The sequence below is a fragment of the Neisseria sp. 74A18 genome (assembly GCF_001308005.1).
GTDB lineage: Bacteria > Pseudomonadota > Gammaproteobacteria > Burkholderiales > Neisseriaceae > Neisseria > Neisseria dumasiana.
Map to the genome: position 1 here is coordinate 1 of NZ_LGZA01000013.1, position 54,728 is coordinate 54,728.

Here is a 54,728-nt window from a genome sequence, read left to right on the forward strand (position 1 = left end):
TGGCCGGGCAGCCTATTTCGGGTTGGGCAAAGTGAGGGCGCAAAGCCACCTGAAGGCGATGTGTGTGAACCTGTTGAAGGCGGCCAACAGGATAGGTGTGCCTGTTGCTGCCTGAACAGGCAGGCAGTGCCTCATAATGAGGCACTTTAAGGGGACTTTAGGGGTAGCTTGTCTACTTTTTACGCAAAAACAGCCGGAACATGATGAAGCATGTTCCGGCTGTTTGTTGGCGTAGGGTTTTGCAAAGGTCTCAGCCCCTAATATTAATGCAAGACAGCAAGCCGCAGGAAGTATGGGTAGTATGAAACCGGTTCTGTTACCGCTTTAGCGGCTTACATAACCGTTTTTTGAGCTAAGGTTTAGCAACACCGTAGTAAGCCGTAGTAAAAGTTAAGTTGATTGGCTGGGGCCGATTTGTCGGCAGGGTCAGTAGCATGGCCGGCTATGCTCAAACGGGCGGTTTATTTATGTTGTCGCGTGTAGTTTTAATGGTGAAGCTGATATAATTGCGTCTTAAGTTATCCATTCATTTTTTATTTTGAACCCGGAGGATTTTCTATGGCTCTCGTATCCATGCGCCAACTGCTCGATCATGCTGCCGAAAACAGCTACGGTTTGCCAGCTTTCAACGTGAATAATCTCGAACAAATGCGTGCCATTATGGAAGCCGCCGACCAAGTGAATGCGCCTGTGATCGTGCAGGCCAGTGCCGGTGCGCGCAAATATGCAGGCGCGCCTTTTTTACGCCATCTGATTTTGGCGGCGGTTGAAGAGTTTCCGCATATTCCTGTGGTGATGCACCAAGACCACGGTGCGTCGCCCGACGTGTGCCAACGCTCGATTCAACTCGGTTTTTCATCGGTAATGATGGATGGCTCGCTGTTGGAAGACGGTAAAACGCCGTCAAGCTACGAATACAATGTGGAAGTTACCCGTAAAGTAGTTGAATTTTCCCATGCTTGCGGTGTTTCTGTGGAAGGTGAAATCGGCGTACTGGGTAATTTGGAAACCGGCGAAGCGGGTGAAGAAGACGGTGTGGGTGCGGTCGGCAAACTGAGCCACGACCAAATGCTCACCAGCGTGGAAGATGCCACCCGTTTCGTGCGCGATACCGGAGTGGATGCTTTGGCGATTGCCATCGGCACCAGCCATGGTGCGTATAAATTTACCCGTCCGCCCACAGGTGATGTTCTGCGTATCGACCGCATTAAAGAAATTCACGAAGCGTTGCCCAATACCCACATTGTGATGCACGGCTCCAGCTCGGTGCCGCAAGAATGGCTGAAAATCATCAACGAGCACGGCGGTGCCATCGGTGAAACTTACGGCGTGCCGGTGGAGGAAATCGTGGAGGGCATCAAACACGGTGTGCGTAAAGTGAATATCGACACCGATTTGCGCTTGGCTTCTACCGGCGCCATCCGCAAGTTTATGGCGGAAAACCCTGCTGAATTCGACCCGCGTAAATATCTGGCCAAAACCGTTGAAGCGATGAAGCAAATCTGTATCGACCGCTATGTGGCGTTCGGTTGCGAAGGTCAGGCTTCTAAAATCAAACCGGTTTCGCTGGAAAAAATGGCCACCCGTTATGCCAAAGGTGAGCTTGACCAAATCGTGAGATAAAACCCGGCCGGGTAGTTTGCAGTATATTGAATAAAGCCGTCTGAAAACTGTTCAGACGGCTTTATTTGTTTGGGCGGGTGGCAAAGGGCGATTAAGGAGAAACTGCTGTTTTGTGCAGGGTGGTGCAATGTTCGAGCGTACCGAATATGGTTGCGGCAAAGCGCGGGCCGATTGTTTGCAAGTCGAGAAGTTCGGGATTGACCAGCCACTGATAGAGCAAACCGTCGATAGCGGCTTTCAAATAAATCACGGCCGTCTGAATATCGAGATTTTCGGGTAACGATTTTTGCTTGATACATTGTGCCAAAACCGCACTGAGCAGCTCGTTCCACATGCTTTGGTATTTATGGATGATGGCGACGATGGTTTGGTTTTGTTCGGTATGTTCGCATTTGAGAAACAAAATATTGCAAAATTTGTGATGCACCGGATCGTTTTGCATGCGCTGAAACATATTCAGCAGGCTGGCGTGCATGCTTTCGCGCATATTGGCGGCATCGTTGTTCAAATCGTTTTCGAGATGCGTGCGCGCCTCATCGAACAAACGCTGAAACAGCGCGTCGAATAAGTCTTCTTTGTTTTTGAAATGCCAATACAGAGCACCGCGGGTTACACCGGCGTTTTGGGCGATTTCGTTTAAAGAAGCGCGGGAAACACCTTTTTGGTAAAACGTGTCTAAAGCCGCCAACATCAAGTGTTCGCGTGTTTTCAGTGCTTCGGTTTTGGTTTTTCTCATGGTAGTGAATAGGGTTAGTTTTTGTAAAATTCTTTGTGATTATAAGAAACAACTTTTTAACATGCAACAGTGTATGTATAATTTCTGCGTTTTATTAATATGCTGATATTGTGCCTTTTTCTGTTCAGGAAAAGGGATGCGCAGAAAGCTAGGTTGTTCATTTTGCTGCGCGGTTCGGCAATCATCTTTTTGACTAAAGCGTCATGTACAGCAAATAAACTTAATTTTTGATACAAGGTAGCAGGCTGCAGACGGTAGAGGTTTTACGGAGCTGATTCTGTTGCCGCTTCGTTCTCTTTGAGCGAAGGCTGACAAGGTCGCGGCAGAAATAAAGTGTATTTGCGATATGGCAGCGGAAAGACAGGATCTTATGGCTTATTACCCTTATACAATAAAAACAATACGGCTGGCTGCGTTGGCTGCGGCCACGGCTTTGGCTTTAACCGCGTGTGGAAAAGGTAAAGAGGAGAAGGCGGCGGCCGGCAAACCTGCGGCACAGCGGCAGGCTCCGGTTCCGGTTGTCGGCGTGGTAACGGTTCAGCCTCAAAATGTAACGCTTGCAACGGAGTTGCCGGGGCGTTTGGAATCACACCGTTCTGCGGACATTATGCCGCAGGTGGGCGGTATTATTAAAAAGCGGTTGTTTCAGGAGGGCAGTTATGTGCGCGCCGGGCAGCCGCTTTATCAGTTGGACGATGCGGTATATGCCGCTTCTTTGGAAAGCGCGCGGGCACAGTTGGCCACTGCACAGGCATCTTTGGCCAAAGCCAGTGCCGACATCACGCGCTATAAGCCTTTGGTTCAAGCCGATGCCATCAGTAAGCAGGAATACGACGCGGCCGTAGCGGCCAAGCGTTCTGCTGAAGCCGGTGTGAAAGCGGCCAATGCCGCCATCCGTTCCGCACAGATCAATGTGAATTATTCGCGCATTACCGCACCTATCTCCGGCTTTATCGGCCAATCGTTTGTTTCGGAGGGAACTTTGGTCAGCCCCGGCGCAGGGGTGAAATTGGCTACCATCCGCCAAACCAATCCGATGTATGTGAACGTAACCCAATCTGCCGCCGATATGATGCAGTTGCGTCAGAATATCGCCGCAGGAAACATGAAAGCGGTTAACGGTGCCGTGGCCGTAGATATTAAATTGGAAAACGGTCAGGTATATGGTCATAAGGGTCGGCTGCTGTTTGCCGATCCGACTGTGAATGAAAGCACCGGCCAAGTTACCCTGCGTGCCGAAGTGCCGAATCCGGACAATATTTTGCTGTCGGGGCTGTATGTGCGGGTGAGCCTGCCGCTTGCCGATATGGAAAATGTGTTTGTTGTTCCCCAGCAGGCAGTAACGCGCGGTAAGCAGGATACGGTGATGATTGTGAATGCCCAAGGCGGTATGGAACCGCGTATGGTGAAAGTGGAACAGCAGCAGGGCAGCAACTGGATTATTTCAGACGGCCTTCAAGCCGGAGACAAAGTGATTGTGGACGGTTTGACGATTGCGGCCATGCAGCGTGCACCTAAGGTTACGCCGAAAGAATGGGTTGCGCCTGCCGAACAAGCTGCCCATCCGTCTGCCCAAGCAGCGGCATCCGCACCGGGCGTTCAGACGGCCTCCCAGCCCAAAGCGGCTTCTGCGGCAAAATAAGGAGCGCAAATGGCTAAGTTTTTTATTGACCGTCCGATTTTCGCTTGGGTAATCGCGATATTTGTGATTATTGCCGGTGTGATCGGTATCAGAAGCCTGCCGGTTTCCCAATACCCTTCTGTGGGCGCACCGAAGATTACGCTCACGGCTACTTATCCCGGCGCATCCGCACAAGTGCTGGAAGATAGTGTTTTGGCTGTTATCGAGCGTAACATGAACGGTGTGGAAGGGTTGGACTACATGACCACCAACGCCACTTCGAGCGGCGGCGGTTCGGTAACTTTGGTGTTTACGCCCGAAACCGATGAAGATTTGGCGCAGGTGGAAGTGCAAAACAAACTTTCGGAAGTAACGGCATTATTGCCTGCCGCCGTGCAGCAAAACGGTATTACCGTATCGAAGTCGCAGTCTAACTTCCTGATGGTGTTGATGATGTCTTCCGGCACGATGAATACGGAAGAAATCGCCGATTATGTGGAGCGCAACATCAAGCCTGAAATCCAACGTGTGGAAGGCGTGGGCGAGGCCCGTTTGTTCGGCTCGCAACGTGCCATGCGCGTGTGGGTGGACCCGAAAAAACTGCAAAATTTCAATTTGTCTTTTGCCGATGTGTCGTCTGCCATCAGCAGTCAAAACGCGCAACTTTCAGTCGGCACGATGGGGGCTTTGCCCGCTCCGCAGGGGCAGACCATCACGGCCACGATTACGGCGCAAGGGCAGCTCAGTACACCTGAAGAATTCGGCAATATCATTTTGCGTTCGACAACCGGCGGTGCCAATGTATATCTGAAAGATGTGGCGCGTATCGAGCTGGGCAGCCAAAGCTACGGCACGTCCACCCGTTTGAATGGCCAGCCTGCCGTCGGTATGGCGGTGATGTTGTCCAACAGCGGTAACGCTATGGCAACCGCCGAGGCCGTGCGCACCAAAATGGAGCAGCTGCAGCGTTTCTTTCCCGGCGACATGAAATGGTCGGCACCTTACGATACTTCCAAATTCGTGGGCATCTCTATCAAGAAAGTGGTGCATACGCTTTTGGAAGCGATGGTGCTGGTGTTTGTGGTGATGTTCCTGTTTCTACAAAACATCCGCTATACCTTGATACCGACGATTGTGGTGCCGATTTCGCTGTTGGGTGCGTTCGCTTCGATTTGGTATTTGGGCATGTCGATTAACGTATTGACGATGTTTGCCATGGTGCTGGTTATCGGTATTGTGGTCGATGATGCGATTGTGGTGGTGGAAAACGTCGAGCGTATTATGGCCGAAGAAGGTCTGCCGCCGCTGCAAGCCACCAGAAAAGCGATGAGTCAGATTTCGGGTGCGGTAATCGGTATTACGGCGGTATTGGTGTCGGTGTTTATTCCGTTGGCGATGTTCAGCGGTGCAACCGGTAATATTTACCGCCAATTTGCGATTACGATGGCAATTGCGATTGCGTTTTCCGCATTTTTCGCCTTAACGCTCACGCCGGCTTTGTGTGCCACTTTGCTCAAACAGATTCCGAAGGGCCATCATGCCGAGAAAAAAGGCTTCTTCGGCTGGTTTAACCGCAAGTTTTCAGACGGCACCCACCGCTATGAAAGCTGGGTGGCCAAATTGCTGCGTAAGTCTGTGCGCATGATGGCGGTGTATGTGATGCTGGCAGGCGTGGCCGTTTTGCTGTTTACACGCATTCCAACCTCGTTTCTGCCGTCTGAAGACCAAGGCAGCCTGATGATGCTGGTGCAGCTGCCTTCGGGTGCGACGGCGGAGCGTACCGACGCAACATTGGCCGTTGCCAACCAAGTGATTATGTCGATGCCGGAAGTAGAAAGTTTTATCGGAGTATCCGGGTTCAGCTTTGCCGGTTCGGGGCAGAATATGGGTTTCGGTTTTATTACTCTGAAAGACTGGCAAGAGCGCAGCAAACCGGGCAGCGATGCCGCTTCGGTGGCAGGTAAAATTACCGGCGCGCTGATGGGCAGCGTGCGCGACGGCTTTGCTTTGGTGATGAATCCGCCCGCCATTATGGAATTGGGTACCAGCTCCGGTTTTGAAATGTATCTGCAAGACCGTAACAATGCCGGTCATGACGCACTGTTGGCGAAACGTAACGAGCTGATCGACAAAATGCGTAGAAACCCTATGTTTGATGCCGGCAATATCCGTGCTTCGGGCTTGGAAGACGCGCCGCAACTGCATATCGAAATCGACCGTCAGGCCGCTGCCGCACAAGGCATTAACTTTTCATCGATACGTTCGGTATTGGCCACCGCCATCGGTTCTTCTTATGTGAACGATTTTCCCAACAACGGCCGTCTGCAACGAGTTATCGTGCAGGCCGATGCTTCCGCACGCATGCAGCCTTCGGATATTCTGGCGTTAACCGTGCCGAACGCTCAGGGCGTGGCGGTGCCGCTTTCTACCGTTGCACGTGTTTACTGGCAAAACGGTATGGAGCAGAGTGTGCGCTTTAACGGCTATCCTGCCATGAAAATCAGCGGTGCGGCGGCCAGAGGTTATTCGTCTGGCGAGGTGATGGCCGAAGTGCAGCGCATGGTTGACGACATGCAGGGTTACAGCTTGGAATGGGAAGGCCAGTCGCGCGAGGAAGCCAAAGGCAGCACGCAAACCATGATGCTGTATGCTTTTGCAATTGTTGCCGTATTCTTGGTATTGGCGGCTCTGTATGAGAGTTGGTCGATTCCGCTGGCGGTGATTTTGGTTGTGCCGTTGGGTTTCTTGGGCGTGGTGCTGGGTGTGAGCGGGCGCAATTTGTTCGGTGCTTTGTTCGGCATGCCGCCATCTTATCTCAACGACATTTATTTCCGTGTCGGTTTGATTACCGTGATTGGCTTGAGTGCCAAAAACGCCATTCTGATTATTGAGTTTGCCAAAGATTTGCAGGCACAGGGAAAAAGTGCGATGGAAGCGGCACTGGCTGCGGCCCACTTGCGTTTCCGCCCGATTATCATGACTTCGTTTGCCTTTATTTTCGGTGTGGTGCCGCTGTTTTTCGCCTCCGGTGCCAGCTCTGCCAGCCAGCGCGCAATCGGTACCACCGTTTTATGGGGCATGTTGATCGGGACGATATTGTCGGTGTTTTTTGTGCCTTTGTTCTTTGTGGTGGTGCGCAAGCTGTTTAAAGACAGCCCCCGCCAATTGGAGCGGGCCAAACTGCACGCCGCAGGTGCGGGTATGACGCCCGAGCTGGTAGATAAATATGTGGCCGATGCCGAAGCCGGTGCGGAACTCACCGAAGAAGAAAAACGCATCCTGCACAACGACAAGGATTAAACATGAACATATTGGATTTCAAACCTGCTTTGAGTGCGGCGGCCGTCGCTTTGGCATTGTCGGCCTGTACCATGATACCCAAATACGAGCAGCCGCAAGTGAGCGTGCCGGAAACCTTCACGCACGACCGGCAACCTGAAACCGGTATTCAGGCGGCCTCGTTGGGTTGGCAGGATTATTTTGCCGACCCGCGCCTGCACCGTTTGATTGAAATCGCACTCGAACGCAACACCGATCTGCGCGCGGCGGCACTCAATGCCGAAGCCGTGCGCAAACAGTATATGATTGCCCGTGCCGATTTGCTTCCCGGCATCAATGCTTCCGGCAACGGCTCGCGTGCGCGTATTGCCGAGGATTTAAGCCCAACCGGCCGTTCAACCGTTGCATCGTCTTATACGGTAGGTTTGGGTATTACCGCCTATGAAATCGATTTGTTCGGCAAAGTGCGCAGCACGGCAGAAGCGGCTAAGCAGAGTTACTTCAATACCGCCGCCGCACGGGATTCGGCACATCTGAGCCTGATTGCCTCGGTTGCCAAAGCCTATTTCAACGAACGCTACGCCGAAGAAAGCATGAAGCTGGCACAAAATGTGTTGAAAACGCGCGAGCAAACCTACAAGCTTGCCCGTCTCAAACACAATGCAGGGGTGATTTCCGCCGTGGATGTGCGCCAGCAGGAAGCATTGATTGCCGCAGCACAAGCCGATTATGAAGCGGCCGTGCAAAGCAGGGAGCAGGCGCGTAATGCTTTGGCTGTGTTGCTCAACCGCCCAATCCCCGACGATTTGCCAGCCGGCCTGCCCTTAAGCAAACAATATAAAATCAGCAGGCTGCCGGCGGGTTTGACTGCCGACGTGTTGCTGAACCGTCCCGATATCCGCGCCGCCGAGCATTCGCTCAAGCGGGCCAACGCCAATATCGGTGCGGCGCGTGCGGCATTTTTCCCGAGTATCAGGCTGACCGGAACCATCGGCACGGGTTCGACAGAGCTGAACGGTCTGTTTCAGGGCGGCAACAGTACTTGGGCTTTTGCGCCCAGCATCAATCTGCCGATTTTCAACTGGGGCAGTAACAAAGCCAATTTGGATGCCGCCAAAATCCGCCAACAGATTCAAGTGGTGAATTACGAAGCAGCCGTTCAAAATGCCTTCCGCGACGTTTCCGATGCGCTGGTTGCCCGTGAGCAGCTTGATAAACGCTACGCCGCAGCAGCCAAGCAGGGTAAGTCATACGCCGATTACCTGCGCTTGGTGCGCCTGCGCTACAAGCACGGCGTTTCCAGCGCACTCGACCTGCTGGATGCCGAGCGCAGCAGTTACGGTGCCGACATGGCTTTGCTCGGTATCGAAAGAACCCGCTTGGAAAACCTTGCCGATCTGTATAAAGCATTGGGCGGAGGGTTGAAACGCCATACGGATAACGGATCTCAATATTGAGATAGTGATATTTCCATACTGCTTGAGGCCGTCTGAAAAACACCAATATGTTTTTTCAGACGGCCTCAAACGTTTGAGCAGCTCTGTATTCAATTCATGCCTACTCATTTTGCGAATATGCTTTTGTTTTTTTAGATTTACCCGAATTTAAGTTTAAAACTTAATTTGTTTTGTTAAAAATCAACGGCTTGATTTAAATGTGCAATGAAATTGATATAAGCATGTAAGAAACCCGCAACCGCAGCGTCTATTCGAGCATGATTCACAGATTAACCATTCCAAGTAAAACATGATGAGTAAAACAAACTGTTTAAACCGCTTTTCGGAAACATGGGGCAAAGATATCGCTTTATTGGGCTTGCGCCTGTTTATCGCTTATGAATTTTGGGAGGCAGGTATCGGCAAATGGCGTGGCGAAAACTGGTTTGCCACCATCCAGCAAGATTTCCCGTTCCCCTTCAATTTACTGCCCGCCGATGTGAACTGGGCTGCCGCTATGGGTGCAGAGCTGATTGTGCCGGTGTTGCTGGTGTTGGGTCTGTTCGGCCGCTGGGGAGCATTGGTGTTGGTGGCCGTAACCATTGTGGCCTGGGCTGCGGTACATGGCGGAAACGGCTACAACGTTTGCGACAACGGCTACAAAATGGCATTGATTTATCTCGTGGCTCTGCTGCCGCTGGTATTCCAAGGTATGGGCCGCTTATCGTTGGATTATGTGTTGTTTAAAAAAGCAAACAAAAACATTCCGGTATAGTCCGTCTGATACAGACAGACGGTGTATTTCACTTAAAGCGTTTATTTTTTAATATTTAATTTCAGGAGTATAAAAACATGAAAACCACTTCTTCTCTGATTGCTTTGGCGGGTTTGTTGGCTTTGGCCGGTTGCCAAGATAAAAACCAACAACCTGCGCCCACCGCAGCCGCAGCAAGCGCGGCCGCACCTAAGGCCGAAGAAGGCAAATGCGGCGAAGGTAAATGCGGCGCGGCTTCACATGCGGAAAGCAAAGCCGAAGAAGGCAAGTGCGGCGAGGGTAAATGCGGTGCCGCTTCTCATGCACACAGCAAAGCCGAAGAAGGCAAATGCGGTGAAGGTAAATGCGGCGCGGCTGCCAAAGCCGGCAGCAAAGCCGAAGAAGGTAAATGCGGCGAAGGCAAATGTGGCGCCGGCAGCAAAGCCGATGCTAAATCTGCCGAAGGCAAATGCGGCGAAGGTAAGTGCGGCAGCAAATAAGCACCTGATGCCGTGGCCGTCTGAAACCATTTTGCCGACTACTTTTTTCAGACGGCTCATTCTGTTTAAACCATTTAAATGTCGGTTTCAACCCCTATTTCATTAAGGAGTGTCAACATGAAGAAAACCTCATCTTTGATTGCATTGGCCGGTACTTTGGCTCTGTTAGGCAGCCAAGCCGCCGTTGCACACGGTAAAACCCCTGTAAAAGCCCCCGTATCCGCCGAAAAAGCACACGAAGGTGCTTGCGGCGAAGGTAAGTGCGGTGCTTCTAAAGCCGGTGAAGGCAAATGTGGCGAAGGTAAATGTGGTGCACACGCCAAGAAAAAATCCGCCAAAGCCGGTGAGGGCAAATGCGGCGAAGGCAAGTGCGGCGCACACGGCAAGAAAAAATCTGCAAAAGCCGGTGAAGGCAAATGCGGCGAGGGCAAGTGCGGAAGCTAATCATCTGATGTGTTAATCCTTTTAAATACCTTAAATTGACGGAAGGCCGTCTTGTCCTTTCAGACGGCCTTTCCTTTTTTCCGGTATCTTTCTATCAGCATGTTTGTATGCGCTTGAAGCATTCTGATACAAATATACCCATTTAACCGAGGAAGACAAAATGAACACTCTGTATGGTGCGGGTTTAGGCTACAAACGCAGCCTTGCCGATGATTTTTTGAATCTGGATCGTGAAAACAGCCCCATCCGTTTTATTGAGATCGCTCCGGAAAACTGGTTGAAGATGGGCGGTGCGGCGCGTAAAAAATTCGATGCCGTTGCCGAGCGTTTTCCCGTTGCCTGCCACGGCCTCTCGCTTTCATTGGGCGGCCAAGATCCGTTGCAGGTTGACTTTCTCAAACAAATCAAAACATTCCTGCGCCAATACCATATCGGTTTCTTTTCCGAGCATTTGAGCTATTGCAGCCATTTCGGCCATGTTTACGACTTGCTGCCCCTGCCGTTTACCGAAGAATCGGTACGCCATACCGCAGCCCGTATCCGCCAAGTTCAAGATATACTCGAACAACGCATTGCGGTCGAAAACACCTCTTATTACGCACACAGCCCGATTGCCGAAATGGACGAAGTTGAGTTTCTCAACGCGGTAGTGCGCGAGGCGGATTGCGATATCCATCTCGACGTAAACAATGTATATGTGAATGCCGTTAACCACGGTATCGTGCAGCCGCAAGACTACATCAAGCGTGTGGACGTAGCCCGCGTAACCTACATGCACATGGCGGGGCACGACGAAGAAAGCGAAAATCTGCTGATCGACACGCACGGCCAGCCCGTTTGTGCCGACGTGTGGGATTTGTATGACTACACTTGCCGCATTCTGCCGCACAGCGTACCTACTTTGCTCGAGCGCGACAGCAATTTCCCGCCGTTTGCCGAGTTGGAAGCCGAAGTAGGCCGCATCGCCGCGATTCAGCAACAAGCCGAGGAAACCCGTCATGCCGCATAATCCTGCTGCCGTGACCAGTGCCGAATTTCAAGCGCAGCTGGCAGACCATGTCCGCGACCCTTCCAAACCCGCACCGGAAGGCGTACCGCCCGAACGCCTTGCCGTTTATACACGCTTGGTACGCAACAACCTGCGCAGCTTTTTAGATTTGTGTTTCAGCGACAGCAGCAACTTTGCCGATGCCGGTTTATGGCAGGAACTGCAACACCGTTTTTTGATAGAGGCACGCCCCGAATCCCCTTTTTTCAACGATATTCCCGCCCAATTTCTCGCCTATGCGCGTAGTAAGGAAGGCGCGGAACGCCTGCCGGAAAACGTGTTGGAAATGATGGATTTCGAAACGGCGCTGCTGCATGCCGAAACCGCCGTCCAACCTGTTTCAGACGGCCAGTGGAACGATACTTCCACAATCTATTGGGCACCGGCGGCTAAATTGGCACACTACAACTGTAATTTTGTCGCCAGCGGTTTGGAAACCATCGAAGACGAACCCAGCATCGTGCTCACTTGGCGCAACCGCAATAACGAAGTATATTACCGCTTGGTGGAAGGCCCCGACCTGTTTCTGCTCGAACACTTCAGCCAGCAGCCGGATACTTTTGAAAACGTGCTCGAAAGCCTCAACAGCATTTTGGCCGGGCAAGATATTGAAAACTGGCTGCGCGAGAATCTCGGCGGCTGGGTGGATGCGGGTGTGCTGTTAGTAGAAAAAACTGTTCAAAAACAGTAAAAAAGCAGTGTTTGGCCGTATTGTCGGGATTTTGTGCTAAAAATAAGCTGAATTTTAGCTCTAAAAGTTTTACAATATGCGTCTTTCATCACTGCGACCCGATATGGAAAATTTTAAAAAAGTTTTGGCGTCGCTCAGACCGGATATTCTACGTTTTGCCAAAATCCAGCTGCGCGACGAATACCTTGCCGAAGATATTGTGCAAGAAACGTTGGCAACCGCTATCGACAAACACAGTCAGTTTCGCGGTGATGCGGGAGTAAAAACTTGGGTGATGACCATACTTAAAAACAAAATCACCGATTATTTCCGCAGTGCCAAACATACTGTCAGCCTTGATGCCCTTCAGGAAGAAAATGCCGCCATCGACAACGGCTACGAAGACTGCTTTAACGACAGCGGCCATTGGCTGCTTTCGGCAAGCCCGCGCCAATGGAGTGCGGCTCCTGAAGATGCCGAATGCCAAAAAGCTTTTTTCCGCACGCTGGAAAACTGCTTGAAAGGTTTGCCCGAAGATACGGCCAGAATATTTTATCTGCGGGAAATTATGGGCATGGATATTGAAGAAATATGCAGCAGCTTCAATATTACCAAAGACAATTGTTATGTTATCCTGCACCGCGCCCGCAACGGCTTGAGAAACTGCTTGCAGCACCGGTGGTTTGATTTGAATTGAACGGTTGAAGAAATAGAGAAGAAAACATCATTATGTTGAATTGCAAACAAGCTTGTGCACTGTATTCGGAAAGCCTTGACCGAAAATTAACCATAAGCGAGCGCGGTAATTTATATCTGCATCTCGCCTTATGCGGACACTGTCGGCGTTACCGCAAGCAGTTGCTGTTTATCCGTAAAAATATCGGAAATTGGCAACACAGTAGAGATAAAGAGTAAACCCAACCGGAATCTTAAAAAAGGCTCCGGTTTTGTTTTAAGTGTTGATTGACTATATATACTTCGAGATGTATCAATATTCGGTGTTTGTAAAAGATTCAGGCCGTCTGAAAAGGTTTTCAGACGGCCTTTTCTGTATAAGATGCCCGATTATTGTGTTGAATCGTTTTCGCGTTTAGGCGGCATGGGAGCAAACCAGCCTACCAGCAGGAGCAGCAGTCCGACCACGATGAACGACACAATTCGTGCGATGCCGCCGCTGTTGCCAAGTTCCACCAAAAAGAGTTTGGCAACAACCAGCCCCATTAATGCGGCTCCGATAAACCAGCGCGTGCGGCGGTGTTTTTGGTGGCCGTTAACCATCAACATAATTGCTGCTGCCGACCAAACGATAGAAAGGCTGGCCTGCAAGCCGAACGATGCGGTGAGGGTTGCGAAATCCCACGCTACATGGTCGAAGAAGTGCCATGCACGCATGACGCCGGCGCTCAGCGAGATAAAGGCCAGCAGCACGGGTGCGGCCAAAATCCGGCGCTTGGCTTCGGCAGACCATTTCTGCGGTACCCATGTGTACGGTTGGCGCAGGTATTGCCAGATTAAGGCGATGATGGAAAGCTCCAGCGGATTGATGACAGGCAAGTAGGGCAGGGGCGCAGGAGCGTGAGGCGCAGAGAAGTTTACCCACAGCAGCCAGCCGGCGGCGTAAAGCGCACAGATTTGGCTGCCGAAATGCCGGTAAATATCAGGATAACGCTTAACCGGCCCGATGGCTTTGGACGACTGGAAATACAGCCATGCGGCCAGCGGTACGACCAGCCATGAAAGCTGCGCCCACACGCCGTTGAAATGGAGAAAGACGCTGCTGCTGACCAGCCATGTCCAACATGCGCCGAAGATCAACAAGCCTATACGTTGATAGATCGCATTGATAGACGGATGCAGGGTTTGCATGTTGAGAATATAAACATACAAAGCCGTGCCGACCAACAACAAGAGGCCGTCTGAAAGCGGTTGGTGTAAGTGGAAGAGAAAATCTGAAAGCGTGTACAGGCCGAAGATGATACCGAACGCCAATGAAGCGGTTTTTGCCTGCCGCCAATCCAGTTTGCGGGCGGTAAAGGCAAACGGGGCAAACAGGATAACCGGTATCCAGCGCATCGACATCCACAAATCGTAGTCCAGCAAAGACATGCCTTCAGAGAGACCGTGCCAGCCCAGCCACAATGAAACGGCCATCATTGCCCAGCCGCCGAGAGAGTGGGCATCGCGCAAAGATGAATGGGCAGCTTGGTATTTAGGTTTATGCAGGCCGTAAGCCGCCGTGCCGAGCAGCAAGGCGCAGAGAATGAGCCACGGTGCCGAAGCAGAGTGTTCGTCTTGAATCAGAGTGGTGCTGACTGCAAGAACATACGCGCCGTACAGCAATGTATAAGCGGTGAGAATGATTTGCGGGTGTTTGCGTTGAATGTGCGAGCAGGCTGCCGTTAATACGGCGAAGGCGATCATGCTGCCGGTTTTGCCCCATATCAGTAAAGGCAGCAGGGAAGCGTGCAGCAAAGCTAAGGTCAAAACCGCTTTTTGGGCATTGTTCTCCCAAGCTGCCGCCGGGTTTGGCCGCTTCAAATGCTGGAAATACATCCAGCCGCCGCCCGCCGCAACCAGAAGCGTACCGAGCAGCGGGCCTGACAGCATGGTTTCTGCGCCCGCGCGGTAGGTGGAAAGCTGCGTCAGCGCGGCCAATATATACACGCCGACGGCGCCGAGGCGGGCGGCAGGTTGCTGCTGGCGGATGCCGAAGGTATAAACCAGTGCCGCTTCAAGCGTCCATGCCGCTGCCGTCCATTGTTGGTCGAAGGCCAGCGGTACGGCTAAGGTGGCAAACAGGAAAGCCAGCAAAGTAAAGGCTTGTTTCATTACCCGCATGTCCGTACCCATGCGGGCAAAGCGCAAAGCAAACAGTGCGTAAACGGCGGCGAAGCCCAATGCCGACCATGCGGCCGCGTTTTCCCATGTTGCCACCATTCGGTATTGCAGGCCGTAAGCCAAAAAAGCCGTGCCGAACAGCAAGGCGCTGTCCAACACATTGATATGTGCGCGGTGGGTGGTGATGCTTTTGAAGATGTGTTCCAACGAAGCATTGTCGGCGGCTGATTCGGCGGTTTGTCCGTGGCGTTTTTCCTGCAATACTTTGCGGGCAAACAAACAGGCAATCAGCGTGTACAGCAGCCAGTGGTAAATCAGGAACGGCTCGGTGGTGGCAAAGTGTTGCGGCGTGTAAGCCTGTGCACCCCAGAAGGCTCCGATGGCAAACGTGCCGATAAAACCGGTTAAGTTGAGCGAACGCCAAGCCTTAAACCACGCGATGCCTGCCACGCCGGTGTTGAGTAAGGCAAGATAAGAAAACAGTATCAAATAACGCCCGCTGCCGTCTGAAACGAGCAAAGGCGCAGCCATACCGCCGATTAAAGCGACTTGCGCCAACACCAAAGCGTTTTGCCGCACGGCCAACGCCGCCATCAACACCACCAGCGCCACCATTACGGCAAAGACTGCCGGTGCGGGCAGCAAAGGATGCAGTTTCAAAGCGGCCAGCGAGGTCAAATACATCACCGCTACGCCGAAGCCCTGCAGAATCAAACCGTAATCACGCTTACGCTTTTGCAGTTTCCAGCCCGCCAACGTAGCAACCAAACCGGCCGCGCCTACGGCTGCATAACGCGCGCCGATGGGAATGTAGATATATTCGGAAGCCAGCCGCAGCAGAAAGGCCAGTCCGAGAAACAGCACGATGACGCCGGCTTTCAGCAACGGATTGCCGCGCATAAACCATGCCTGTATCGGATGCTCTTTAGCCGGTTTTTGGGGTGCGGGTTTTTCGGATGCTTCGACTGCCGTTGTTTTCTGAGCAGACATTTCAGGCGCAACCGGAGAGCTTGGTTCGGTTGCCGCTTTATGCCGGAAGGTTGCGGTAGGCTGCATGCTTGCCGGTTTGGCCGTTTCTTCCGGCACATGCACGACGGCGGGTTTGTCGTGCCGGATGGTTTGAACGGCAGGAAAGGCCGTCTGAAAAGTATTTTGAGCAGGTTGCGCTGTTTGGGCCATTGCGCCGTTTGGAGTAGGAGCGGCTGTTTCAGACGGCCTCAACGACGGAGCAGGCCGGGGCTTGGCCTCGGATAAAACACCACCGCCTTCAGCCTGAGGCAGTTGCTGTTTCAGAGCTTCCAAATCGTTTTCCAGTCGGGCGAGCCGTGATTCCCAGTTTTCCCGCAACTGCTTTTCGGCATTATCTTTGACCACATTCACAACAAGCCAAAATATCGAGCCAAGCACAATGCCTTGCCAAATATTGCCGAATAAAAAAGCGAGGGTAATCGGTATCACTAAACCTAAATACTGCAGCATGGTTCAACCTTTATGAATATGTTGATGGCATTATAAAGACAGCAGCTGTTTAACTTGTTGATTAGATATTAATCGGTGTGTTTTTAAATTAATCGTTATGCTTGGAAATGTTTCGGCACGTTTGATCGACGGTGTAATAAAGGCCGCAGTTTTGAAAAAAGGCCGTTTGATTTTTTCAGACGGCCCCGTTTCGCTTGATGAGGGCAGATACTTTTACAAAAAGCACTGCAACAAATCATTTAAAAACCGCCGCCCAAGTTCAGACGGCCTGAAAAACAGCGGGTTGTTGTCCAGCAGACCTTGCTGCTGCGCGGTACGGATTTGCGCGGCGATGTGTGCGGGCGAGATGCCGGTGCGCTCTTGCAGCCACGCAGCAGGCACGCCCTCGGTGAGGCGCAGGGCGTTCATCATGAATTCAAACGGTAAATCTTCGGCGGCCACGGTTTTGCGTTCGATGGCATCGGTGGGGTTGCCCTTCATGGCGGCGAGATAACCGTTGGGGTGGCGTTTGCGGGTGGTGCGCTCGATACGGGTGGGGTAGGAAATTTTGCCGTGCGCGCCCGCACCGATGCCGATGTAGTCGCCGAACTGCCAGTAATTGAGGTTATGGCGGCATTGATGGTTGTGGCGGGCGAAGGCGGAAGTTTCGTAATGCTCGAAACCTGCGTTTAAAAGCTCGGCATGAACGGCATCTTCAATATCCTGCGCCGTTTCGTCTTGCGGCAGACCTTTGGGCGGCGTGTGGCCGAACGGCGTGTTCGGCTCCATCGTCAAATGGTAGGCACTGATGTGGCTTGCGCCGGTGGCGATGGCGATGCGGATGTCGGATAAGGCCGTCTGAACGGTTTGGTTCGGCAGTGCATACATGATATCGACGTTGACTTTGTCGAACAGGCCGAGAGCGGTTTCGATGGCATTCAGGGCTTCGCTGCGGTTGTGGATGCGCCCCAATGCGGTGAGGGCGGCATCGTTGAAACTCTGCACGCCGATGGATAGCCGCGTGATGCCTGCGTCTTTAAACCCCTGAAATTTTTCTTTTTCAAACGTGCCGGGGTTCGCTTCAAGCGTGATTTCGGCTTGCGGTTGCAGTTTGACAAGCGAGCGGATGCCGCCGAGCAGACGGTCTATCGAGGCCGCCTGAAACAGGCTGGGGGTGCCGCCGCCGATAAAAATGGTTTCGACGGGCCGCCCCCACACGTTGGGCAGTTCGGTTTGCAGGTCGGCCAGCAGCGCATCAACATAGGCTTGTTCGGCCAAATCGCTTTTGGCTTGATGCGAGTTGAAGTCGCAATACGGACACTTGCGCACGCACCACGGGATGTGGATGTAGAGCGACAAGGGGGGCAGGGCGGTAAGGTGGCCGGGTTGGGAAAAAGTGATTTGAGACATGAATTTTTATAAAGCTTTTTGAATCAGGCGGTTGATTTGTGGTGCGCGGAAAACCAATATGAGGCCGATAACGAGTTCTGCCGCCGTCATGATAATGGCCGACGATTGATCGGCGGAAAGCATCTTCCATACATCTGTTTGATAAGTATTGGTAAACGCTTGGTAAAGGCTGAACCAATAAATGCCGTCTCTCAATGCGTTGGACAATGTCCAAATACCGATCAGGATAATGCCTGTCGTCAGCCACGGGGCAGGGTGCTTGGGTATGGTTTGTTGTTCCTGTTGGACTTGGGGCAGCAGAATATTGGCAATCGTAGCCGGAAAAAACCACAGCACCAGCCAGCAGACCGCATAGACGAGATAAAGAGGAACCATTTGCCAAGGTGAGAAGTTTCCATCAAAAGCATTCATACCGACAAATCCTGAATTGATGGTATGGATACACCACACGATAACAAAAAGACGGATGGCAACAATCAATATTTGTTTGGGAGACATAGCAAATTTTCTGAATATTTATTTGAAAAATGAGTAAGTGCTTGGAGGCCGTCTGAAAAGTGAATATGGGGTTTTCAGACGGCCTCATCAAAAATATTACGAAGCCACTTTTCGAATGAGCTTACTAAATAAAGTCGGTTTTAGGCATAAGGCCAGCCCGAAAATCATGGTTATGCCGTTGTATATAATGGCCCGTGAAGCAATGGTGCTTGTGCCGATTGAATCCGTAGCCAAAAAAGCATAGTAAAGATCGATGCTCAAATTGGCTAGAGCCGGAACGGCCATCCATATCCCCATCAAAACCAAGCCGGTGTTTAACCACAGGGCAGCGCTCTGAGGCATGTTTACTTTCTCTTCGCTGTGCACGGGCAAAACTTTTTCAGCAATGCGCGGTGCGAATTTCCACAATAGTCCCCATACGGCAAACCAAACAAAGAAAAGCACTATTTCCAGCAAGAGCAGATAAACGGCATCTTCCTCACGTAAAATGATTTCTATATGTGCCAATATTGAAGAAAAAGAAACGCCCACAAAGCGCAAAAACGCATAAAAAAATCAGTAAACGGATAACGATAGCGGTAATTTGTTTCGGAGTCATAATAAGTTTTCAGACGGTCTGTTTTTATGGTTTTTATGGCTTATCGGGATACAGCAAATCAATTTTTTTCTTTAATTCTTCTAATGCCAATCCACGGTGGCTGAGGCGGTTTTTGGTATTGGGGTCAAGTTCGGCGGCGGTGCAGTCCAACTCGGGCAGATAAAAATGCGGATCGTAGCCGAAGCCGTTTTCCCCCGCAGCCTGCTGCTGCCAAACGCCGCGCCAGATACCTTCGGCAATAATCGGCTGCGGATCGTTTTCATGGCGCACCAAAACCAGCACGCAAACGTAATAGCAGCTTTGATCGGACTTGCCGGCGAGTTCGGCGGATAGTTTGGCATTGTTGGCGGCATCGGATTTCGGGTTTTCGCCGGCAAAGCGTGCCGAATAAATGCCGGGTGCGCCGCCCAGAGCGGGCGCACAGATGCCGCTGTCGTCGGCCAATGCCGGTTTGCCGCTGTGTTTGCTGGCATGGCGGGCTTTGGCGATGGCGTTTTCGATAAAGGTAACGTGCGGTTCGGGGCATTCGGGCACATTGAACGCCGATTGCGGCAGCACTTCGATATGCCGGCCTGCAAACCAGCGGGCGAACTCTTTGAGTTTGCCGGCATTACCGCTGGCCAAAACGATTTGCTTAAACATGTTTGTTTTCCTGCTGTTCCGCCTGTATCCGCGCGGCTTGGATAGCTTTATTCCGTGCCACTTGGCGGATATAGAGGGCGAGACAGGCAATCTGGCCGAACACGGCTGCAAAGGCGAATAAGAAAGCAGCTACGGCAAATTGTTTGCTTTCGATGGAAAGCAGCCAACTTCCGAGCAATACTAAAGCCATGAATAAAAGCGTAAAAAAGGCAATGCCGAGCAGATAGGTTTTGCGGGCGTTCATACAGTGCGTTGCGGGAATAAAAGAAAGACATTATAGCGGAGAATCAAGGGGCAAGGGCAGGCGGGTTTGTATAGTTAATCAACTTAACTTTACTACGGTGTTGCTGCGTCTTAGCTCAAGGAAAATGATTGTGTAAGCCGCTAAAGCGGCAACAGAATCGGCGCTGTGCTGCTACGCCTTGAACTGCATCCGCATCTGGGGGTTTTGCAAAGGTCTCGTGCTAATAAAAAAACAAAGCAAAAAAACAAACAGCACAGAAAAATCTGTGCTGTTTGTTTAATAATTGGCGGAGTGGACGGGGCTCGAACCCGCGACCCCCGGCGTGACAGGCCGGTATTCTAACCAACTGAACTACCACTCCGCGCAGAAAACTTGGTGGGTGATGACGGAGTCGAACCGCCGACATTCTGCTTGTAAGGCAGACGCTCTACCAACTGAGCTAATCACCCGTGTCGTTGCGAGAACGTGATTAAACCAAATCTTGATGAAGGGCGCAAGCGGTTTTTTTAAGAAAATATGGTGTTTCCTTGTAGGCACCAGTTTTCAAAAGAAATTATTTTTTCTTTATGACCGGCAACAACCAGAATGTCGTTGGGCTCGAAAACAAAGTCTTCTTCAAAATCCTGAATGCGGTGGGTATGTCTGCGCACAAACAGCAGTTTGACGTTTAATTGCTGTGCAGGGAGATGTGCGGTGTTTTTGCCTACGGCATAGGCTTCGTTGGTCAGGGCGAAGGCATGGCGGATGATGTGGCTGTTTGTATCGTCGGAAGATTCGGGGTCGTCGCTGCCGCTGAATAAATCGGCCACCATGGCATAGCGGCTGCGGCGGATGTTCATAATAATTTGGGAAACTTTCTGATAGGGCAGGCCGGATTGCAAAAGGGCATGCGAAGCGAGGGCGAGGCTGGTTTCTTTGGTGTCGGACACCACCTCTTCGGCACCGATGCGGGTGAATTTTTGCAAATAATCATCGCTGATGGCGCGAACATGTACCGGCATGGTGGGGTGTGCGCTCATGATGTTGTCGAGTACATGTTGGGTTTCGTGCATATTGTTGAGTGTAACAATCACCATGCCGGCACGGCTCAAACCTGCGGCTTCCAATACTTCGCGCCGTTTGGCGTCGCCGAAAGACACGGGTTCGCCGGCGCTGCGGGCGAGGCGCACGCGTTCGGCGTCCAAATCAAGTGCGTAGTAGGGGATGTTTTCTGCCGCCAGAATACGGCCTATGGTTTGCCCGCCGCGTCCGTAGCCGATAATCAGGGCGTGGTTGGATTTGTTCATGGCGGCAATCAGCATGTTTTGCAGGTCGACTGCCTGCATATCCCAGCTGGATTTCACTAATTTGCCGATGAGTTTGTCGCTGGCGTTTAAGATGAAGGGGGCGATAATCATCGACAGCAGTACGGCAGCGGTGGCGGCTTGTTCCAGTTCGGGCGACACCATGTTGATTTTTCCGGAAATAGCCAGAATAACAAAGCCGAATTCTCCGCCTTGCGCCAAATACAGCGAGGCTTTCAGGCTGTCTGCCGCAGAGTGTCTCATGCGGAAAGCGATGGCAAAAACAATGGCGGCCTTTAAAAAGATCAGCAGGCCGAGCAGGGTAAGTATCAAAGGCCAGCTTTCGGTTAATGCCTGTATGTTGAGTTTCATGCCTACGGTGATGAAGAAGAAGCCCAGCAAAATATCGCGAAACGGGCGGATATCGTCTTCAACCTGAAAACGGTATTCGGTTTCGGAGAGCAGCATACCGGCCACAAATGCGCCCAATGCCAGCGACAAACCTTCCAATTCGGTCAGATAAGCCACGCCGAGCGTAACCAGCAGCACATTGATCATAAACAGCTCGGATGATTTCCGTTTGGCAACCAAGCGGAACCAAGGTGTCATGACCCGGCTGCCCACCACAAACAGCACGCCGAGCGTCAAAATCATTTTGAGTGCGGCCAAACCCAGTTCCAGCCACAGGTTGCCGCTGTTGCCGCCGGCCAGCGCGGGTAGAAGAATCATCAGCGGTACGACGGCGATATCCTGCATCAGCAGCACGCCCATCGCCATTTGCCCGTGTGTTTGCCCCAACTCGGTTTTTTCGGAAAGAATCCGGCTCACGATTGCGGTGGACGACATGGTAAGCGCGCCGGCCACGGCGAATGCCCAGTTAAACGGTGTGCCGGTGGCCATTAAAATCATGACGAAGGCGCCCATGGTCAGCACCACCTGCATTCCGCCCAAGCCGAACACCAATTTGCGCATGGCTTTGAGTTTGGAGAGTGAAAATTCCAGCCCGATGCTGAACATTAAAAACACGATACCGATTTCGCCCAAATAATCGGTGGTTTCGTTTTTCGGAATCAAATGCAGCATGCCCGGGCCGGCCAAAAAGCCCGCCAGCAGATAACCCAGCATGGAGGGAATGTTGTACTTGCGGCAAAAAATCACCGCAATCACGGCTACGAGTAAAACGATAACGATGGGAGCGAGGGAAATATGTTCCATGATGTTCGTCAGAATGAGAAGGCCGGTGGATTCAAGCGTTCAATAGTTGGTGCGCCTGAGTTTATTTTATAAGGATTATTATAGCCGTATCGTTGTATGCTGTTGGAAATAAGCATCAAAAAATAAACAGGCCGTCTGAAAGCAGCCGCAGCGGTAAAGGGGCGTATATGCCGTATTGTTAAAAACATAAGTTTTATAATCGACGGAAAACTGTAAACGGTTGTTTCAGACGGCCTGCGGGAAAGGCTCTGCGCTTAAATCCATTTGACACTTACCGGCGAACTCCCTAAAATGCCACCCCGACAAGCACCTTGTCGTTCTATCTGCCGCTCAGGCAACCGAATCCCCGATATATCTTGAATTTCAGACGGCCTTTCAAGCTTTTGCCGCCGCAATCAAAATATCTGTCAAAATCCATTTACATTAATCACTATGCACGTTTCTGAACTACAAACACAACACATCTCCAAACTTTTGGAAATGGCCGAGCAGCACGGCATCGAAAATGCCAACCGCCTGCGTAAACAAGACCTTGTTTTTGCCATTGTGCGCCAACTGATGAAGCAGGGCCAATCATTTACCTGCTCCGGCACGCTTGAGATTCTGCCCGACGGTTTCGGATTTCTACGCAGCTCCGATACTTCTTATTTGGCCGGCCCCGATGATATTTACGTTTCTCCCAGCCAAATCCGCCGCTTCAACCTGCACACCGGCGACACCATTGAAGGCAGCGTGCGCGTACCCAAAGACAACGAACGTTATTTTGCCTTGGTGCGTTTGGACAGCATCAACGGCGACAACCCTGAAGTCTGCAAACACAAAATTCTCTTTGAAAACTTAACTCCGCTTTTCCCCACCAAACAGCTCAAACTCGAGCGCGACATCAAAGCCGAAGAAAACATTACCAGCCGCGCCATCGATTTGGTTTCCCCCATCGGCCGCGGCCAGCGCGCCCTCTTGGTTGCCCCGCCCAAAACCGGTAAAACCGTGATGCTGCAAAACATCGCCCATGCCGTTACCGCCAATTATCCCGAAGTAGAATTGATTGTGCTGCTGATCGACGAACGCCCCGAAGAAGTAACCGAAATGGCACGCAGCGTGCGCGGCGAAGTGGTGTCTTCTACGTTTGACGAACCGGCCGCCCGCCATGTTCAGGTGGCAGAAATGGTGTTGGAAAAAGCCAAGCGTATGGTCGAGCATAAAAAAGACGTGGTGATTCTGCTCGATTCGATCACCCGCTTGGCGCGCGCCTACAATACCGTGGCTCCGGCTTCCGGCAAAATCCTGACCGGCGGTGTCGATGCCAATGCGCTGCACCGTCCGAAACGCTTTTTTGGTGCCGCGCGCAATGTGGAAGAGGGCGGTTCGCTCACCATTATCGCCACGGCTTTGGTAGAAACCGGCAGCCGTATGGACGACGTGATTTACGAAGAATTCAAAGGCACGGGCAATATGGAGCTGCACCTCGACCGCCGCATGGCCGAAAAACGCCTGTTCCCCGCCATCAACATCAACAAATCCGGCACGCGCCGCGAAGAGTTGCTGGTGCCGAACGACCAGCTCCAACGCATGTGGCTGCTGCGCAAATTCCTGCATCCGATGGACGAAATCGAAGCCACCGAGTTTTTGGTCGGCAAGCTCAAAGATTCCAAAGACAACAACGATTTCTTTGAATTGATGCGCGGTAAATAACCCACACCCGAAGGCCGTCTGAAAAGGTTCAGACGGCCTTCTTATCCATAAAGACCCCATTGCTTATGAACGTAATGAATTGGCAGCAACTGCTCTCCCCCCAACGCTTCCGCATGAAAGACGGCGAAATCGTGCCCACGGTAACACCGTCTACCCAAGAGGGCGCAGATGCCCTGCGTACCGATTTCCATATCGACTACGACCGCGTGGTGTTCTCCGGCGCATTCCGCCGTTTGGGGCGCAAAACGCAGGTTCATCCGTTTGCCGAACATGACCATACCCATAACCGCCTGACCCACAGCGTGGAAGTGGCCAGCGTTGGCCGCAGTTTGGGCAACCGCGTCGGCGTGATGATGCAGGCGGGCGGTTTTCTGCCGCAAGGTAATACGCCGAGCGACATCGGTGCGGTGGTTCAGGTGGCCTGTTTGGCGCATGATTTGGGCAACCCGCCGTTCGGGCACACGGGCGAAGATGCGTTGCGCGACTGGTTCCGCAACCCTGCCCACAGCGTTTATCTGGAAGCCTTGAGCGAAGGCGAGCGCAACGATGTGCAGACTTACGAAGGCAATGCCCACAGCCTGCGGATTTTGGCCAATCTCGAAATGTACCGCGGCAAAGGCGGTATGCGCTTAACTTCGGCCACCATCGGCGCCTTGCTGAAATACCCGTGGACAACGCTTGATCCCAACGGATTGAAAAAATTCAATATTTATCAAACCGAACTGCCCTTTATCCGTCGTGTGGCCGAAGAGTTGGGCTTGATTGAGTTGGGCAAAGACCGCTGGGCGCGCCATCCGCTGTCGTATTTGATGGAAGCCGCCGACGACATCTGCTACGCCCTGCTCGATTTGGAAGACGCGGTAGAAATCGGCTTGCTGGGCGATGCCGAAGTGGAAAGCATTTTGTCGGAACTCACCTTTACCGAAGCCACAGGTGCATGGCAGGCGCAAAACAGCCGCCAGCGGTGCGCCATGCTGCGCGGTATGGCCATCGGACGGGCGGTTGAAGATGTGGCGCAAACATTCATGACGCATCAGCAAGACTTGCTGGGCGGCCGGTTTAAAGGACGGGATTTATTGGCTTTGTGCAGCCCCGAAGTGCAAAATACTTTGGAAAAAGCCAAAGAGTTGGCACGAACAAGGATTTTCCGCCACCAAAGCAAACTGATTACCGAAATTGCCGCTTTCCCGTGCGTCGGCTCGATTCTCGACCTGCTCGTTCCTGCTGCTTATGCTTTGGTTACGCAAGGAAAAGTGAGCGTTCGCCAATCGCTGGCTTTGGAACTGCTGAAAAACGACGACCCGATCAGCGCCGAAGACAGCCTCTATCAAGCTTATATGAAGATTTTGGATTTTGTCGGCGGCATGACCGACAACGCCGCCGCGAGGATGGCAAGGGAAGTATCGGGCATCGGCATGGTGTGATGAATGGGCGGCATTTTTTCAGACGGCCTCAATGCCGGAGGCCGTCTGAAATATAGTTAATCCACTTAAGTTTAATAACAAAACCGTCATACTCGGGTCAAGCTCGAGTATGACTTGTGTACTATTTTTAAACGGATTCACTATACATAAAACAGGCCGTCTGAAAATTATTTTTTCAGACGGCCTGAGACCTTTGCAAAACTCCCAAATGTGGATGCAGTTCAAGACGTAGCAGCACAGCGAGTGCAGACATATCATACAGATAGGCAAACGAGCGAGCTGCGCACAACGCAGAAATGCGCCGCAGATGGGGGTTTTGCAAAGGTCTCGGCCTTAACAAGGTTGGAGGCCGTCTGAAATATGGTTAATCCACTTAAGCTTAATAACAAAACCGTCATACTCGGGTTTGACCAGAGTATCTTGAGTTTCAGCAAATTTAAGAGATACTCGGGTCAAGCCCGAGTATGACGTATGTACTATTTTTAAGCGGATTCACTATACACAAAACAGGCCGTCTGAAAATTATTTTTCAGACGGCCTGTTTACATATCGACAAAAGCAATATGCCGGCGGGCGTTTAATCCGTACCCCGCGCGCGGTTTTCGTGGAACTGCGCCTGCCATTCGGCAAACTTGCCTTGTTCGATGGCTTCGCGCATTTCCGCCATAATCACTTGATAGAAATGAAGGTTATGGATGGTGTTTAATTGCGCGCCCAAGATTTCGCCGGCTTTGTGCAGATGGTAGAGATAAGCGCGGCTGAAGTTTTGGCAGGCGTAGCAGGTGCAGCTTTCGTCCAGCGGGCGGGTGTCGTGCTTGTGCTTGGCGTTTTTGATTTTGATGTCGCCGAAGCGGGTAAACAGCCAGCCGTTACGGGCGTTGCGGGTGGGCATCACGCAGTCGAACATATCTACGCCGTGCGCCACGCCGTACACCAAATCTTCGGGCGTGCCGACGCCCATCAGGTAGTGCGGTTTGTGGGCGGGCAGCATCGGGCCGACGGCGCGCAACATGCGGTACATTTCGGGTTTCGGTTCGCCTACCGAAAGGCCGCCGATGGCCAAGCCGGGGAAGTCGAATTCTTCCAAGCCTTTCAACGACTCTTCGCGCAAGTCTTCATACATCGCGCCTTGCACGATGCCGAACAGCGCATTCGGGTTGTTTAAATCTTCAAACGCTTTTTTGGAACGCTCCGCCCAACGCAGGCTCATTTGCAGCGATTTACGCGCCTGCTCGTGCGTGGCTTCTCCGGGCGTGCATTCGTCGAGCTGCATGGCGATGTCGGAATTAAGCACGGTTTGGATTTTCATGGAGATTTCGGGCGACAGAAACAGTTTGTCGCCGTTGATCGGGCTTTTGAACGTGCAGCCTTCTTCGGTAAGTTGGCGCATGTCGGAAAGCGAAAATACCTGAAAACCGCCCGAATCGGTGAGAATAGGTTTGTTCCAACCGATAAATTGATGCAGTCCGCCGAATTGTTCGATCACTTCCAAGCCGGGGCGCAGCCACAAGTGATAGGTGTTGCCCAAAATGATTTGCGCTTTGATGTCGTGCAGGTTGGCGGGCGTCATGGCTTTGACCGAGCCGTAGGTGCCGACGGGCATGAATACGGGCGTTTCGATGGTGCCGTGGTTGAGTTCGAGTGTGCCGCGGCGGGCGTGGCCGTCGGTTTTATGTAAGGTAAATTTCAACATGATGTTGTGTGTAAAAAGTCAATGTATCAAAGTAGAAGATCATGCCGCCTTGTGAGCAAGGCGGCGGAGAAGATGGGGCAATTATCTGCGGCGGCGGGAGCCGGGCAGGGGCATGTCGGCCCATTTCATCACGCCCGCCACTTCGGCCGGATTCAGCTCGTAAAACTGGCCGCGTTTCAATCGGTTGGGCAAACCGATGGGGCCGAAGCCTACGCGCACGAGACGGCTCACGGTTAAGCCGAAATGCTCGAAAATGCGGCGCACTTCGCGGTTGCGGCCTTCTTTAATAATCACGTTGTACCATTTGTTTGCCCCTTCGCCGCCTTGCTCGTAAATGCGTTCCACTTTGGCCAAGCCGTCTTCCAACATCACGCCTTCTTCGGTAAGCATTTTCATTTGTTCGGTGTCCAGACCGCCCAACACGCGCACGGCGTATTCGCGTTCGACTTCAAAGCTGGGGTGGGCGAAGCGGTTGACCAGTTCACCCGATGTGGTCAGGATCAACAGGCCGCTGGTGTTGATGTCCAAACGGCCGATGGCCACCCAGCGGCTGCTGGCGGCTTGCGGCAGGCGGTCGAAAATGCTCACGCGGCCTTGCGGGTCGTCGCGCGAGACAATTTCGCCTTCTTGCTTGTAATAGAGAATAATGCGCGGCAGGCGGTCGGGCCATTTGAGCTTGATTACGTTGCCTTTCACGGTAACTTGGTCTTCCGGCGAAACTTTGTCGCCAAGCTGGGCGGTTTTGCCGTTGACGGTAACCAAGCCCTGCGTAATCCAGTCTTCCATTTCACGGCGCGAACCCACGCCCGATGCGGCAAGGGCTTTTTGCAGGCGCACCGGCTCGAAGCTGTCTAAATCGACACGTTTTTCTTTCAAATCGCGGGCGCGTTCCATGATTTTTTGATTGGGATTGCGCACCACCAGTTTCTTGGCGCGGGAAGCCTGCGTTTTCGGCGCGGCGGGTTTGCCTGCGGCTTCTTTTACGCCTGTTTTATTCTTAAGGCCGTCTGAAAACTTGCCTGTGTTTTTGCGGGCAGCCTTTTTCTTGGCCGGTGCGCCGTCGCGCAATTCACGTTTGCTTGAGATTTTTTTGGTATTCACTAAAAGCTCCTAACGCATTTTCCTGAAAGGAAAACGGTTCTTCTGCGGCTTGTGCGGCAGGATGGGTTGTTAAAAAATAAATAAGATGGGTTTTCAGACGGCCTTCTATATGATGGGGGCCGTCTGAAATTAATTTAACCGTAAGTCGGATACAAGTATCCGACCTACTCATTAATTCAGTACGGGCGGTTCGGAATGCGGCTCGGTTTGGCCGGCTTCTGTTTCTTCTTCGTCGCCGCTTTCGGCAGGCTCGATTAAATCGGGCAATACCAGCTCGCCCAATTCGGTGAGCGGCGGCAGTTCTTCCAAACTTTCCAACTGCAAGTCGCTTAAAAACACATTGGTTGTCGCCCATAAAGCAGGGCGGCCGATGGAATCGCGGTGGCCGATCACCTCAATCCAGCCGCGGTCTTGCAGCGTCTGCATCACGTTTTGCGACACCGCCACGCCGCGTATGCCTTCGATATCGCCGCGCGTAACCGGCTGCTGGTAGGCGATAATCGCCAGCGTTTCCATCACCGCACGCGAATAACGAGGCGCACGCTGTTCCTGCAGACTGCCCAACCGCTCGAATGCGGCTTGGGCAATCTGAAAACGCCAGCCTTCATGCGTATGCACCAACTGCAAAGCGCGGTTTTGCCAGCGGGTTTTCAAGTTCGCCAGCACATCGATCAGCTTGTCGGGCGACAGCGGCGGCGCACACAGCTCGCGCATGGTCTTTTCGCTGAGCGGTTCAGTTTGGGTAAGCAGCGCGGCTTCGATCAGCGCATCGGGGGGGAGTTTGTCGGTCATGGTGCGGTGTATGGTAGTTTTCAGACGGCCTGATATAGCGTTAAAAGTATGGTTTAGTGTGGTTGGTTTAGGCTTATTTTTTACGATAGGTTTCATCTAAAGTTAAACCACGTTCCGTACGCCAATATTGCCAACCGTTACGATTGTTGCCCAGCACCAATGCTGCGGCCATACTCGGGCTGGCGCATAATTGTGCCGACTGCAAAACATAATAATCGGGATCTTTACTGTCTGCCAAAAAGTTACTTGCGAGCCATTGTTGGTAAACTTCTTTCCAGCCGGGAGGAAATGTTTCAGAAATCTTTCGATAAATCATCGTGCCTTCAAGCAACAAAATTTGCTTTGTTTCTACATTAAACAGACCCTTCCCGCGTAAGATTTTATCTCTACTTCGGCAGAATACCGTAACAGTCCTGTCTGTCCATGTATTAGGGATTGAATATTCGTTTATATTGTCTTTAGACGGTTTCTCTTGCACAGGCGAAATTTCAAGTTGGGCTGTTGCTTTAAGTAGTGCCTCTACTTCACTGCTATACTCTTGTTTTTCAGTAAAAAAATCCTGATTCAATACCGCCAGTAATGTGTCGATTTCATCAAAAATATTTTCGCAGTCTGAACGAATGGAATCATGTAAATGGCGGTGGGTGTTACCGGCCGTACCATTTTCTAACGAAAATCTGCCTGCGGCTTGAGCATGCTCAATAGCCGTTTTTTCTAAGCAATATAAATGATCGAGGGTTCGAAAATCATTGTTTAATACAACAATAAAAGCACGCTGCCAAAACGCTTTAGCTTTGTCATGTTGTTTAATACGGGTACTTAAATCCGTCGTTTCGCCGATATAAAGCTGATTACCTCCAGCTAGAAAATAAATACCCATATCCCCCGCTTCTTTCATCTCGTAAAAAAGATGTAAGTCGGTACGAGGGATTTCAATCAGGCGAATATTACTGTTACTGGTGCGTTCAACTTTACGGATTCCGCGCGGGTTTCCTGAAGGCAGAAAAATCCTAATGGTTTGGGAACGTGGTTTAGACATGATAGGCAGTTTAATATTTTCGTCAAATAAACAGATTATTTTTCAGACAGGCCGTCTGAAAGCTGAAATAAAATAATTAGTCTTTCTCCTGCAATACCTTAAACCCGCGTTTTTCAGCTTTACTTCTGTCTTTTGCATCAATCGTGTAAACATTGACGTTTCCGGTTAATCCGCCGCATACAGCGGGGAACATCACACCTTGCAGTCTGTGTGCTTCCGCGGCATAGACTTGGATGCCGTTCAATTCACTCAGCATGGCTTGAGGGCTGATGCCGCCGCCGTAGCATTGCTGCGAGCCATTGTGTTTATAGACTTGGATGTATGCGGTTTTCGGCACATTCGGGCTGTTGGAAGCGGCACAGGCACTTAGAGCAACAAGGGCGGTCAGTAAGGCGTTACAGGTCATCGGTTTCATGGCGATGCTTTCGATAATGCTCGACGGATTTTACCGTGTTGTTGCGAGCTGCGGGCATAGCGGTTTTCAGACGGCCTTTTAGGGCAGCAGAATGGTCAGGCCGTCTGAAAAGATTATTGCGGTGTCGGGGGCAAGACTTTAAACCCGCGCTTTTCAGCTTCGCTTCGATCTTTCGTATCAATCATATAAACGTTGATGGTGCCGGTATCGCCTCCGCATACTTCGGGGTAGGCTTTGTCTGAAAGTTCGCTTTTTTCCGCCGCATAAACGCGGATGCCTTGCAGTTCTTTTTGCATGTCGGCGGGGCTGATACCTGCTTCGCACTGGCGGGAACCGTCGTGTTTGTATACTTGAATACGGCTTTCATGGCTGCCGCCGGTTGTGGGCAAGCAGGCGGTTAGCGATAAAGCGGCTACCGCCAAAACGGTGCGGAAAACGGTTTTCATAATGCACTCCTTCGGTAAGTCGGATTGCGGTCGGGCTGCGTAGGGCGGGCATCACTGTCCGCCTTCGGTTTCCATTTTAATGCAAGGCAAACAGTTGTCGGAAGCGTTGGGCAGGGATGGCCACCCCGGTGTTTTATTCTTTTTCAGACTGCCTTTGTCCTTTACGCTCCGCTTTTCTGGCTTCGCGGGCGGCTTTCAATTCGGCTTCTTTCTGTTTGGCTGTTTTGAGCCATGCTTCCCATTGGTTCGGCGTTTCGAGCGTGATTCTGCCGATGTGGCCGTCGCGGAAATCGGTAAGGATGTTTTCGGCGGCTTTTTGGTAGTTGATGCGTCCGCCGCTTAATACGGCTCCACGTTTTTTTGCGATCCATTCGAGCCATTCGGTGTCGTTCCAATGGCTGCTCGGGTCTTTGTCGGCTTGGTAACGTGCCTGCAACAGGGGCAGGTAGTGGCGGCGCAGGTAGTCGAGTAGTTCGAGGGCGACTTCTTCTTCGTCGAGTGCGTTGCGGCCTACGGCGCCGCTGGCGGCGAGGTTGTAGCCGCTTTCTTCTACGATGATTTTCGGCCACAACATGCCGGGGGTGTCGTAGAGCCAGAAGTCGTCGGCGAGAAACAGGCGTTGTTCGGCTTTGGTGATGCCGGGTTCGTTGCCGGTTTTGGCGGATTTTTTGCCGATCATGCCGTTTATCAGGGTGGATTTGCCGACGTTGGGGATGCCGCAGATGAGTACGCGCAGGGGTTTGTCGATGCCGCCGCGGTTGGGCATCATGTTGCGGCAGGCGCGGGTGATTTTGGCGGTGGCACCTTGCTCGGAAGAGTCGAGGGCGATGGCTTGGGTGTCGGGCTTGTTGTTGTAGTAATCGAGCCAAACGGCGGTGCGTTCGGGGTCGGCAAGGTCTTGTTTGTTGAGGATTTTGAGCTTGGGTTTGCCGCGCGAAAGTTGTGCCAGCAGGGGGTTTTCGCTGGAGGCGGGCAGGCGGGCATCGAGCATTTCAATCACCATATCAATGCTTTTGATGCGCTCGGCGATGGCTTTTTTCGCCTTGTTCATGTGGCCGGGAAACCATTGGATTGCCATAATGTTTTGCTCTTTTATCGATATGGATAGCAAATGGGTTTGCTATGGGTATGTGTTTTGCGGGGAGGCCGTCTGAAAATAGTGCTGCTTTATTTCGGGTTGGTTTATTGCCCGTAATCGGCCGAATAACGTAATCAGGCAGCCCGACAAAGGCTGCCTGAATGAATGCTGTAATTATAGCATATTGTTTTGTTTTAAGCTTTCAGACGGCCTCCGGTGCAAGAGGCCGTCTGAAAAGACAGTTAACGCTCTGCCAATCGGATAAGTTGGCGGTGGCGCACAAGCAGTTCGTATTGGCCTTGCAGCCGTTTGGCAAGCTGTTCGACTACATACACGGAGCGGTGCTGCCCGCCGGTGCAGCCGATGCCGATGGTAACGTAACTGCGGCTTTCTACCTGCATTTGGGGCAGCCAGCGGCTCATGAAGTTGCTGATGTCGTTAATCATTTCTTGCACGGCGGGCTGTTGGCCGAGATAGTCTTGAATCGGTTTGTCCATGCCGTTGTACGGGCGCAGTTCGGTATCGTAATAGGGGTTGGGCAGGCTGCGCATGTCGAAAAGAAAATCAACGTTGGAAGGTACGCCGTATTTGAAGCCGAATGATTCTAAAATCACCAACATGCCTTTGCGTTCGAGTTTCAGCCATTGTTGAACGGTGTAGCGCAGTTGCTGGGCGTTCATTTTTGAAGTGTCGATACAATAGGCCAGCTCGCGCAGGGGGAAAATCCAAGCCTTTTCTTTTTGCAGGCTTTCGAGTAGGGTGAGGGTTTGCCCGGAAAGGGGGTGGCTGCGGCGGGTTTCGGAAAAACGGCGGATCAGCACGCTTTCTTCGGCTTCGAGAAACAGAATTTCCACGTTATGACCTTGTTGACGCAACTGTCGGATTTGTGTTTCGGCTTCTTTGATGTCGATGCGGGAACGGATGTCGATGCTGATGCCCAGTTGGGAAACTTCGCTGCTTTCGGTATGGTATGTTACCAAGTCGGGCAGCAGGCCGATGGGAAGGTTATCGACGCAGTAATAGCCTAAGTCTTCGAGAAGTTTGAGCGCAACGGATTTGCCGGAGCCGGAAAGCCCGCTAATTAATACTATTTTCATGGCCGGATTCGTTTTCTTTCAGCATGGTTTGGTGGCGTTCCAAAAATTCTTTGGTGCTGTCTTTGCCGCGCAGCTGCAGAATATAGTTGCGCACGGCGGCTTCGACCAATACGGCGAGGTTGCGGCCGATGGCTACGGGCAGGGTAACGGAACGCACGTTGACATCTAAAATAGATTCGGTTTCGGAGCGGATGCTCAGGCGGTCGAGCCGTTTCATGTATTCGTCGTCGGCCGGAACCAGATTGATGATTAATTGAAGTATTTTTTTGGGGCGGATGGAAGTTTCGCCGAAAATGTGGCGGATATTGAGCACGCCCAACCCGCGCACTTCCAGAAAATCCCGCAGCATCGGCGGGCAGCGGCCGTCGAGGGTTTCGGGGCCTGTGCGGTATAGCTCTACCGCATCGTCGGCAATCAGGCTGTGGCCGCGGGAAATCAGCTCCAACGCCAGTTCGCTTTTACCCAGCCCGGATTGGCCGGTGATCAATACGCCGATTTCAAACACGTCGAGAAACACGCCGTGTTTGATGGTGGATACGGCCAAAACGCGTTGCAGGTAAATGCGCAAAACGTCCATCAGATACGGGCTTTCCCGTTTGGACATCAGCAAAGGCACGTTATTGGTGTGGCAGTAGTCGCGTAGCACGGGCGGCACGGGCAGATCGTTCGCCACGATAACGAGCGACATGGGCAGATCGAAAAGCTGATAAAAACCGGCGGCGGTTTCTCCGGCCTCCATGCGTTGCAGGTATTCGACTTCCGCCACGCCCAAAACCTGAACTTGATTGGGGTGGATAAAATTCAAATGGCCGACCAGCGCCAAAACGGGCTTGTCGGCCTCAACGCCGATACGGTTGTCGGCGCCCGCCGTTCCTGCTGCCCAAGCCAGTTGCAGCTTGTGCTGGTTGTCTTGGTAAAGGCGGCGTACTGATATGCTGGGCATTGTTTACTCTTCTTTTAAAAGCTGCTGCACTTCTTCGGCAGATGTGGCAGCCATCAATGCTTCGCGTACTGATTTTTGGGAGAATCTGCCTGCCAGTTTCGACAGCACTTCAAGATGCTCGCCTGTGGCGTTTTCGGGTACCAACAGCACGAAAATCAGAGAAACGGGTTTGCCGTCGGGCGCATCGAATGCCACAGGTTCTTGCGTGCGGATGAATGCACCTACGGCTTTTTTAACCGAAGCATGGCGGCCGTGGGGAATGGCCACGCCTTGACCCAAGCCGGTGGTGCCGAGTTTTTCGCGGGCAAACAGGCAGTCGAACACATCTGCGCGGGCTAATCCGGCTTCGTTTTCAAGCAGCAGCCCGGCTTGCTCGAATATGCGTTTTTTACTGCTGACTTCTAAATCCAGCACAATATGTGATAAAGGCAAGATTTCGCTGATCAGGCTCATATCTTTCTCTTTTTAAGTAAGCAAAACAGGGTGCGATTGTACCGACAGTTGGTGTAAATCTCAAATTTTCCGGCGTGATTTACACTGTGACGGCGTGTTTTTTATTTGTTTATATTTAAATAATTCAATGGGTTAAAATTTTACGGTTAACGGTGGGTAATAAAAGGGAGGCCGTCTGAAAAGTTTTCAGACGGCCTCCTGATTGCGGTTTGATGCCTTAGCGGCGGTAAACCAAGCGGTAGTAGGTTTCTCCGTTTTGGATGTAGCCTAAATCCACCCGTGCGATTTCGGCGATGGCATCTTGGCCTTCGGCCAAATCGTTTACTTCTGCCGTAAGGGCATTGTTACGCAAAGTCAGTGCCTGATTTTTTTCTTCCTGCGCGGCAACTTGGTCTTGCAGGCGCCACATGTCGCGCCAGCCGCCTTTGGAAAGCCAAAGGCTGTATTGGAACCATGTCAGTGCGGCGATTAAAACCAGGGTAACCCACTTCATATATTAGATACCTTTAATTATTTGCCCAGTTGGTAGAAGGCGGCTTTGCCGGGATAGTAGGCGGCTTCGGCCAATTCTTCTTCGATACGCAGCAGCTGGTTGTATTTGGCCATGCGGTCGGAACGGCTTAACGAACCTGTTTTGATCTGCATGCAGTTGGTGGCAACGGCCAAATCGGCGATGGTGCTGTCTTCGGTTTCGCCCGAGCGGTGGCTCATTACGCTGGTGTAGCGGTTACGTTTGGCCATCTCCACGGCTTTGAGGGTTTCGCTCAGGGTGCCGATTTGGTTGACTTTTACCAAGAGGGCGTTGGCGATGCCTTGTTCGATACCGTCGGCCAAAATTTTCGGGTTGGTAACGAATAAGTCGTCGCCGACCAATTGTACTTTTTTGCCCAGTTTTTCGGTCAGGTGTTTCCAGCCTGCCCAGTCATTTTCGTCCATGCCGTCTTCGATGGAAACGATGGGGTAGGTATCGACCAGTTTGGCCAAGTAGTCGGCAAACTCTTCGCTGCTCAAGGCCAAGCCTTCTGCGCTCAGGTGGTATTTGCCGTCTTTGTAGAATTCGCTCGAAGCGCAGTCTAAGGCAAACAATACGTCTTCGCCGGGGGTGTAGCCGGCGGCTTTTACGGCTTCCTGCATCAGTTGCAGGGCTTCTTCGTGGCTGTTTAAGTTGGGCGCGAAACCGCCTTCGTCACCTACGGTGGTGGGGAAGCCTTTGTCGTCGCACAATTTTTTCAGGGCGTGGAAAATTTCGGCACCGCAGCGCAGGGCTTCGCGGAAGCTTTTTGCGCCTACGGGCATGATCATAAATTCTTGAATGTCCAAGCTGTTGTTGGCATGTGCGCCGCCGTTGATCACGTTCATCATCGGTACGGGCATGGCCATCGGGCCGGCACCGCCCAAGTAGCGGTAGAGCGGCAGGCCGGCATCTTCGGCGGCGGCACGGGCAACGGCCATGGATACGGCCAAAGTGGCGTTGGCACCCAAGCGGCCTTTGTTGTCGGTGCCGTCGAGTTCAATCATCACTTGGTCGATGTAGCTTTGCTCGGATGCGTCCAAGCCAATCAGGGCTTGAGCGATTTCGTTGTTGACGTGTTCTACGGCTTGCAGCACGCCTTTGCCCAAATAACGGGTTTTGTCGCCGTCACGCAGTTCCAATGCTTCTTTTTGGCCGGTGGATGCGCCGGAGGGTACGGCGGCACGCCCCATTACGCCCGACTCCAGCAGTACGTCGCACTCAACGGTGGGATTACCGCGGGAATCCAGAATTTCGCGGGCAAAAATATCAACGATTGTGCTCATGGAAATCTCCTGATTTTGAACAATTAAAATGAAATAGGGTGGTTTCAGACGGCCTGAGACCTTTGTAAAACGCTCGTCTGCGGCGCATTTCTGCGTTGTGTGCTGCCCGCTTGTTTGCCTATCTAAGCCTATCTAATATGATACGTCTACACCCGCTGTGCTGTTAAGCCTTCAAGTGAATACGCATCTGTGGGCTTTGAAGGGTCTCGGCCGGAACAAGGGCTGCTGTGAAATAATATTACAGTTGCCGATTATAGCGTTTCAGGCCGTCTGAAACGAGTATTTTGCCGTTAAATCATATAAAACTTGTCGGAAGTCAATGAACCTAAAAGCGGCTTTGATGTAGCGGCATGTAATTTTAGATAGGCCGTTTTGTATAAAATGCCGAGGCCGTCTGAAAGCGAACATATTTTCAGACGGCCTGTGTACCATATCAGCGGTGGTAGTTCGGTGCTTCTTTGGTGATTTGCACGTCGTGAACGTGTGATTCGCTCATGCCGGCCGAAGTGATTTCCACAAATTCGGCTTTCTCGTGCATTTCGGCAATGCTGGCGCAGCCCAAATAACCCATGCTCGAGCGCAGGCCGCCCATCAGCTGGTGGATAATCTGCACAATCGGGCCTTTGTACGGCACGCGGCCTTCGATGCCTTCGGGCACATATTTATCCGTGCTGTCCTGCTTGTCTTGGAAGTAGCGGTCGGAAGAGCCTTGGCTCATGGCGCCCAAAGAACCCATGCCGCGGTAAGATTTGTACGAACGGCCTTGATACAGTTCGATTTCGCCCGGTGCTTCTTCCGTGCCGGCAAACATACCGCCGAGCATCACGGTGCTGGCGCCTGCTGCCAACGCTTTGGCGATGTCGCCGGAGAAGCGGATGCCGCCGTCGGCGATCAGCGGAATGCCGGTGCCTTTCAAGGCTTCGGAAACATTGTGAATCGCAGTCAATTGCGGTACGCCTACACCGGCCACGATGCGGGTGGTACAAATAGAACCGGGGCCGATGCCGACTTTAACCGCATCCGCACCTGCCGCAACCAAATCGCGGGCGGCTTGGGCGGTGGCGATGTTGCCGCCGATGACTTGTACTTGCGGGAAGTTTTGTTTTACCCAACGCACGCGGTCGAGTACGCCTTGGCTGTGGCCGTGGGCAGTGTCCACCACCAATACGTCCACGCCCGCCGCAACCAATGCTTTTACGCGCTCGTCGGTATCTGCGCCGACGCCAACCGCCGCGCCTACACGCAGGCGGCCGTCTGAATCTTTGTTGGCGTTCGGAAATTCGGTGGTTTTCAGAATGTCTTTAACCGTAATCAGACCCTTCAGCTCCCACGCTTCGTTCACAACCAATACGCGCTCGACTTTATGGTCGTGCATCACATCGCGCGCATCTTCGATGCTGGTGCCTTCCGGCACGGTAACCAAACGCTCGCGCGGGGTCATGATGGCCGAAACCGGTTGGTCGAGACGTTTTTCAAAACGCAGGTCGCGGTTGGTTACCAAGCCGACCACTTTACCGTTTTCCACCACCGGCAGGCCCGACATTTTGCGCTTGCGGCGCGACAGCATTTCCACCAAATCGCGAATCGGCATTTCGGGCGGAATGGTTACCGGGTCTTTAACAATGCCGCTTTCGTGGCGCTTAACTTTGGCCACGGCAGCGGCTTGGCGTTCTACCGTCATGTTTTTATGGATAATGCCGATGCCGCCTTCCTGAGCCATAGAAATGGCCAGCTTGGCTTCGGTAACCGTATCCATTGCGGCAGAAAGAAGGGGAAGATTGATGGTGATGTTGCGGGTGAGGGGGGTTTGGAGTTTGACGTCTCGCGGCAGCACTTGGGAATGTGCGGGAACCAGTAAAACATCGTCAAAAGTATAGGCTTTCTCTACGATACGCATGATGCTCGGGCTTTCAGTTTGTGCAAGATGCACGGCATTGTATCAAATTTGGCCTGCGCTTGATACCCGTTTTCGGCAGATTCAAGCCGTTAAATTTAACGAACTGACATAAGTTGTGCCCGCTTGGGTGGTGCGTTTCGTTGTAACGATACCAAAAGTAACCTTTGCGGTGCAGGAAAAGCGCTTTGTATCATGACACTTACTTAATTTAACAGTACAATGAAGGCCGTCTGAAACATAACTGAAAGAAAAAAGACTATGCACATTACCCGTTTTGCCCCATTAGTTTTGATTTCCGGAATGCTGTTTTCCGGCAGCCTGGCTACTGCCGAAGTGTACACATGGAAAAACAAAAGCGGTGGAAACAGCTATTCGGATGTGCCGCAAAATCTGAAAGCTTCGCAATCCGGCACCGTAAATATCCGCACCCATACCGTTATCCGGCCGGCCGCACCGAAAGCAGCAGAAGGTGAAGGCACGCTTGCCGACAAGCAAAAGGAATTGAGCGACGCGATTGCCGAAGAAAACAAAAAAATCGAAGAACGCAATAAAAAGGTTGAGGAAGAAAACCGCCTGCAAAAAGAAGGCAACTGTAAAATTGCACGCATGAACCGCCAGTTTGCCGAAACGGCGCGGATTGCCAACCGCGAAGAATTTGTGAAACGCTACGATGCCGATGTGGCGAAATTCTGTAATTAATCCGTTATTTATTCATTTTTAGTAACAGCATCGACAAAGCTGTTTGTCAATAATCAAACAGGCCGTCTGAAAGGGGTTCAGACGGCCTGTTTTCAATATGGAAGATATTGTAGCAATCAGCTTCCCGCCACGGTCATTTCCTGAATAAGTACTGAGCCGATTTTATTGGTGGAACGTTTCAGCGCATCGTCGGCCACGCCCACTATATTTATATACATATCCTGCAAACGCCCGGCAATGGTAATTTCTTCTACGGGATAGGCAATGACGCCGTTTTCTACCCAAAAGCCCGCTGCGCCGCGCGAATAATCGCCCGTGAGCATATTCACGCCTTGCCCCATCAATTCCGTTACCAGCAGGCCGGTGCCCATTTCTTTCAGCAAATCAGATTGCGCCGCATGGGTGTGGTTCAGATAAAGGTTGTGCGCGCCGCCGGCGTTGGCGGTGGTTTGCATACCGAGTTTGCGCGCGCTGTAACTGCTTAAGAAGTAGCCTTGTATGATGCCGTTTTCAATCACAAAACGCGGACGGGTTGCCACGCCTTCGGCATCGAAATAGGTGCTGCCGAACGATTGGGGAATGTGCGGCTCTTCACGCAGGCTGAGAAATTCGGGCAACAGCGGTTTGCCGAGGCTGTCGATCAGAAAACTGCTTTGGCGGTACAAAGCGCCGCCGCTTAATGCACCGACGAGATGCCCGATCAGGCCGCCTGAAACGGTGGCGTCAAACAACACGGGATAGCTGCCGGTAGGGATGCTGCGTCCGCTCAAGCGACGCACGGTGCGTTCGGCGGCGGTGCGGCCGATGCTTTCGGGTGATTCCAAATCGAGATGACGGCATGAGGTGTCGTACCAATAATCGCGCTGCATGCCGTCTGAATCGGCGGCGACCACGCTGCACGAAATGCTGTGGCGCGTGCCTTGCTGGTGGGCGGCAAAGCCGTGCGAATTGCCGTAAACATATTGGTAATGCCCGGTTTGTACGCCTGCGCCGTCGGAGTTGGAGATGCGCGCGTCGGTATCCATCGCGGCTTGTTCGCATTGCTTGGCAAGGGCGACGGCGGCTTCGGCGGATAAATCCCATTCGTGGTATTTGTCTAAATCGCCGATTTCACGCGCCATTAAATCGGCATCGGCCAAGCCTGCGCAATCGTCTTCGGCGGTGTATTTGGCAATATCGACGGCGGCCTGCACGGTGTCGCGCAAGGCTTGTCGGGAAAAGTCGGCGGTGCTGGCGCGGCCTTTGCGGCGGCCGACATAGACGGTGATATCGAGGGATTTGTCTTGCTGGTATTCGATTTGTTCGATTTCGCCCAAGCGCACGCTTACGCTTTGACCGAGCGATTCGCTCAAGTCGGCTTCGGCGGCTGTGGCTCCGTATTCGCGGGCGAGGGAAAGCACCTGCCCGCAAAGGTCGAGCAGTTCGTTTTTGGTGTGGTTGAACATGGGTAATCCGATGAAAAAATCGGTGTCATTTTAACTGTTTTCAGACGGCCGCGGCAAAATTGTGGCTATGGGAAAGATAGGGTGGGGCGGCTGTGTTAGAATGCGGCGGTTACCGAATACGGATAGTGCTATGAGCAACAATGAACAGGAATGGGTAAGCAAAACCCAAATGAAAAAACAGATGGACAGCCTGCAAGACCTCGGTATGCAGCTGACCAAGCTTTCTGCCGATACGCTGAAAAAAATCGGCTTGTCGGAAGATTTATACGAAGCAGTGGTAACGTATAAAAAAATCACGTCCAACGGCGCGTTGAAACGGCAGGCGCAATACATCGGCCGTTTGATGCGCGACACCGATCCCGAACCGATTGAGCGTTATCTGGCCAAACTGCGCGGCGAAAATGCGGCGCATAATGCGTTCTTGCAGCGTGTCGAGCAGGCGCGCGACCGTTTGATAGCGGGCGACGACGCGCTCACGGCGTTTATTGCCGACTATCCGCATGCCGACGCGGGCAAGCTGCGCACGTTGATCCGCAATACCCGTAAAGAGCAGGAATTGAACAAGCCGCCGAAAAACTTCCGTGCGCTGTTTCAGGAAATCAAAGCGGTTATGGACGGCAACGCTGATGCGGCAGAAGATGCGGATGCAGAACCGTTTGAATAAAAAAGTTTCCGGCAGGCACGCTGTAACGCTATTCAATTGGCGACTCATCTGCCCATAAACAACATATAAACATCGAGGCCGTCTGAAACACCATTTTCAGACGGCCTCGTTACAGCGCGGCGGCAATTTATTTTTTTGTCATGGCATGGCGGATGTGTTGCCCTTGCCGTACACAAACTCGGCACGATTTACATAAACCGCCGCAAAGTTTAATTTTGTATTGCCCCGCAAAGGGATAGGCTAATATAATTACAGGTTCACAAAACGGGGCTGTCAGTAACCTTCGCCGGTTTCTCACAGCCCTTAGAAATTTTTCATGCTGCCCGTGCGCTCTTTAAACCAGCAATCAAACAGCTTTTTATCACCCCGCGAAAATCCGTTTTGCCGGTACTCGTTATGAATTTGGAGTATTGCCATTATGAACGCAACCCCTGCGTCTGCCATCCAACCCTATCTGCAAATACAAGGCTTGGTAAAAAAGTTTGGTGACAATTACGCTGTCGATCATATCGACTTAGATATTGAAAAACATGAAATTTTTGCCCTTTTGGGCAGTTCGGGCAGCGGTAAATCCACGCTGTTGCGCATGTTGGCGGGCATGGAAACCCCCAATCAAGGCAAAATCATTCTCGACGGGCAAGACATTACCCGACTCGCTCCCTACGACCGCCCCATCAACATGATGTTCCAAAGCTATGCGCTGTTCCCGCACATGACGGTGGAGCAAAACATCGCTTTCGGCCTCAAACAAGACAAAATGCCCAAAGACGAAATCGCCGCCCGAGTGGAGGAAATGCTGCGTTTGGTGCAGATGACCAAATTCGCCAAACGCAAGCCGCACCAGCTTTCAGGCGGCCAGCAGCAGCGCGTGGCTTTGGCACGCAGCTTGGCCAAACGCCCGAAAATCCTCTTGCTCGACGAACCTTTGGGCGCGCTCGACAAAAAACTGCGTCAGCAAACCCAACTCGAATTGGTGAACACGCTGGAGCAGGTGGGCGTAACCTGCATCATGGTAACGCACGACCAAGAAGAAGCCATGACCATGGCTACCCGCGTGGCGATTATGTCGGAAGGCAAATTGCAGCAAGTCGGCACCCCCAGCGATGTATATGACTTCCCCAACAGCCGCTTTACCGCAGAATTTATCGGCGAAACCAATATTTTCGACGGTACTGTGTTGGAAGATCACGCCGATTACGCCATCATCCAACTGCCCGAATTGGAAAACAAAATCCGTATCGATCACGGTTTGGGCGGCCGCTCCGAACAAGACTTATGGATCAGCATCCGACCCGAAGACATCGATTTATACAAAGAAAAACCGGAACACTTGGGCGAATACAACTGGGAAAAAGGCGTGGTGAAAGAAATTGCTTATTTGGGCAGCTTTGCCATTTATCACGTTCAGCTGGCCAACGGCCGCGTGATTAAGAGCCAAGTTCCCGCACCTTACTGGCATGTGCGCAATATCGCACCGCCCACTTGGGAAGAAACCGTGTATGTAAGCTGGCCGGAAAACCAGCCTACGCCGTTGTTCAGCTAAGCCGTAAGGATTACCCGACATGAAATTGAAAACCCTGAAACGCAAGCTGTTGCGCCGCCCCGGGCAGCGTGCAGTTATTGCCGTGCCTTATCTTTGGCTGCTGGTGCTGTTTCTGATTCCGTTTGCGATTGTGTTGAAAATCAGTTTTGCCGAACAAGAGCTGGCGATTCCGCCTTATTCGCCGCTGATTACCACCGACCCCGATTTCGGCCGTCTGAATATCGCGTTGAACTATCAAAACTATGCCGATATTTTCCAAAACTTTTGGAGCAGTTTGGGGCAGATGCTGAACCCGTTTTCAGACGGCAACGGCAACAATATCTATCTGCTGACTTATTGGCTGTCGATTAAAACGGCGCTTACCACCACCTTAATCTGTCTGCTGCTGGGCTATCCGATTGCCTACGCCATTTCGCGCGCGAATCCGGCATACCGCAACGGTTTGCTGTTGGCGATTATGCTGCCTTTCTGGACATCGTTTCTGCTGCGCGTATATGCGTGGATGGGCTTGCTCGGCCACAACGGCATCATCAACAACTTCCTGTTGAAACACAATATTATCAGTGAGCCGTTGAATCTGTTTTACAACGCGTTTTCGCTGAATTTGGTGATGGTTTACGCCTATCTGCCGTTTATGATTCTGCCGCTTTACACCCAGCTGGTGAAACTGGACGGCAGACTGCTGGAAGCGGCTTCCGATTTGGGTGCGGGGCCGGTGAAATCGTTTTTCTCGATTACCCTGCCTTTGTCGAAAACCGGCATCGTGGCCGGCTCCATGCTGGTGTTTGTGCCCGCGGTGGGCGAGTATGTGATTCCAGAATTGGTGGGCGGCTCCGAAAATCTGATGATCGGTAAAGTATTGTGGCAGGCGTTCTTCGATCAGAACAACTGGCCGCTGGCTTCCGCCGTTGCCGTGGTAATGGTGATATTGCTGGTGATTCCGATTGTGTTGTTCCACCGCTATGAAAACCGTGAAATCGAAGAAGGAGCCAAATAATGTCTAAATACAAATTGTCTTGGTTTCTCAAGCTGATGTTGGCGTTGGGGCTGGCGTTCCTTTATATACCGCTCGTTATCTTGGTGATTTATTCGTTCAACGAATCCAAGCTGGTTACGGTTTGGGGCGGTTTCTCAACCAAATGGTACAGCGCGCTGGCGGGTAACAGCACGATTTTGGAAGCGGCATGGCTGTCGCTGCGTATTGCCGCCGTATCGTCGCTTGCGGCGGTAGTGCTCGGCACTTTGGCAGGCTATGCGCTGGCGCGTATCAAGCGTTTTCGCGGCAGCACGCTGTTTGCCGGTATGGTGTCCGCGCCGATGGTGATGCCCGATGTGATTACCGGTTTGTCGATGCTGTTGCTGATTATCCAAGTGCAAATGTTCCTGCAAAGCAGCGAACTGTTGAACTGGCTGTATTTCGACCGCGGCTTCTTCACCATTTTCTTGGGGCACACCACATTGTGTATGGCTTATATCACCGTGATTATCCGCTCGCGCTTGGTTGAGTTGGATCAGTCGCTGGAAGAGGCGGCCATGGATTTGGGTGCGCGCCCGCTGAAAATCTTTTTCGTGATTACCCTGCCGCTGATTGCGCCTGCGATTGCTTCGGGCTTTTTGCTGGGCATCACGCTGTCGCTGGATGATTTGGTGATTACCTCGTTCTTGTCCGGCCCCGGTTCTTCAACCTTGCCGCAAGTGATTTTCTCTAAAATCAAACTCGGTTTGGACCCGCAGATGAACGTGTTGGCAACCATTATGATTTCCATTGTCGGCACTTTGGTGATTGCCATCAATTATTACATGATGCGGCAAACCACGAAGCGCGAACGCGAAGCCGCCGAAGCGTATCGTCAGGAAAAACTGGCTTTGGAAAATGCCAATAAATAATCTTGCTGCACAGGCTGTCCGTTGAACGGCAGCCTGTTTTTTTACCGTGTGGACGATGAAGCAAGTTTATGGCCTGTAAAAACATCCGTTTCAAACTGCGCGGTATTAAACAACCGCCAAACATTTTCAGACGGTCTCAACAGCCAATCACAACAAAGGAGAAACCATGAGCCGCATTTCCGACCTTCTCAGCCTTATTCGTACACGCCTGCCGGTTGTCCAAGCGCCGATGGCGGGGGTTCAAAGCAGCAAGCTGACGATTGCCGCCTGCCAAGCGGGCGCTTTGGGTTCGCTGCCTGCTGCTATGTTGCCGTCTGAAAAACTGTGCGCCGAAATCGAAACCATACGCCGGCACACCGACCAGCCGTTCAACGTCAACTTTTTCGCCCACCGCCAGCCCGAGGCAGATGCGGCGCAACAGGCAAAATGGCTGGCCGCGCTTGCGCCGTTTTATCGTGAATTCGGTTTAACGGAACAAGATGTGCAGCAAGGCGGAGGCAGGCAGCCGTTTGGCGAAGAGCAAGCAGAAATTGTGATGCAATACCGCCCGCCTGTGGTCAGCTTCCATTTCGGCTTGCCGGAGCAAGCCTTGTTGGACAAAGTAAAAAGCAGCGGCGCCGTAGTGATGTCGAGCGCCACCACCGTTGAAGAAGCCCGTTGGTTGGAAGCGCACGGGGCGGACATCATCATCGCGCAAGGCTTGGAAGCCGGCGGGCATCGGGGCATGTTTCTCAGCCGCGATTTGAACCGCCAGCAAGGCTTATTCAGCCTGCTGCCGCAAATTTGTGCGGCTGTGAATGTGCCGGTGATGGCAGCCGGCGGCATCAGCAACGCCGCTACCGCGCGTGCGGCGCGTGCTTTGGGCGCAGCCGGTATCCAAATCGGCACGGCTTTGATGTTGGCGGAAGAGGCCGACACCTCGGCACTTCACCGCAAAGCCCTGCAAAGCGAACGGGCGGCCGATACCGTGTTAACCAATCTCTTTAGCGGCGGTTTTGCCCGCGGTATCGTGAACCGCTTTATCCGCGAAGCAGGCCCTATCAGCGATGCCGCACCGCCTTTCCCGCTTGCGCAATCTGCCTCAGCGCCGTTAAAAGCGGCGGCGGAAGCGCAAGGTTCGGATGAGTTTTCGTCTTTATGGGCAGGGCAGAATGCGCCGCTGGCTTGTGAAGGCAGCGCGGCGGATATTATCGGGCGGATAGCGCAAGGCTTTGACGGCGGAACAAGTTTTAACGAGGGCAGGGTAGGCATCAGCATTCAGATGGCCTGAAAACCGGATTGAAATCAGCTTGCGGTGTTTGGTTTGCCGCTATGTGGCCGTGGGTGAAGAAGGGGATTACACGGCCTAAACCGGTGTTTGTGCCCACATCCGCACCAGCGCCATGCTGAACGCAAAGATAAACCCGCACAGAAAGCGGAAATGCCACGAAGAAGATGTGTGCCGTCCGCGTTGGCGGTCAAGCAGGCATATCATGCCACCTGCCAGTATCGGTGTCAGCACCAAGTTGAGGATTTGCAGGCCTTCGCTTCGGATGAAATGTTCGGGGAAAATCAGCAGACTGACGCCGCCGATAAGCGCGCCAATGATGCCGTAGCCGATCAGTGTCAGCCACGGGCGCGGTTTTCGCTTATGTTCGGCGGAATGAATACCCAGTTCGACCAGAATTTCGGCCGCAATCTCCAAAACCAGCTCGGCGAGCAGCTCAAATACAATTTCCATAATGATTCAAATATGAGGCCGTCTGAAATTTTCAGACGGCCTCTTTTAATAGTATCAACCTATATCAAATCAACGCTTTTTCAAACGCAATTCCGCCGCTCTTGCGTGTGCCGTCAGCCGCTCGCCGTGAGCCAATACGCTGGCGGTTTCGCCGAGATACTGCGCCCCCCGTTCGGAAACCTGAATCAGGCTGCTGCGTTTTTGGAAATCGTAAGTGCCCAGCGGCGAAGAGAAACGCGCCGTGCGGCTGGTGGGCAGTACATGGTTGGGGCCGGCGCAATAGTCGCCCAAACTCTCGCTGGTGTATTTGCCCATGAAAATCGCACCGGCGTGGCGGATTTTTTGCGCCCATTCCTGCGGGTTTTCCACCGACAATTCCAAGTGCTCCGGCGCAATATAGTTGGCGACTTCGCAGGCTTCGTCCAAATCTTTGGCCAGAATCATCGCGCCGCGGTTGCCCAGCGAAGCTTCGATAATCGCGCGGCGCGGCATGTCTTCTATCAGCTTGTTCATGGCCGTCTGAACTTCGTCCAGATATTGCTGCGAGGTGGCAATCAGAATGGCTTGGGCGATTTCGTCGTGTTCGGCTTGGCTGAACAAATCCATCGCCACCCAATCGGCGGGCGTGGTGCCGTCGGCAATCACCAGAATTTCAGACGGCCCCGCTACCATATCGATGCCCACCACGCCGAATACGCGGCGTTTGGCGGCGGCCACAAACGCATTGCCGGGGCCGGTGATTTTATCGACCTGCGGCACGGTTTCGGTGCCGTAAGCCAGCGCCGCCACCGCCTGCGCGCCGCCGACAGTAAACACTTTGGTTACGCCGGCCACAAATGCCGCCGCCAACACAATATCGTTGCGCTCGCCTTGGGGCGTGGGCACCACCATGATGATTTCGGGCACGCCGGCCACATGCGCGGGCATGGCGTTCATAATCACCGAGCTGGGATAAGCCGCTTTGCCGCCGGGCACATAAATACCCACGCGGTCGAGCGGGGTAATCTGTTGGCCGAGCAAGGTGCCGTTTTCGTCGGTGTAGCTCCAAGATTCCATTTTCTGGTGTTTGTGGTAGCTTTCCACGCGGGTGGCGGCGGTTTTCAAGGCCGTCTGAACTTCAGGAGCAATGCGTTCGAAAGCAGCCTGCAAGTCGGCTTGGCTCAACATTAAATCGGCCATAGTTTGTGCATTCATACCGTCGAAACGGTTGGTATATTCGATTAGCGCCGCATCGCCGCGCTTTTGTACGTCGGCACAGATGTCGGCAACAATTTGATCGATTTTCGGGTCTTGCGCGGTTTCAAAAGCCAGCAACGCTTTCAGCTCGGCTTGGAAATCGGGGGATTGGGTGGAGAGATGTTTCATGTTTTAGCTGCCTAAAAAATATTTACTTTAGATTTTGTTTTAGTAATGTAATTACTTCTTTTAATGTTTGCAATTCTTCGTTCTGTTTGGCCAATAGTTCATCTTTATGACGAAGGGTAAGCCTTAATTTTTCTACCTCAGCAGCTAAGTCATGTGCAGATGTTACATAGAAAGAAATATCCCGATTGTTATCGCCCATGTGGTAGCTCCAATTGCCCGTTTCAGGTTGGATTAATTCGACCACGTCGGTTTCAAAAATTTCAGCAATTTGTTCTAAGCGAGGAACACTTAAACGTGTTTCTCCACGTTCGATTTTTGCATAACCATTGACTGATAAATTCAGCCAGTTTGCCATATCTTCTTGCGTGAATTGGCGTGATTCACGCATGGTTCGGATTTTTTCATGTACTTTCATAAATCGCACTTTTCAGTTAATGAGTACAACTTTTCGTTGCTGGTTAATCTACTCAAGAAATTTATAATTACCCGAGTCCATGTGGGCATTTTAGAAAAAATTAGTAATTGGCTTTAAATCTAATATACTTGAAATTAAAGGAAATAAAAATATGTCAGACAATAAATTTGAGGATACTTATTCTGATAGCAGCTTTTGGGAAAAAATTAAAAAATATGCAAAAGTAGCAGGTGATAGTGTTTTGGAACCTGCTCTTAAAATGTACTATGCTGCACAAGATGCAGACACCCCCGCTTTGGCTAAAGCAACAATATATTCGGCTCTTGGTTATTTTATTCTACCCATTGATGCAATTCCTGATGTTACTCCTCTAGTTGGGTATGGGGATGATATAGGAGCACTAACTGCTGCTTTAGCCACAGTTGCTGCCCATATTAAACAAGAGCATACGGATAAAGCTAAAGAAACACTAAAACAATGGTTTTCTTAAGCTGAAGGCTCAAACAATATTTATATTTGCCAATATTTCAAAATCATTCCTGTGGTTTCAACCCCGAAAGCAGGAATGATTTTTATTGAATATTCAATCCTTGCTCACAAACCGCTTGTTCACGCGCACGCGTTCGCCGCGGCCGGCTTTTTTGATTTCCAGCCAGTCGCTGTAAACGGCGTGAATCAGAGCACGATCGGTGTCGAAGCCGTAATCGTGCGGGTTGACGGTGGGAGCAAGCTGTTTCAACACGTCGCTCAGGCGTGCCCAGCCTTGCGGATCGGCGGTGTTGTCAACGGCTTGCTGCACCAAAGGAATGAGCTTGGTAAATTTGGCTTTGCCGTTTTTGGGCTTGGGTGCGTCTTGCTGCTCGGGCTTGGCGGTTTCGGCGGCTTCTGCCGTTGGTGCGGGCGGTACGATAGCGGCTGTTTCCGCTTCCGGCTGTTTGCGCTCTTGCTGCTGGCGTTTTTTGCCGCGTTTGTTGGCGGGTTTGCCGCTGTCGGTTTCGGCGGCAGATGCTTGCGGTGCAGCGGCTTCGGCAACTTGTTTTTCTTTGCTGTCTTTATTTTCAGACGGCCTGTTGTTTTTTTCGGCCGGATTCGGATATCTGCGCACTTGGATTTGGTTGTTGTCGGTACGGTATTCGAACAAATCGAGCGATTTGATCAGGTCGGAAAGTTTGCCGAAACCGTAGAGGCGCGGGTCGAAATCGGGGTTGGTTTTGTTGATGTAGCTGCCGATGGGGCCGAGATTGGCCCAGCCGAGATCGTCGGCATTTTCTTTGACGGCGCGGGTGAGCAGTTTGGAAAGGTCGGCTTGCTGGCCGGTATTTTCGGCAGGTTCGTTCTGCGTTTTGGTTTTGCCGCTGTTTTTGTTTTTTTCCGGTGTGCGTTTTTCGGGGCGGAAGATTTCGGTGTAGATGAATTTGTCGCAGGCTTTGCGGAAGGCTTCGGGGGTTTTCTTTTCGCCGAAGCCGTAAACGGTAAGGCCGCTTTCGCGCAGACGGCTGGCGAGGCGGGTGAAGTCGCTGTCGCTGGAAACGATGCAGAAGCCGTCGAAATTGCCGCTGTAAAGCAAGTCCATCGCGTCGATCACCAATGCCATGTCGGTAGCGTTTTTGCCTTTGGTGTAGGCAAACTGCTGCACGGGGATAATGGCATGCGGCAGCAGGGCGGCTTTCCATTTGGAAAGGCCGTGGCTCCAGTCGCCGTAAATCCGTTTAACGCTGGCAATGCCGTATTTGGCGATTTCGGCCAGCAGGCGGTCGATGATGTCGGCGGGGGCGTTGTCGGCATCGATTAAGACGGCCAGTTTTTTGTCTGAAGTGATGTTCATGGGTAGGTCTAATTTAAAGGAAAACGTGTAACGGCGGCTTTTCAGACGGCCTCTTTAAGATTGCCCGGCTGCTTCGGCAAATGCGTTGATAATCGGCTGGATAAGTGCGTGTTTTACTTTCAACGCGGCTTTGTTGACCACCAAACGGCTGGAAATATCCACGATATGCTCCACGGCTTCGAGATTGTTGGCTTTCAACGTACCGCCGGTGGATACCAAATCGACAATCGCATCACTCAAGCCGACCAGCGGAGCAAGTTCCATCGAGCCGTAAAGTTTGATGATGTCCACATGCACGCCTTTACCGGCGAAGTGTTCGGCGGCGATGTCGGGGTATTTGGTGGCAACACGCAAACGGTTGCCGGGCTGTGAGGCGGCGGCATAATCGAAACCTTTGCGCACGGCAACCATCATGCGGCATTTGGCAATCTTCAAATCCAGCGGCTGATACAGGCCGTCGCCGCCGTGCTCGATCAATACGTCTTTGCCGGCGATGCCGAAATCCGCCGCGCCGTATTGCACATAAGTGGGTACGTCGCTGGCACGCACAATCACCAGCCGCACATTGGGCAGGTTGGTGCCGATAATCAGTTTGCGCGAGCTGCCCGGTTCTTCGAGCGGTACGATGCCGGCGGCGGCCAGCAGCGGCAGGGTTTCATCAAAAATACGGCCTTTGGAAAGGGCGATGGTCAGTTGGTTTTCTTGCATGATGTATAAAGAAATGATGGTTTCAGGCCGTCTGAAAATGTTTCAGACGGCCTCTTAGGACGGGTTATGATTTTAGCAAGATGCGGATATCGTCTGCAATCTGTTGTGCCGTGCTTCCGTAAGGCTCAAATACCGCCACTTCGCCGTTTTTATCAATCAGATAAGCCCCTGCAGAGTGGTCAACCAGATAAACCTTTTCAGATTGCTGCTGCGCTTTGGCCGATACAACACGGTATTGCTGCTTGATCAAAGGTAAGTCCTGCCCTTCGGTTGCGGTTACGCCGATAAAGCCGGGATTAAACTGCTTAACGTATTTGCCGATTAATTCGGGCGTGTCGCGCTCGGGATCGACGCTGGCAAAAACCACCGCCACATCTTTGGCATCGTCGCCCAGCTGCTTGATGGTGTCGCTGTATGTTAAAAGCTCGGTAGGGCATACGTCGGGGCAGTGGGTGTAGCCGAAAGAAAGAATAACCGCTTTGCCTTTTAAATCGTCGAGATTAAACACTTTTCCGTCGCCGTCGGTAAGCGTGAAATTACCGCCGATATCTTCTTTGCCCATGTCCGTGCCGTGAAAACCCGCAGAGGCACGGGCAGGCTCTGAAACCTGTTCGGGGGCAGGTTGCGATGCCGCAGGAGCGTTTTCCTGAGGCGTACAGGCATTCAAAGCAGCCAACACGCATGCAGCAAGCACGAAATTTCGGGTAATCGGATTCATGTCGTCTCACTCCAAAACAAGTAGGGTAAATGAAAGCTATCTTAACGCGTTTGCCTGTGTAGATGTTGAAGAAAATACGCAATCGCATCAAATTAATCAGGCCTTGATTAAACCTTCGGGGCAGATTTTGATTCCGACCATAAGGGCAGTAACCCCGTTTAAGGCGGAATCGTTTGCTTCGGTTAAAAAAACAGATATTTTAATTTTATTTATTTTCAATGAATTGTAAATTTTAAGGCAATTAATACATATTTGGGGCTTTACAGGAATTTTTTTATCACTATAATAGCCAACTCTTCTCACCTGCCCAGGTGGCGAAATTGGTAGACGCAGGGGACTCAAAATCCCCCGCCGAAAGGTGTGTCGGTTCGAGTCCGACCCTGGGCACCATAAAAAAACCGCTCTCAAGCGGTTATTTTTTTGCCTGTTGGAAACGTGCAGCCGAATGTGTGCTTAAATTGTATTGGCTATGGTCGGTTTCTGAATGCGTTAAATCTGTGAGGCCGTCTGAAAATTTCTTTTGTGCTTGAAAAGCTTGATTGCTACCAAAGCGTCAAGCCTCCATATCTTAGTCTCCAACAGTTGTGAATTTGATGACCACACCGAGCGGGCGCAATGGGCTGCTGATGTGTTGCGGTTGAAGGTTATCGGTTTTTCAGACGGCCTCAATTTTTTCTTTTCCTTTATCTTTATAGATTAACCAAACAATACCGACTTGCACCTCAGAGATTTTGAACAGGCTGTTCTAATACTGAGACACAAGTCGGTTTCGATGGCTGTTTTAGCGCAGCCTTTGTTTCAGCAGCAGGTACATCAATGCAACATTGATGGAGTCGTTGAGCGCGTCGTGGCGGGGCAGGCCGGTGAGTTTGAGTTTTTTCAGCATGGTGTCCATACGCAGGTCAACGTAACCGTCGTGGATGTTTTCTTTTTGCTGCCAGCGGTGGAAGAGTGAAGATACATCGGTTTGGGGGTTGGGCAGTTTGATGCCGATCATGGGTTTGAGAAATTTGTTGACCATAGCGATGTCGTATTCCAAGTAATAGCCTACCAAGCCGCGGCCGCCGATGAATTCGAGCAGCTGTTTGATGGCTTCTTGCACGGGGATGCCGTCTGAAAGGTCTTTCGGTCTTAAGCCGTGTACGCTGATGTTGGCGGCTTTCATCGGATTTTCGGGCTTAACCAGCACATAAAACGATTCGCTCACCAATACTTGGTTTTTGCGGATTTTAACGGCGCCGATGGAGAGGATTTCGGCTTCTTTCACGTCGAGGCTGGTGGTTTCGCAGTCGAAGCTTACCCATTCGTCGGGGTGTTCGTCGAAAAGAAAGTTGTAATGCGGGTCGGTGAGTTTTTTGCGCTCTCTGCCCTGCAAGAATTTTTTAAACATAGACGGCACCCCTGATTACGAAGTGATGTGGAAGTGGTGGCGGATCACGTTTTTAAACCGCTTAACGACTTGCAGCGCATCTTTGAGCAGGTCGCGTTCGAGTGTGGACAGGTTGCCGAAATCGAGTTGGTTGGGGGTGCCGGAGCCGCCGTTGTGCAGGATGGCGAGGTTGGCGCTCAGTCGTAAGTCCATGATGTAGCTGAGGGCTTCGGCAACGTCTTTGCCTAATGCTTCGTCGATAACGTTCAGTTGGACGAGATGGTGAATGCGCTCGAACGTATTGGTTTCTTCGATGCGGGCTTCGAGGCTGAGGGCACGGATGCCGTGAACAACGGGAAACTGCCCCATTTTTTTGATGTCCATTTTTTCGGCTTGGCCGCGGTTGAGCAGTTGGGAGAAAAAGCCTTTGCTTTGGCTTTCAAATTGATCGACGGCGCGTGCAAAGGCCATCAGCATGCCGACGTCGTTAACCATCACTTTTTGCAGATGTTCTTTGACTTCGGCCAGCATGGAGGTGTCGCCGGCTACGGCTTTGGCATCGATAAAAATGGCGAGGTTCATCATGTTTTCGCCGCTGGCATTGTGGCACCAGCTGCTGACCATTTTTTTGAATTCGGGCAACGGTTTGCGCCATTGGGGGTTGTTGACCATGATATTGCCGGGGCAGGGCGGATAGCCGAGACGGGTAAGCGTTTGTGAAAATTGGGCGGCTATTTCGGCGGCGAGATCGGGATCGACGCTTTCGTGCAGAATCAGGGCATTGTCTTGGTCGGTTTTGAGAATTTGTTCGCCGCGCCCTTCGGAACCCATCACGATCAGGCAGGATTTGTCGTAGAGTTCGGCCGGTGCGAGAATGCGCCACGCTTTTTCAAACAGGCTGCTGTTGAGCACCTGCATTAACTCGGCCAGTTGCGGCGCGCGCACGCCGTTGTTGCGCAGCAGGCGGATCGAATCGGTCATCTGGCCGGAGATGTCTACCAGTTCGTCTATGGTTTTGGCGCGCTCCAAACGCTGTGCGACCAAATGGCTGTGGTTGGAGAGATAGGCCAATACGTCGATTTGTTCGAGCGTGCCGATGGGGATGCCGTTTTCTTCTACTACAACGCGCTGGATTTGGTAGCGCATCATGCGCAGCAAGGCGTTGAACACGAAATCGTCGATGTCGGCGGAAATCAGATTGAAGGCTGTCCATTTGTGTACGGCTTCGTCTGACGGTGCTCCGGCGATGACGATGTCGCGGAAGGCGGATTCGGTGAACACGCCGATTTTACCTTCGTGGCGTACCAATGCGGATTTGGTTTTGCGTTCTTTCAATACGCCGGCGGCGTGGAAAATGGTGTCGCTGCCTTCCAGCCAAACGGGTTTGTTGCGGTAGGCATCGCGGACTTTGGCGGTAAACAGGCTTTCAAATTCGCTTTCGTTTTTGGTGTTGGAAAGGCTGGCGAATTTATCGGCGACGCTGGTGTAGCAATAGGCACCGAAACGCGGGTTGGAATCGATGATTTCAAGGACGACGGCTTTGGGAATGGTGTAAACCAGCACTTCTTCTTCCACTACGAACTGGTGGTGGCTGATGCCTTCGATCAGGCCGCGGGCTTCAAAGGTGTCGCGGGGGTGGTAGAGGGAGACGACATCGCCGTCGGCACCGATTTCTTTTACCAAGCCTTTGATAACGACATACAGAAATTCGATGGGTTCGTCGGGGCGGATAATGGTTTCGTTGTCGTGAAAAAACGAAATGTTGACCGATTTTTGCAGGGCAACGCGCTCGGGGTTGCTCAGGTAGTTGAATGGGGCGTAGCTGAAGTCGAACCGTTCCATGATGATTTCTTCCTTTGTTTTTTGTTTTATTGTCAGTTAATTATGCCATGCTTTCAGTGGAATGGGTGTATGCTGTGAGGCCGTCTGAAATTAATTTATACTGTGTTCGGGGTGTGTTTTCAGACGGCCTGCTGCTTAACGCGCATTTTCCTCGGGCATTTGCGTTTTTTTGTGCCAAAAAACCACCCCGCCAGCACACTTTGAACAGATTGAATAAGCCGATCAACTTATTTTTAGGGGCTGACGTAGATTAGCAGTCATGATAGGCTGCCAAAATGAAGATAACCCACTGTAAGTTAAAGAAGAGTCTGCAAAGAAAACTGCTTGAATATTTTGTATTGGAAGTAACCGCACGTTCTGCTGC

51 protein-coding genes, 3 tRNA genes and 2 pseudogenes are annotated in these 54,728 nt (G+C 52.0%); 23 read left to right on the forward strand and 33 right to left on the reverse strand.

Features of this window, described 5'->3' with window-relative positions; genetic code table 11:
* Together AKG43_RS12730 and fba are read left to right on the forward strand one after the other, a co-directional pair.
* Positions 1-115 (forward strand): annotated as a pseudogene (locus tag AKG43_RS12730) (IS5/IS1182 family transposase); the annotation flags it as partial.
* A 443-nt stretch (positions 116-558) separates the two neighbouring features.
* Positions 559-1,623 (forward strand): class II fructose-bisphosphate aldolase, encoded by a 1,065-nt coding sequence (gene fba, locus AKG43_RS05565; RefSeq protein WP_054599579.1) that lies wholly within the window; start codon positions 559-561, stop codon positions 1,621-1,623.
* A gap of 91 nt (positions 1,624-1,714) precedes the next feature.
* Here fba and AKG43_RS05570 read toward each other — a convergent pair whose 3' ends face one another.
* Complete coding sequence (locus tag AKG43_RS05570) at positions 1,715-2,359, reverse strand: TetR family transcriptional regulator (RefSeq protein WP_054599580.1); 645 nt, start codon at positions 2,357-2,359, stop codon at positions 1,715-1,717.
* Between the two features lie 370 nt (positions 2,360-2,729).
* On the opposite strand from AKG43_RS05570, the gene AKG43_RS05575 reads away from it, so the two are divergent.
* The 9 genes from AKG43_RS05575 (at position 2,730) to AKG43_RS05615 (ending at position 12,808) form a co-directional block, all read left to right on the forward strand.
* Complete coding sequence (locus AKG43_RS05575; RefSeq protein ID WP_054599581.1) at positions 2,730-4,001, forward strand: efflux RND transporter periplasmic adaptor subunit; 1,272 nt, start codon at positions 2,730-2,732, stop codon at positions 3,999-4,001.
* Between the two features lie 9 nt (positions 4,002-4,010).
* Positions 4,011-7,280, forward strand: a complete 3,270-nt coding sequence (locus AKG43_RS05580; RefSeq protein ID WP_082402993.1) for an efflux RND transporter permease subunit — start codon at positions 4,011-4,013, stop codon at positions 7,278-7,280.
* Positions 7,281-7,282: 2 nt separating this feature from the next.
* The gene (locus AKG43_RS05585; protein WP_054599582.1) at positions 7,283-8,716 is read left to right on the forward strand and encodes an efflux transporter outer membrane subunit; all 1,434 of its coding nucleotides are present in this window, start codon (positions 7,283-7,285) and stop codon (positions 8,714-8,716) included.
* 292 nt (positions 8,717-9,008) lie between these two features.
* A complete protein-coding gene (locus AKG43_RS05590; protein ID WP_054599583.1) occupies positions 9,009-9,470 on the forward strand; it encodes a DoxX family protein in 462 nt (153 codons plus the stop codon).
* Positions 9,471-9,547: 77 nt separating this feature from the next.
* Positions 9,548-9,949, forward strand: coding sequence for a hypothetical protein (locus tag AKG43_RS05595; protein ID WP_054599584.1), 402 nt, complete (start codon positions 9,548-9,550; stop codon positions 9,947-9,949).
* 117 nt (positions 9,950-10,066) lie between these two features.
* On the forward strand, positions 10,067-10,393 hold the full coding sequence (locus AKG43_RS05600) for a hypothetical protein (RefSeq protein WP_054599585.1): 327 nt from the start codon (positions 10,067-10,069) through the stop codon (positions 10,391-10,393).
* A gap of 160 nt (positions 10,394-10,553) precedes the next feature.
* Positions 10,554-11,402 carry a DUF692 domain-containing protein gene (locus AKG43_RS05605; RefSeq protein WP_054599586.1) on the forward strand — a complete coding sequence of 283 codons (849 nt, stop codon included), beginning with the start codon at positions 10,554-10,556 and terminating at the stop codon, positions 11,400-11,402.
* On the forward strand, positions 11,392-12,132 hold the full coding sequence (locus AKG43_RS05610; RefSeq protein ID WP_054599587.1) for a DUF2063 domain-containing protein: 741 nt from the start codon (positions 11,392-11,394) through the stop codon (positions 12,130-12,132). Before AKG43_RS05605 ends, AKG43_RS05610 begins: the two co-directional genes overlap by 11 nt.
* A 103-nt stretch (positions 12,133-12,235) precedes the next feature.
* The gene (locus AKG43_RS05615; RefSeq protein ID WP_054599588.1) at positions 12,236-12,808 is read left to right on the forward strand and encodes a sigma-70 family RNA polymerase sigma factor; all 573 of its coding nucleotides are present in this window, start codon (positions 12,236-12,238) and stop codon (positions 12,806-12,808) included.
* Between the two features lie 368 nt (positions 12,809-13,176).
* On the opposite strand, the gene AKG43_RS05620 is transcribed toward AKG43_RS05615, so the two are convergent.
* The 9 genes from AKG43_RS05620 to AKG43_RS05660 all read right to left on the reverse strand — a co-directional run bounded on the left by AKG43_RS05620 (position 13,177) and on the right by AKG43_RS05660 (position 22,297).
* On the reverse strand, positions 13,177-16,428 hold the full coding sequence (locus AKG43_RS05620; protein WP_054599589.1) for a DUF2339 domain-containing protein: 3,252 nt from the start codon (positions 16,426-16,428) through the stop codon (positions 13,177-13,179).
* A gap of 213 nt (positions 16,429-16,641) precedes the next feature.
* Entirely contained in the window at positions 16,642-17,817 is a 1,176-nt protein-coding gene (hemW, locus tag AKG43_RS05625; RefSeq protein ID WP_054599590.1) for a radical SAM family heme chaperone HemW, read from the reverse strand.
* A gap of 6 nt (positions 17,818-17,823) precedes the next feature.
* Entirely contained in the window at positions 17,824-18,315 is a 492-nt protein-coding gene (locus AKG43_RS05630; RefSeq protein ID WP_054599591.1) for a hypothetical protein, read from the reverse strand.
* A gap of 96 nt (positions 18,316-18,411) precedes the next feature.
* The gene (locus tag AKG43_RS05635; RefSeq protein WP_156300626.1) at positions 18,412-18,846 is read right to left on the reverse strand and encodes a hypothetical protein; all 435 of its coding nucleotides are present in this window, start codon (positions 18,844-18,846) and stop codon (positions 18,412-18,414) included.
* A gap of 100 nt (positions 18,847-18,946) precedes the next feature.
* Complete coding sequence (gene rdgB / locus AKG43_RS05640; RefSeq protein WP_054599593.1) at positions 18,947-19,555, reverse strand: RdgB/HAM1 family non-canonical purine NTP pyrophosphatase; 609 nt, start codon at positions 19,553-19,555, stop codon at positions 18,947-18,949.
* The gene (locus AKG43_RS05645; protein WP_054599594.1) at positions 19,548-19,799 is read right to left on the reverse strand and encodes an NGO_0222 family membrane protein; all 252 of its coding nucleotides are present in this window, start codon (positions 19,797-19,799) and stop codon (positions 19,548-19,550) included. The genes rdgB and AKG43_RS05645 overlap by 8 nt, the downstream gene beginning before the upstream one ends.
* Positions 19,800-20,083: 284 nt before the next feature.
* Positions 20,084-20,160: transfer RNA gene (locus tag AKG43_RS05650), tRNA-Asp, on the reverse strand.
* 12 nt (positions 20,161-20,172) lie between these two features.
* A tRNA-Val gene (locus AKG43_RS05655) sits at positions 20,173-20,248 on the reverse strand.
* 57 nt (positions 20,249-20,305) lie between these two features.
* Positions 20,306-22,297, reverse strand: coding sequence for a cation:proton antiporter (locus tag AKG43_RS05660; RefSeq protein WP_054599595.1), 1,992 nt, complete (start codon positions 22,295-22,297; stop codon positions 20,306-20,308).
* A 432-nt stretch (positions 22,298-22,729) separates the two neighbouring features.
* On the opposite strand from AKG43_RS05660, the gene rho reads away from it, so the two are divergent.
* Together rho and AKG43_RS05670 are read left to right on the forward strand one after the other, a co-directional pair.
* A complete protein-coding gene (rho, locus tag AKG43_RS05665; protein ID WP_054599596.1) occupies positions 22,730-23,989 on the forward strand; it encodes a transcription termination factor Rho in 1,260 nt (419 codons plus the stop codon).
* 74 nt (positions 23,990-24,063) lie between these two features.
* On the forward strand, positions 24,064-25,413 hold the full coding sequence (locus AKG43_RS05670; protein WP_054599627.1) for a deoxyguanosinetriphosphate triphosphohydrolase: 1,350 nt from the start codon (positions 24,064-24,066) through the stop codon (positions 25,411-25,413).
* A 175-nt stretch (positions 25,414-25,588) separates the two neighbouring features.
* Here AKG43_RS05670 and AKG43_RS13255 read toward each other — a convergent pair whose 3' ends face one another.
* The 14 genes from AKG43_RS13255 to guaB all read right to left on the reverse strand — a co-directional run bounded on the left by AKG43_RS13255 (position 25,589) and on the right by guaB (position 38,164).
* On the reverse strand, positions 25,589-25,735 hold the full coding sequence (locus AKG43_RS13255) for a lipoprotein signal peptidase (protein ID WP_082402930.1): 147 nt from the start codon (positions 25,733-25,735) through the stop codon (positions 25,589-25,591).
* Between the two features lie 255 nt (positions 25,736-25,990).
* Positions 25,991-27,106 (reverse strand): tRNA guanosine(34) transglycosylase Tgt, encoded by a 1,116-nt coding sequence (gene tgt, locus AKG43_RS05675; RefSeq protein WP_054599597.1) that lies wholly within the window; start codon positions 27,104-27,106, stop codon positions 25,991-25,993.
* A gap of 81 nt (positions 27,107-27,187) precedes the next feature.
* Positions 27,188-28,207: a pseudouridine synthase gene (locus AKG43_RS05680; protein WP_054599598.1), complete on the reverse strand. Its 1,020-nt coding sequence runs from the start codon at positions 28,205-28,207 to the stop codon at positions 27,188-27,190.
* A 171-nt stretch (positions 28,208-28,378) separates the two neighbouring features.
* Complete coding sequence (locus AKG43_RS05685) at positions 28,379-28,999, reverse strand: SMC-Scp complex subunit ScpB (protein WP_054599599.1); 621 nt, start codon at positions 28,997-28,999, stop codon at positions 28,379-28,381.
* Between the two features lie 73 nt (positions 29,000-29,072).
* Positions 29,073-30,038 carry a GIY-YIG nuclease family protein gene (locus AKG43_RS05690; protein ID WP_054599600.1) on the reverse strand — a complete coding sequence of 322 codons (966 nt, stop codon included), beginning with the start codon at positions 30,036-30,038 and terminating at the stop codon, positions 29,073-29,075.
* Positions 30,039-30,114: 76 nt separating this feature from the next.
* Positions 30,115-30,453 (reverse strand): hypothetical protein, encoded by a 339-nt coding sequence (locus tag AKG43_RS05695; protein ID WP_054599601.1) that lies wholly within the window; start codon positions 30,451-30,453, stop codon positions 30,115-30,117.
* Between the two features lie 113 nt (positions 30,454-30,566).
* Positions 30,567-30,899: a hypothetical protein gene (locus AKG43_RS05700; RefSeq protein ID WP_054599602.1), complete on the reverse strand. Its 333-nt coding sequence runs from the start codon at positions 30,897-30,899 to the stop codon at positions 30,567-30,569.
* A gap of 133 nt (positions 30,900-31,032) precedes the next feature.
* Positions 31,033-31,977: a ribosome biogenesis GTPase YlqF gene (gene ylqF, locus AKG43_RS05705; RefSeq protein WP_054599603.1), complete on the reverse strand. Its 945-nt coding sequence runs from the start codon at positions 31,975-31,977 to the stop codon at positions 31,033-31,035.
* Between the two features lie 242 nt (positions 31,978-32,219).
* Entirely contained in the window at positions 32,220-33,074 is an 855-nt protein-coding gene (rapZ, locus tag AKG43_RS05710) for an RNase adapter RapZ (protein ID WP_054599604.1), read from the reverse strand.
* Positions 33,055-34,017 carry an HPr(Ser) kinase/phosphatase gene (gene hprK, locus AKG43_RS05715; protein ID WP_054599605.1) on the reverse strand — a complete coding sequence of 321 codons (963 nt, stop codon included), beginning with the start codon at positions 34,015-34,017 and terminating at the stop codon, positions 33,055-33,057. Before hprK ends, rapZ begins: the two co-directional genes overlap by 20 nt.
* Positions 34,018-34,020: 3 nt before the next feature.
* Entirely contained in the window at positions 34,021-34,470 is a 450-nt protein-coding gene (gene ptsN, locus AKG43_RS05720) for a PTS IIA-like nitrogen regulatory protein PtsN (protein WP_054599606.1), read from the reverse strand.
* 217 nt (positions 34,471-34,687) lie between these two features.
* Entirely contained in the window at positions 34,688-34,963 is a 276-nt protein-coding gene (gene ftsB / locus AKG43_RS05725) for a cell division protein FtsB (protein ID WP_054599607.1), read from the reverse strand.
* Positions 34,964-34,980: 17 nt separating this feature from the next.
* Positions 34,981-36,267: a phosphopyruvate hydratase gene (eno, locus tag AKG43_RS05730; protein WP_054599608.1), complete on the reverse strand. Its 1,287-nt coding sequence runs from the start codon at positions 36,265-36,267 to the stop codon at positions 34,981-34,983.
* Between the two features lie 433 nt (positions 36,268-36,700).
* A complete protein-coding gene (gene guaB, locus AKG43_RS05735; protein WP_054599609.1) occupies positions 36,701-38,164 on the reverse strand; it encodes an IMP dehydrogenase in 1,464 nt (487 codons plus the stop codon).
* A 258-nt stretch (positions 38,165-38,422) separates the two neighbouring features.
* Here guaB and AKG43_RS05740 point away from each other — a divergent pair, with 258 nt between their 5' ends.
* Positions 38,423-38,863, forward strand: a complete 441-nt coding sequence (locus AKG43_RS05740) for a DUF4124 domain-containing protein (RefSeq protein WP_054599610.1) — start codon at positions 38,423-38,425, stop codon at positions 38,861-38,863.
* 116 nt (positions 38,864-38,979) lie between these two features.
* Here the strand turns inward: AKG43_RS05740 and pmbA are convergent, their stop codons facing one another.
* The gene (pmbA, locus tag AKG43_RS05745) at positions 38,980-40,308 is read right to left on the reverse strand and encodes a metalloprotease PmbA (RefSeq protein ID WP_054599611.1); all 1,329 of its coding nucleotides are present in this window, start codon (positions 40,306-40,308) and stop codon (positions 38,980-38,982) included.
* A gap of 130 nt (positions 40,309-40,438) precedes the next feature.
* Here pmbA and yjgA point away from each other — a divergent pair, with 130 nt between their 5' ends.
* From yjgA to AKG43_RS05770, 5 genes are all read left to right on the forward strand, one after another.
* Positions 40,439-40,972 carry a ribosome biogenesis factor YjgA gene (yjgA, locus tag AKG43_RS05750; RefSeq protein WP_054599612.1) on the forward strand — a complete coding sequence of 178 codons (534 nt, stop codon included), beginning with the start codon at positions 40,439-40,441 and terminating at the stop codon, positions 40,970-40,972.
* Positions 40,973-41,390: 418 nt separating this feature from the next.
* A complete protein-coding gene (locus AKG43_RS05755) occupies positions 41,391-42,515 on the forward strand; it encodes an ABC transporter ATP-binding protein (protein ID WP_054599613.1) in 1,125 nt (374 codons plus the stop codon).
* 19 nt (positions 42,516-42,534) lie between these two features.
* A complete protein-coding gene (locus AKG43_RS05760) occupies positions 42,535-43,512 on the forward strand; it encodes an ABC transporter permease subunit (RefSeq protein ID WP_054599614.1) in 978 nt (325 codons plus the stop codon).
* Positions 43,512-44,402, forward strand: coding sequence for an ABC transporter permease subunit (locus tag AKG43_RS05765; RefSeq protein WP_054599615.1), 891 nt, complete (start codon positions 43,512-43,514; stop codon positions 44,400-44,402). The genes AKG43_RS05760 and AKG43_RS05765 overlap by 1 nt, the downstream gene beginning before the upstream one ends.
* Positions 44,403-44,568: 166 nt before the next feature.
* Positions 44,569-45,672: a nitronate monooxygenase family protein gene (locus tag AKG43_RS05770; protein ID WP_054599616.1), complete on the forward strand. Its 1,104-nt coding sequence runs from the start codon at positions 44,569-44,571 to the stop codon at positions 45,670-45,672.
* A gap of 75 nt (positions 45,673-45,747) precedes the next feature.
* Here AKG43_RS05770 and AKG43_RS05775 read toward each other — a convergent pair whose 3' ends face one another.
* The 3 genes from AKG43_RS05775 to AKG43_RS05785 all read right to left on the reverse strand — a co-directional run bounded on the left by AKG43_RS05775 (position 45,748) and on the right by AKG43_RS05785 (position 47,902).
* Entirely contained in the window at positions 45,748-46,122 is a 375-nt protein-coding gene (locus AKG43_RS05775; RefSeq protein WP_054599617.1) for a hypothetical protein, read from the reverse strand.
* Positions 46,123-46,191: 69 nt separating this feature from the next.
* Entirely contained in the window at positions 46,192-47,487 is a 1,296-nt protein-coding gene (hisD, locus tag AKG43_RS05780; RefSeq protein WP_054599618.1) for a histidinol dehydrogenase, read from the reverse strand.
* Positions 47,488-47,509: 22 nt separating this feature from the next.
* Positions 47,510-47,902 carry a helix-turn-helix domain-containing protein gene (locus tag AKG43_RS05785; protein ID WP_054599619.1) on the reverse strand — a complete coding sequence of 131 codons (393 nt, stop codon included), beginning with the start codon at positions 47,900-47,902 and terminating at the stop codon, positions 47,510-47,512.
* Positions 47,903-48,053: 151 nt separating this feature from the next.
* Here AKG43_RS05785 and AKG43_RS05790 point away from each other — a divergent pair, with 151 nt between their 5' ends.
* Entirely contained in the window at positions 48,054-48,392 is a 339-nt protein-coding gene (locus AKG43_RS05790) for a YkvA family protein (RefSeq protein WP_054599620.1), read from the forward strand.
* A 93-nt stretch (positions 48,393-48,485) separates the two neighbouring features.
* Here AKG43_RS05790 and AKG43_RS05795 read toward each other — a convergent pair whose 3' ends face one another.
* From AKG43_RS05795 to AKG43_RS05805, 3 genes are all read right to left on the reverse strand, one after another.
* Complete coding sequence (locus tag AKG43_RS05795) at positions 48,486-49,727, reverse strand: NYN domain-containing protein (protein WP_054599621.1); 1,242 nt, start codon at positions 49,725-49,727, stop codon at positions 48,486-48,488.
* A 54-nt stretch (positions 49,728-49,781) separates the two neighbouring features.
* Positions 49,782-50,435 carry an ATP phosphoribosyltransferase gene (hisG, locus tag AKG43_RS05800; protein ID WP_054599622.1) on the reverse strand — a complete coding sequence of 218 codons (654 nt, stop codon included), beginning with the start codon at positions 50,433-50,435 and terminating at the stop codon, positions 49,782-49,784.
* 64 nt (positions 50,436-50,499) lie between these two features.
* A complete protein-coding gene (locus AKG43_RS05805) occupies positions 50,500-51,153 on the reverse strand; it encodes an SCO family protein (RefSeq protein ID WP_054599623.1) in 654 nt (217 codons plus the stop codon).
* Here AKG43_RS05805 and AKG43_RS05810 point away from each other — a divergent pair.
* Together AKG43_RS05810 and AKG43_RS05815 are read left to right on the forward strand one after the other, a co-directional pair.
* Positions 51,152-51,382 carry a hypothetical protein gene (locus tag AKG43_RS05810; RefSeq protein ID WP_054599624.1) on the forward strand — a complete coding sequence of 77 codons (231 nt, stop codon included), beginning with the start codon at positions 51,152-51,154 and terminating at the stop codon, positions 51,380-51,382. The two genes, AKG43_RS05805 and AKG43_RS05810, sit on opposite strands and share 2 nt — an antisense overlap.
* 76 nt (positions 51,383-51,458) lie before the next feature.
* A tRNA-Leu gene (locus tag AKG43_RS05815) sits at positions 51,459-51,543 on the forward strand.
* Between the two features lie 391 nt (positions 51,544-51,934).
* Here the strand turns inward: AKG43_RS05815 and AKG43_RS05820 are convergent.
* Both AKG43_RS05820 and AKG43_RS05825 read right to left on the reverse strand, forming a co-directional pair.
* Entirely contained in the window at positions 51,935-52,543 is a 609-nt protein-coding gene (locus AKG43_RS05820) for a 3'-5' exonuclease (RefSeq protein ID WP_054599625.1), read from the reverse strand.
* Between the two features lie 15 nt (positions 52,544-52,558).
* Positions 52,559-54,364 (reverse strand): DUF294 nucleotidyltransferase-like domain-containing protein, encoded by a 1,806-nt coding sequence (locus AKG43_RS05825; RefSeq protein WP_054599626.1) that lies wholly within the window; start codon positions 54,362-54,364, stop codon positions 52,559-52,561.
* A 275-nt stretch (positions 54,365-54,639) separates the two neighbouring features.
* Here AKG43_RS05825 and AKG43_RS12735 point away from each other — a divergent pair.
* A pseudogene (locus AKG43_RS12735) lies at positions 54,640-54,728 on the forward strand (IS1595 family transposase); the annotation flags it as partial.

Bases quoted from the DNA above. Each gene is read 5' to 3' on its own strand.
- AKG43_RS05740 (WP_054599610.1), top strand. From the start codon at position 38,423: ATGCACATTACCCGTTTTGCCCCATTAGTTTTGATTTCCGGAATGCTG.
- AKG43_RS05760 (WP_054599614.1), top strand. From the start codon at position 42,535: ATGAAATTGAAAACCCTGAAACGCAAGCTGTTGCGCCGCCCCGGGCAG.
- AKG43_RS05790 (WP_054599620.1), top strand. From the start codon at position 48,054: ATGTCAGACAATAAATTTGAGGATACTTATTCTGATAGCAGCTTTTGG.
- AKG43_RS05770 (WP_054599616.1), top strand. From the start codon at position 44,569: ATGAGCCGCATTTCCGACCTTCTCAGCCTTATTCGTACACGCCTGCCG.
- pmbA (WP_054599611.1), bottom strand. From the start codon at position 40,308: ATGTTCAACCACACCAAAAACGAACTGCTCGACCTTTGCGGGCAGGTG.
- rapZ (WP_054599604.1), bottom strand. From the start codon at position 33,074: ATGAAAATAGTATTAATTAGCGGGCTTTCCGGCTCCGGCAAATCCGTT.
- eno (WP_054599608.1), bottom strand. From the start codon at position 36,267: ATGAGCACAATCGTTGATATTTTTGCCCGCGAAATTCTGGATTCCCGC.
- AKG43_RS05810 (WP_054599624.1), top strand. From the start codon at position 51,152: ATGTCGTCTCACTCCAAAACAAGTAGGGTAAATGAAAGCTATCTTAAC.
- AKG43_RS05775 (WP_054599617.1), bottom strand. From the start codon at position 46,122: ATGGAAATTGTATTTGAGCTGCTCGCCGAGCTGGTTTTGGAGATTGCG.
- AKG43_RS05570 (WP_054599580.1), bottom strand. From the start codon at position 2,359: ATGAGAAAAACCAAAACCGAAGCACTGAAAACACGCGAACACTTGATG.
- AKG43_RS05695 (WP_054599601.1), bottom strand. From the start codon at position 30,453: ATGAAACCGATGACCTGTAACGCCTTACTGACCGCCCTTGTTGCTCTA.
- hisG (WP_054599622.1), bottom strand. From the start codon at position 50,435: ATGCAAGAAAACCAACTGACCATCGCCCTTTCCAAAGGCCGTATTTTT.
- AKG43_RS05795 (WP_054599621.1), bottom strand. From the start codon at position 49,727: ATGAACATCACTTCAGACAAAAAACTGGCCGTCTTAATCGATGCCGAC.
- AKG43_RS05690 (WP_054599600.1), bottom strand. From the start codon at position 30,038: ATGTCTAAACCACGTTCCCAAACCATTAGGATTTTTCTGCCTTCAGGA.
- AKG43_RS05805 (WP_054599623.1), bottom strand. From the start codon at position 51,153: ATGAATCCGATTACCCGAAATTTCGTGCTTGCTGCATGCGTGTTGGCT.
- AKG43_RS05820 (WP_054599625.1), bottom strand. From the start codon at position 52,543: ATGTTTAAAAAATTCTTGCAGGGCAGAGAGCGCAAAAAACTCACCGAC.
- AKG43_RS05575 (WP_054599581.1), top strand. From the start codon at position 2,730: ATGGCTTATTACCCTTATACAATAAAAACAATACGGCTGGCTGCGTTG.
- hprK (WP_054599605.1), bottom strand. From the start codon at position 34,017: ATGCCCAGCATATCAGTACGCCGCCTTTACCAAGACAACCAGCACAAG.
- guaB (WP_054599609.1), bottom strand. From the start codon at position 38,164: ATGCGTATCGTAGAGAAAGCCTATACTTTTGACGATGTTTTACTGGTT.
- AKG43_RS05670 (WP_054599627.1), top strand. From the start codon at position 24,064: ATGAATTGGCAGCAACTGCTCTCCCCCCAACGCTTCCGCATGAAAGAC.
- AKG43_RS05610 (WP_054599587.1), top strand. From the start codon at position 11,392: ATGCCGCATAATCCTGCTGCCGTGACCAGTGCCGAATTTCAAGCGCAG.
- tgt (WP_054599597.1), bottom strand. From the start codon at position 27,106: ATGTTGAAATTTACCTTACATAAAACCGACGGCCACGCCCGCCGCGGC.
- ylqF (WP_054599603.1), bottom strand. From the start codon at position 31,977: ATGGCAATCCAATGGTTTCCCGGCCACATGAACAAGGCGAAAAAAGCC.
- AKG43_RS05620 (WP_054599589.1), bottom strand. From the start codon at position 16,428: ATGCTGCAGTATTTAGGTTTAGTGATACCGATTACCCTCGCTTTTTTA.
- AKG43_RS05755 (WP_054599613.1), top strand. From the start codon at position 41,391: ATGAACGCAACCCCTGCGTCTGCCATCCAACCCTATCTGCAAATACAA.
- AKG43_RS05605 (WP_054599586.1), top strand. From the start codon at position 10,554: ATGAACACTCTGTATGGTGCGGGTTTAGGCTACAAACGCAGCCTTGCC.
- AKG43_RS05595 (WP_054599584.1), top strand. From the start codon at position 9,548: ATGAAAACCACTTCTTCTCTGATTGCTTTGGCGGGTTTGTTGGCTTTG.
- AKG43_RS05785 (WP_054599619.1), bottom strand. From the start codon at position 47,902: ATGAAAGTACATGAAAAAATCCGAACCATGCGTGAATCACGCCAATTC.
- rdgB (WP_054599593.1), bottom strand. From the start codon at position 19,555: ATGTTTAAGCAAATCGTTTTGGCCAGCGGTAATGCCGGCAAACTCAAA.
- ftsB (WP_054599607.1), bottom strand. From the start codon at position 34,963: ATGAAGTGGGTTACCCTGGTTTTAATCGCCGCACTGACATGGTTCCAA.
- fba (WP_054599579.1), top strand. From the start codon at position 559: ATGGCTCTCGTATCCATGCGCCAACTGCTCGATCATGCTGCCGAAAAC.
- hemW (WP_054599590.1), bottom strand. From the start codon at position 17,817: ATGTCTCAAATCACTTTTTCCCAACCCGGCCACCTTACCGCCCTGCCC.
- AKG43_RS05660 (WP_054599595.1), bottom strand. From the start codon at position 22,297: ATGGAACATATTTCCCTCGCTCCCATCGTTATCGTTTTACTCGTAGCC.
- ptsN (WP_054599606.1), bottom strand. From the start codon at position 34,470: ATGAGCCTGATCAGCGAAATCTTGCCTTTATCACATATTGTGCTGGAT.
- hisD (WP_054599618.1), bottom strand. From the start codon at position 47,487: ATGAAACATCTCTCCACCCAATCCCCCGATTTCCAAGCCGAGCTGAAA.
- AKG43_RS05825 (WP_054599626.1), bottom strand. From the start codon at position 54,364: ATGGAACGGTTCGACTTCAGCTACGCCCCATTCAACTACCTGAGCAAC.
- rho (WP_054599596.1), top strand. From the start codon at position 22,730: ATGCACGTTTCTGAACTACAAACACAACACATCTCCAAACTTTTGGAA.
- AKG43_RS05645 (WP_054599594.1), bottom strand. From the start codon at position 19,799: ATGAACGCCCGCAAAACCTATCTGCTCGGCATTGCCTTTTTTACGCTT.
- AKG43_RS05580 (WP_082402993.1), top strand. From the start codon at position 4,011: ATGGCTAAGTTTTTTATTGACCGTCCGATTTTCGCTTGGGTAATCGCG.
- AKG43_RS05630 (WP_054599591.1), bottom strand. From the start codon at position 18,315: ATGTCTCCCAAACAAATATTGATTGTTGCCATCCGTCTTTTTGTTATC.
- AKG43_RS05590 (WP_054599583.1), top strand. From the start codon at position 9,009: ATGAGTAAAACAAACTGTTTAAACCGCTTTTCGGAAACATGGGGCAAA.
- yjgA (WP_054599612.1), top strand. From the start codon at position 40,439: ATGAGCAACAATGAACAGGAATGGGTAAGCAAAACCCAAATGAAAAAA.
- AKG43_RS05615 (WP_054599588.1), top strand. From the start codon at position 12,236: ATGGAAAATTTTAAAAAAGTTTTGGCGTCGCTCAGACCGGATATTCTA.
- AKG43_RS05685 (WP_054599599.1), bottom strand. From the start codon at position 28,999: ATGACCGACAAACTCCCCCCCGATGCGCTGATCGAAGCCGCGCTGCTT.
- AKG43_RS05765 (WP_054599615.1), top strand. From the start codon at position 43,512: ATGTCTAAATACAAATTGTCTTGGTTTCTCAAGCTGATGTTGGCGTTG.
- AKG43_RS05600 (WP_054599585.1), top strand. From the start codon at position 10,067: ATGAAGAAAACCTCATCTTTGATTGCATTGGCCGGTACTTTGGCTCTG.
- AKG43_RS05700 (WP_054599602.1), bottom strand. From the start codon at position 30,899: ATGAAAACCGTTTTCCGCACCGTTTTGGCGGTAGCCGCTTTATCGCTA.
- AKG43_RS05585 (WP_054599582.1), top strand. From the start codon at position 7,283: ATGAACATATTGGATTTCAAACCTGCTTTGAGTGCGGCGGCCGTCGCT.